This is a genomic window from Herbidospora solisilvae (genome assembly GCF_009901565.1).
GTDB lineage: Bacteria > Actinomycetota > Actinomycetes > Streptosporangiales > Streptosporangiaceae > Herbidospora > Herbidospora solisilvae.
In genome coordinates this window covers 1-57,671 of sequence record NZ_WXEW01000016.1, presented here as the reverse complement: position 1 = coordinate 57,671, position 57,671 = coordinate 1, and the positions used below count along the sequence as shown (strand labels likewise).

Below are 57,671 nucleotides of genomic sequence, written 5' to 3'. Positions count from 1 at the left end.
TGTTCGACAACGCCACAACCGTGGATGATGTCCGGCCGTGGTGTCCGGCCACCGGCTCAGTCCAGATCCTCATCACCACCCGCAACCGAGCCTTCCACTCCCTCTTCCCCGCCATCGACGTCGGCGTCTTCCCTCCTGAGCAGTCGGTAGCGTTGCTGCACCAGCGCACTGGTATCACCACATCGGGCGCTGACCAGGTTGCCGCGGAACTCGGGCATCTGCCGCTGGCAGTCGGGCAGGCCGGCGCCTACATCCATCGGCGCAGGCTCACTTACCCTGGCTACCTCACCCTGCTGCGCGACTACCCCCTGAGCAAGTACCTGTCGCACGCTGCGGGTGGATACCCCGCCGGAACAGCCCAAGCGATCCTGCTGTCCATCGACCAGGCCGAACAGACCATCCCCAACGCGAAGGGCATGCTGGACTTGCTGGCGGTGCTGGCGGAGGCCGGCGTCCCTCGCGCGATCCTGTACGGCACCACCGACCCCGACCTCGACCCAGCCACAACCGAAGAGCTCGACCAACTGCTGGCGGATCTGGCCGACACCTCGTTGATCAGCTTCAGCGAAGACGGCACCGCGGTACTCATGCATCGCCTCACCAGCCGCGTCCTGCGCGAACGCGCCCACCACACCGCCCCAGCCGACAACAGCGGTGACGGTGGCAGTGGCCTGTCCCAGGTACTAAACAGCGCTGTGAATTTGCTGCACCGCTTCAATGCCCACATCCCCGACGGCGCGGCCACCTGGGCCGCCCGCCCCGCCGTTGACATGCTGGTCGAACAGACTGCAGCCCTCCACGCTCTGGGCGCCACCCTCGGTGGTCTATCCGAACGCCTGCTCCTTTTGCGTTTTTGGTGCGGGAAATACCTCAGCAACCTAGCTGACCTGGTCCGCGCCATCCCCTTGCTCGAGCAGACCCTGGCCGACTACGGGCAAATGCTGGGCGGTGACCACCCTTCCACCTTGGCTTCCCGCAACAACCTCGCCAGCGCCTACCAGAAGGCGGGAGACCTGGGCCAGGCCATCTCCCTGCACGAACAGAACCTGGCCAACTGTGAACGGCTGCTGGGCGGAGACCACCACCACACCCTGACCTCTCGCAACAACCTCGCCTACGCCTACCAGGAGGCGGGAGACCCGGGCCAGGCCATCCCCCTGCATGAGCAGACGCTGGCCGATCGAGAGCGGCTGCTGGGTGGGGACCACCCCGACACTTTGACCTCCCGTAACAACCTCGCAGGCGCCTACCAGGAGGCGGGGGATCTGGGCCGGGCCATCCCCCTGTTGGAACAGAACCTGGCCGATCGGGAACGGGTGCTGGGCGGCGATCACTCCGACACCCTGCAATCCCGCAACAACCTCGCCGGCGCCTACCGGAAGGCGGGGGATTTGGGCCGGGCCATCCCGCTGTACGAGCAGACCCTGGCCGACTGCGAACGCGTCCTAGGAACAGACCATCCCGACACTCTGGCCTCCCGAGGCGACCTCGCCTACGCCTACCGGGTGGCGGGAGATCTGGGCAGGGCCATTCCACTGTTGGAGCAGACCTTGGGCGAGCGGGAGCGGGTGCTGGGCCGCGACCACCCCGACACGCTGATCTCCCGCAACAACCTCGCTTACGCATATGAGGCGGCGGGGGATCTGGGCCGGGCCATCCCGCTGCACGAGCAGATCCTGGCCGACTACGAGCGGGTGCAGGGCGGTGACCACCCCAAAACGCTGGCCTTCCGCAACAACCTCGCTATCGCCTACTACGCGGCGGGGGATCTAGGCCAGGCCATCCCCCTATTGGAACAGAACCTGGCCGATCGAGAACGAGTGCTGGGCGGCGATCACTCCGACACCCTGCAATCCCGCAACAACCTCGCCAGCGCCTACCAGAAGGCGGGGGATTTGGGCCGGGCCATCCCGCTGTACGAGCAGACCCTGGCCGACTGCGAACGCGTCCTAGGCACAGGCCACCCAATAACAAAGCTTGTGCGGGGCAACATGCTGGCCGCCGGCCAACGAACCGATGTCAGCTCTCTAGCGATTGAAACAGGACCAGCGGATAGCTGTGTTTCATAGACGACCGCTTTTGAAACAGCCCGCCCGGACACGCCAGGACGTCTGAGACATGTGCTGGGTCTGCAGAGGGAGTGCTGCTGGCATGGAAGCGATGGCCTCTCACTGAGATGGATATCCCTTCGCCATTCGGCGCCAGTAGGTGAGTTCGGCTTTGGTGGCCAAGGTGTCGGGGTGCTTGGCCCCCAGCAGCTGCTTGCGGATGGGCAGCAGTGCGGCGTACAGGTCCCGTGCCCTGACCGGGCTTCCCGCTCGCCCGGTCCAACGGGCCAGGTCGGCCCGGGTGCTCAACGTGTCGGGGTGCTCAGGGCCTTGAACTCGTTCCCGGATAGGCAGCAGAGCGGCGAACTGGTCCCGCGCTTGGACGGTGTATCCCGATTCGCCTGTCCAGCGGGCGAGGTGGGCGTGGGCGTCGAGGGTGTGCGGATGCTCGGCGCCGAAGACCCGCGTCATCAGCGGCAGCAGCGCCGTCATCTGATCCCGTGCCGCTACCGATTCCCCCATCACTCCTGTCCAGGCGGCGAGCCCCGCCCGCACGATCAATGTGTCGGGATGCTCGGCCCCCAGGGCGTGCTCGAACAGCGGCACCGCTGTCAGGTACTGATGCCGGGCTCCGGCCAGATCACCGGTGGCGCCTGTCCAGCGGGCGAGGTTGGACCGGCAGGTCAGCGCGCCGAGATGATCGGCCCCTAAGACGCGCTCCACCACGGGCAGCAGGGCGGCGAACTGATCGCGCGCCGCGATCGCATCGCCCGTCTCCCCGGTGAGGCTGGCGAGGTTGGCCTGGGCGGTCAGCGTGTGCCGGTCCTCTCGCCCCAGCGTGTCACGCAGGGTCTCATACAGCTGGTGCTGCAGGATCTTGGCGGTGGCGCGGTCGCCGACGGCCTGCAGATATTCGATGATCTTGAGCATGCCCGGCGAATCCGGAGCCAGCGCGCGGCGGGCGTGCGACAGCAGCCGCCCGAACAGCGGCCAGTTCCCGATCCGATCAGGGTCGTCCGGCAGGGCGGCTTCCAGCAGATCGGCAGCCTGCTCGCTGACCGCATGGCGTTGATCGCCGGGCAGGCCAGCCCAGGTGACGGCCTGGACCAGGCGGTGGACGCTGACCGCGCCGCGGTCGGTGCCGTTATCGGAGCTGATGGTGATCATGCTGTATGAGGCCAGCACCCCCAAGGCGGTGCCGATCTGCAGCCGGCTGGCGCCGGGCAGGTGGTGCAGGACGTCGATGGGCAGGTGGTCGGGGGCGTAGCAGGAAAGCAACGCCAGCAGCCGGGGTGCCAGCGGGTTGGCGGCGGCGATGTGGTCGCGGGTGATGGTCCAGATCTTGGCGATGACGCGTTCGGCGTCGCTGCCGGGAGCCGCGGCCGCGTACACCTCCTGCGGGTCCTGGCGCAGCAGGGCGCGGTAGCCGGCCACGCTCATCCCCGGCGTGGCGGCGATGAACGCTCCGGCCTGTGTCAACGCCAGCGGCAAACACCCCAGATCAGCGGCCAGCCCCGCCACATCGTCATCTTCAGGAGAGGCGCCCGGACCGATCAGGCCGGCCAGGACGGTGACGGCCGCCTGCGGGCTCAGCACGTCCAGATCGATCGCGGCGCAGCCCAGCGCCGGCCATCCCAGCGCGCGGCGGGTGGTGATCAGCACATGGCCCCGATGCGCCCCGCGCGTTGCGGGCCCGCCGGACAACCGGCCAAGAAACGGGCGCACGTCCTCCAGCCGTTCGAGGTTGTCGAAGATGAGCAGCCAGCCGGTGTGGCCGGCTAGCCATGCCATCGCCCACCCGGCCGCTTCCTCCACGCTCGCCTGAGCGGCCGCGACCGAATGGGTGCCCGCGCACAACGCCCGCGCCAGCCCGGCCAGGGAGTGTTCCATTTGGGCGGGGGTGTCGGCCTCGATCCACCACACCAGCCGGTAGTCATCTCGATGGGCGGCGGCGTACTGCAACGCCAGCTCGCTTTTGCCGATCCCGCCCAGACCGTGCACAGCCGCCTGCGTGATCACCGCCCCAGCCGAGGACGGGGCTTTCAACGCCTTGCGCGCCTGGGCCAGGACACGCTCGCGGCCGACGAATACCGCCGCCGGAGGGCGGGGCAGCCCGGCAAGTCCTGCGGGCGCCTCGAGCGTGGCGGCGTCCGGCAACGGTGCACGCGCCAGCTGATGCTGATGGTGATGGTGATGGTCGCCGATCACAACGTCCCTGGCGGAACCGATCTGAATGACGTCCCGTCCGACGGTGGAACCAGTGACGTCCTGCACGCCGCCGACGTCCAGGGCTGGTGCAGCCCCGGAGGAGGCGTGGTGCGGGCCTGGCCCGGCGAATGCCGACATCACAGGCTCTCCCTTCGCCAGCCCCCGAAGGTCAGCGTGATGGTAACCGCATCCCGCCACCCTCCACCGCCGAACAGCTGTTACGCGCACGGCAAGGGGCTCCGAATGTCTCCAAGTTGCGGGATTAGCGGGACAGGGATCGCGCGGGCGCGCGGACTACGCTCGTCGACGGCCAGGCGCTCGTCGACGGCCAGGCGCTCGTCGACGGCCAGGCGCTCGTCGACGGCCAGGCGCTCGTCGACGGCCCGATGTTGGCCTGGAGACGGCCCATAACCTGGCAGGACGCCCACCGCTGCCGCTGTGCTGGAGATCGGTAACACGAACCGGTGAGCGGCGACGCCTCTCGCCCTGCATGGAAGGTCTCCATGGCGATCTTGGAATTCCTCGCCACCGTGCTGGAACTGGCCGGCACCGGCGTCGGCCTCTACAGCGGCCTGCTGGCCCTCAGCCGCCGACGCGGCGCGCCCACTTCCGGCGACTCCGGCCGCTCCGACGACACCGCTGCCCCGGCTGCCGACCCCGCCGCCAGCCGGAGGGACGCCGACGGCGAACCCGACTGACTTGCGCCAGGCCAGCCCGCCGACGTGGCTCCGGTTCTGAAGCCGGCGCGGGTTCCCGGCGGCAGATCCGTGCATTGGGTCATGGAGTGACGCACCCGAGGACCGCCGCCTCGAGGTCGTCAGCGTTCCTGGAAACCGGTCATTGACCGCTGTTGCAGGTCGCCGTGACCGGCCTGGAAGCGAGTGGCAGCAGGATCCCGTCAACGATCGAGCAAACGTGTTCTTCGGTGATTTCTTCATCTCCTCGGACGGTTTGCCAGTGGATCAGCAACGCGACTGCGGCCGATATCTCGACCGCGGGTTTGCCGTCCGGCTTCTCGAGGAGCGGTAGAGGGGGGATGTCGCCGCGCTCGAACGCGTGGGCGAGCACTTTCACCACCTCCCGATGCATGGAGTCGACATAACGCTCACGCATGAGCGCGAAAAGTCGTGGATGCTGCCTGGCCATGTCGAGCAGAGTGGTCACGAGCTCGCTGTGCTGCCTGTTGCTGCACTGCGTGACCTGCATCAAAGTCTCGACGAGTTCTTGGCGGAGCCGGCCTGGGCCGATGGTGATCGCCCGGTGGGTGTCAGCCAGCGAGGCATGCTCCAGAGCGTTCGCAGCGAGCTCCAGGCGGGACTTCCAGCGACGGTAGACGGTTGCTTTGCCCACCCCGGCCCGGGCTGCGGCCTTGTCCATGGTGAGAGCGGGGAATCCGCCTTCGCCCAGAAGCTCGATCGCGGCGTGCAGGATCCGGTCGTCGCGTTCCGGGTCCTGCGCGGGTCCCGAGCTGCCGGGCGGACGTCGCCAGGTGGCGTCGGCCTTGTCCACTCAAGAACTCCTCTTCCGCTCCGCGGACCGTGCTTTCGAGAGTCTAGCGGAGGTTCGACCCAACGCGGAACGGTCTTGTCTCGGGTTAAATCGAGTGCTAGCGTGGCCGAGCCAAACCCGGAACGGTCTTGTCTCGGGTTGATGGATGGATCAATCTATTTGGGGGTACCGCTGTGCGAGCTGTTGGGTTCACGGAGTTCGGAGGCCCGGAGGTGATGCGGATCCTGGAGCTGCCGGAGCCGCACGCCGGCCCGGGACAGGTGCGGATCAAGGTGGCCGCGGCGGACGTCAACTCGGCGGACGTCGTCTCCCGGTCCGGCTACGTGAACAAGCTCAGCCCCGGCTCGTTCCCGCAGTCAGATGCGTACGTCATCGGGTGGGATGCCGCGGGGGTGATCGACGAGGTCGGCGATGGTGTGCGCGCGGAGCTGGCTGTCGGGACCGATGCCCTGGCACTGGTGGTTCCGATCCTGACGCTCGGGGCGCAGGCGGAGTACGTGGTGGCACCGGCGGAGTCGGTGGTGCGGGCACCGCGGGGTGTCGAGCTGACAGCGGCGTCGACCTTGCTGATGAGCGGTCTGTCCGCGCGGCAGGCCCTGAAGCTGCTGGAGGTCGCGCCGGGCGCGACGGTGGCGGTGATCGGCGCGGCAGGAACGGTCGGCGGGTACGCGGTGCAGCTGGCCAAAGCCGCGGGACTAACGGTGATCGCCGACGCGGCTGAACGGGACCGCGACCTCGTCATCGCTCTGGGCGCCGACCACGTGGTGCCGCGCGGGGACGACTTCGCAGACGCCGTCCGGCGGCTGCGGCCGGACGGAGTGGACGGTCTGATCGACACGGCGCAGTTGACCGGGGCTGCCGCCACCGTGGTGCGCGACGGGGGTGTGGCCGCCGGGTTGCGTCCGCTTGCGGGGTCGTCGTCGTGGGCCGACAGCACGACCGATCGCGGAGTGCGTTGGCGCATCGTGAATGTCACCACGGACATGGACGACACCAGCGCGCTGACCGAACTGTGCGAACAGGCGGAGTCGGGTGTCCTGACGCTACGCGTCGCCGCCACCTTCGCTGCTGAGCGAGCCAAGGAAGCCCACGCACTCATCGAAGCCGGCGGAGTACGGGGACGCCCCGTCCTCGTCTTCTGACCACCACACAGCACGTCACCACGAGAGCAGGACAATCACATGGCAACGGTATCCGTCAGCCGGGTCGTCCCGGCCGACCCCGAGCGCGTCTGGGAGCTCGTCGGCGGGTTTCACGCCCTGCCCGACTGGATGCCCTCCATCCAGAGCACCCCCCTCCAAGGAGGCATGGTCCGCCGGCTGATCAACCCCGACGGCGCGGTGGTCGTCGAGCGCATGGAGGAGTTCAACTATGCGGCGCGCCACTACACCTACTCCATCGTCGAGGCACCCTTCCCGGTAGGGGGGTACCTCTCGAACGTCCGGGTGTACGAGGTGCCCGGCGACCACGGCGCCACGGAGGTCGTGTGGAGCGTCCGGTTCGCCTCCGACGGTGAAGCGGCCGAGGCCGAACTCGTGGAAGTGTTCACCGCGGCCTTCCGCGACGGACTCGAAACGCTGCACAAGGCGCTCTCCGCCTGAGCCACCGATCACACTGCGGGCCCTTCGCAGAGGATCACGTCCGCTGCAACAGCCCATCAGCATGGGCGCGGACGGTCTCCAGCGTCGACCGGTCGTGCTCGCGTTCGGCCCGCTGAATCAGTTCGGCGCACACCACCAGTTCCGCGAACCGGCCCGCCTCGCCGTCCATCGTGGGCACCACATGGCGCTGGCCAACGGGGGCGCTCTGTCGATCGCCGAACCGACCTCACCCGTACGGCGGATCGCCGATCTCATGCGGCAACTCTTCCCGGACTGCCCATCGGCAACGATCCCGATCTACAACAGCGTTGCCGAGGCCCTGGAGTGCCCGAGCCCGTAGTCCCTCACGGCGAGCGCGGCGCCATTGGCGGCGGCATGCCCGCAACGTACTGCTCGCCCAGGGCCTTTCGCGGGCTGGAGGGCAGGTCAGAGCCGGGGGTGCGGACTGTGCCCTAGCGGCCGTCCACCGCGCACGCGCCACAGGCCCTCCTGCATCAACAACCCAGGTCACAAACAAGATCAAGCTGGCTTGGGGCGCGTGACAGCGTTCTTACCGGTACCCCTACACCGCGGCGGCCGTCGGCGCACGACGAATCGCACCGATGGGAAGAGGTCGACGGCGGCCGGGCGGTGCGACTCGACCTCACGCCGGTGGGAGTGAGTAAGTGGGCACTGATTGACGTACCTTCACGTACAAGATCGCGTCCCGGGGTCATCCGGGGAATGAATGGGTGCGGGCATCGCCGCGCCTCCCCACCGGGCCGATTTCTGGAACCGGCCTTCGCCTGACCATGAACAGGAGCGTCATGCTCTGCCTGCTGATCGACGTCGACGGCGGCTCGCGCGAGATCGTCCTCCCGCCTTATCCGGCCGAACGCCGCGCTGGTCGACGAGCTGCTCGGCGCGGCCTGGACCATTCGGGTGGCCATCGCCCGGGGCCTGGACCTGTGGGCGGGTGCGGAGTCGCCCGACTCGTTTGCCCGGCCGGTCAACGGGCCGGCCTCGGCGCTGGCGGCGGACCTGAGCGGGGACCCCTGGCGGGACTACCACGGCCCGGTGCTGATCTGCGGCCTGAAGCTCGACGACGCGGGCGAGGAACACGACGTCGACCTGACGCCGGGCCAGATCGCGGATCTGCAGCGGCGGCTCAGCCGCCAGCGCGCCGACTGACCGCTGGCGGGCCGTCCTGGCCTCATTTCGGGGCCGTTTTTTGAAACCACGCGGCGCGCGGTGCATCCCTCGCATACCCGGACGAATCGGGCCTACATAATTCGGTTGATGATGGAAGATCATTTACAGGGTGGGCGTCCCCGCCCGGCGCGGAACCGGGCGGAGACGGCCGACGGCTGAAGGGCCGGGAACACCCTCCGGGGGCGGTGGATCGGTCGGCGGCCGTTAGCGGCGCAGCAGCAGCCGCAGCAGCCGCAGCGCGCGGGCGCGCCGGCTGGTGTCGCGAGAGTACAGGTAGGTGGCCGCCAGGATCGCGATCAGGCCGATGGAGATGATGGCGAGGGCGGCGGTGTGGGTGATGATGGCCATGGGTGGGCGTTCCTTGTCGTGAACGTGGGAGCGCCTGCGGGGTGGCGGGGCGTCGCACGGTCGGAAGGTCCGGCGCCCGCCACCTGCCCGGAACGCGGGTCCCGGGAAGACGCGGCCCGCCACGGGAGGTCGCGGCGGGCTGTCTCCAGCCTCCGGCCCGCCGCGCCGCCTCGAACGATCTGCGCCGAATCTTGACGTGATCACAGAAATCGGGACGGGCGCTGACGGGAGTTGACGGATGCTGACGCTCTGACCTGGCCGCTGAACGGTTCCTTACGGCCGGCGGCCCGGGTGTGGTCACGGATGGATACCGGTTGGTGACGGTTACGCTGAACGGCTTTACGTTTTCTGACGGCCTGGGATGCTCGGCATCACCATGACCACTCCTCCTCCCCCGCCCGGCACCAGGCCTGCGCCCGATCTCGCGTCCGACCCCAGGGCCGATCCGCTGGCGGTGCTGCGGGCGCGGTTGCAGGAGCTGCACCGCTTCCGGGGCAAGCCGTCCTTCCGCACCCTGGCCACAAAGACCGGGGTGATCAGCCAGACCACCGCACACGCGGTGATCAAGTGCGAGAAGTTGCCGCGCTGGGGCAACCTCGAACTCATCGTGGAAGCCCTCGGCGGCGACGCCGAGCGGGTGGAGGAGTTCCGTACCCTGTGGCTGGCCGCCGACGCCCACCCCCCGGCACCCGTTACCCCTTCTGTGATCACCGAAGCCATCCCGCCGGACGGCCTCACCCTCACCGGCCACACCGGCGTCGTCTACGGGGTGGCTTTCTCTCCCGGCGGCCACCTGCTCGCCAGCGCCGGCGACGACGGGACGGTGCGGCTGTGGGGCCCCGGCACCGGCCAACCCGTCGGCGACCCCATCACCGGACACACCGGCCCCGTCTGGGCGGTGGCCTTCTCCCCCGACGGCCACCTGCTCGCCACCGCTGGCGACGACGGGACGGTGCGGCTGTGGGGCCCCGGCACCGGCCAACCCGTCGGCGAACCCATCACCGGACACACCAACGCCGTCTCGGCGGTGGCCTTCTCCCCCGACGGCCACCTGCTCGCCACCGCTGGCGACGACGGGACGGTGCGGCTGTGGGGCCCCGGCACCGGCCAACCCGTCGGCGAACCCATCACCGGACACAACGACATCGTCTCGGCGGTGGCCTTCTCCCCCGACGGCCACCTGCTTGTCACTGCCGGCGCCGACGGGACGGTGCGGCTGTGGGACCCCGCCACCGGACAGCAGATCGGCGACCCCCTCACTGGACACACCGACCCCGTCTGGGCAGTGGCCTTCTCCCCCGACGGCCACCTGCTCGCCACCACCGGCGCCGACGGGACGGTGCGGCTGTGGGACCCCGGCACCGGCCAACCCGTCGGCGAACCCATCACCGGACACACCAGCACCCTCTCCGCGGTGGCCTTCTCCCCCGACGGCCACCTGCTCGCCACCACCGGCAGCGACGGGACGGTGCGGCTGTGGGACCCCGGCACCGGCCAACCCGTCGGCGAACCCATCACCGGACACACCGGCCCCGTCTGGGCGGTGGCCTTCTCCCTTGGTGGCCACCTGCTCGCCACCACCGGCAGCGACGGGACGGTGCGGCTGTGGCCGTGCGGCGAGGAGCTTCAGGAGTCCCCCAGCGACAGGGCTGACCGGCTGCTCCGGGTCGTGGTTGAGCTGCGTCGCGACCATCACCAACTGAGAGAGGAACGAGATGCCCTCGCGAAGGACTTTCAAGCGCTGCGGCAGGAACGGGACGAGTTGGCAGCCCGCCTCGCCACAGCGGTACAGCAACCCAACCCGCAGCGGATCAAGCCGAAGCGGACGAAACTGACCGGACACACCAGCCCCGTCCGGGGGGTGGCCTTCTCCCCCGGCGGCCACCTGCTCGCCACCGCTGGCGGCGACAGGACGGTGCGGCTGTGGGACCCCGGCACCGGCCAGCAGATCGGCGACCCCCTCACCGGACACACCGGCACCGTCCGGGGGGTGGCCTTCTCCCCCGACGGCGACCTGCTCGCCACCGCTGGCGGCGACAGGACGGTGCGGCTGTGGAACCCCGGCACCGGCCAGCAGATCGGCGACCCCCTCACCGGACACACCAGCCCCGTCCGGGGGGTGGCCTTCTCCCCCGGCGGCGACCTGCTCGCCAGCGCCGGTGGCGACGAGACGGTGCGGCTGTGGAACCGCGGCACCGGCCGGCCGAAGCGGACGAACCTGACCGGACACGACGGCCCCATCTGGGGGGTGGCCTTCTCCCCCGACGGCCACCTGCTCGCCACCGCCGGCGGCGACAAGACGGTGCGGCTATGGGACCCCGGCACCGGCCAGCAGATCGGCGACCCCCTCACCGGACACGACGGCCCCATCTGGGGGGTGGCCTTCTCCCCCGACGGCGACCTGCTCGCCACCGCCGGCGGCGACAAGACGGTGCGGCTATGGGACCCCGGCACCGGCCAGCAGATCGGCGACCCCCTCACCGGACACACCAGCCCCGTCCGGGGGGTGGCCTTCTCTTCCGGCGGCGACCTGCTCGCCACCGCCGGCGGCGACAAGACGGTGCGGCTGTGGGACCCCGGCACCGGACAGCCGATCGGCGACCCCCTCACCGGACACACCGACATCGTCTGGGCGGTGGCCTTCTCTTCCGGCGGCGACCTGCTCGCCACCGCCGGCGACGACAAGACGGTGCGGCTGTGGATCGTCGACTGAGCAGGTGCGGGACTGCGCTGTGACCTGTGCCCCGGTTACGCTGAGGGACGTACAGACCGGACGGAAAGGGGCGGGCATCGTGAGCGCTCAGCCAGTCGAACCGCACCCGATCGGCCATGACCCTGATGAGATCCTGTCCCGGTTGCCGGAGCGTCTCCACGGCGTGTTCCTGGCCGAGTACCGGGCGGCCATGGTCGCGGCCGCGCACGAAACGTGGCGGTGGCGGCACCTGGCCGAGGTGCTCACCCTGTGGCACCTGCGCGCCGTCACCTATGCCGCGCCGGGCTATGAGGCGGCCCGGGCCGACGTCGCGGCCGGCAACGCGGGCGTTCCCGCCGAAAGCGTCATCCCCGGGTGGGCCGAGTACATGGCTGACCGGGCGAGCCGCCAGGCGTCGTGACCTACTCGATCAACTTTCATGCGGCCGCGTCTGCCCAGATTCCGGGCCTGCCGGAGCGCGCGTTCCTCGCGCTGCTCGACGAACTGGCCGGCATCGGCGCCGATCCGCATCACCGTGGCGTCGCCCACCCGGAAGACGCGGCGTTCCGAGAGCAGGTGTTCGGCGGGGTCGGCCTGGTCTCCTTCGTGGTCGACGACGCAACGAAAGTCGTCACGGTCTACTCGATCACCTGGGCGGGCTGACCGCGTCGCCCTCGTCCGGGCCGGGCCCGGCGCCTGATAACGCCACCGGCCGCGGCACGGGTTCCGACACCGTCAGCGTCCACTGCGGCTATGACGGTTCGAAATGGAGCCAAACGAAACCGTCCTAGCCATTTGTGATGCTTCCAGGGCGGGTTCACGTACTGGAGAGGAACTGTCGTGCCCGGCGGCTACGGTGAAGTCATCTCCCCGCCGTGTGGCCTGAAGGGCTTGTGCCGTGACCAGACAGCGCACCCCGGTCGAGCAAGACGCGTTCCAGGCATGGATGTATGGCAGTAACTGCCTGCTGTACGAGAACGATCCCGGTCCCGCCGAACTCAACGTCGGGACGGCGCAGGAACCGCACTTAGTCCCGCGTTCTGTGGCCTGGCAGCAGGGCTATGCCATGAACGTCCTGGTGGACTTCGATGGTGACCACGCTCGATTGCTGGCCGCGGCCGGCGAATGCCGGGCCGAGGCCGGTCGCCGCGCCGCCGAGAGCCCCTACCGCGCACGGGAGTGGTCCCGCGCGGCCGATCTGTGCACCCTGGCGGCCGCCATGGTCGAAGGCGCGGGCGGGCATCGTGACGACCAGGCCCGCCGGCGCGTGGTCGCTTCCTGCCGGCACGAGACCACGATGATGACGCTGGGCGCGATCCCCGCTGTCGCCGAAAGCAGCGCCCAGGAACTCATCGAGCAGCTGGCCGCTATCGACGCTGAACCTGCATCCGGTTCTGAGCGTCCGCCCGGCGAGCCGGTGAGCGCCCTCATCGCCGGCGATGTCCTGCAGCAGGTGGCCGCGGGATGGTCTGATCCCGGACGGGAGCCGCCTGCCGACAGGGCGGCCGTCGCCGAACTCGTGGCGTGCGCCGGCCAGGTGGCGTGGTCGCCTGATCGTGACCTGTGGCATGAGCTGATCTACCGGCTCAGCGGCCGACGGCTGTATCGCCGCTACCGCACCCGGCGAACCCGATCGCCGGAGGACGCGCCCTGGATCGACATCCCGTCCTTCAACCGGTTCACCTGGCGTACCCGCGCCGCCTACGTGAAAGGCACCTTCGCCTTCGCCGTCGATTACCAGGTCTGCCGCATGTGCGGTCTGGGCTGGGTGGAGGAGCCCTACACCGAGACACAGTTCCAGCGCTCGGGCCTGGCCCGCGCGGCCCTGGCCGCGTTGCGCTCTGACTACGCGGGCCTGTCTTGGCACACGCTCGGTGGCCACTTCCGCGAGGCCGTCCCCTTCTGGGAAGGGGTCGGAGCCGGAGTGGCCGGCGGCTACACCCAGCGGGCCCCGTGTCTTCACATCGAAACCGGCTGACCAGTGGGGCCGCACCGGTAGAGCCGAGCTGTGTTCACAGGTGATCGTCGACAAACGGTGGGAGGGGTACGGGAACTGGGCTGCGTCATGATCATCTCCCAGAAGAAGCGCGCTGCGCCGCCGACCGTCTCGGTGCCCATGATTCCGCTCTCATTGCTATTTACGGCCTCCGTAAGGAATTCCCTCATTTGAGCGCTCGCTTACGGAGACCGTAAGTTAGCGTGTGGGTATGAACCTCGGAACCTCCGCGATCGCCGAACTGCTGGGGATCTCCCGCCCCCGGGTGTGGCAGCTGCGCAAGGACCCGACCTTCCCCGAGTCGGCGGGACGGGACGACAACGGGCGCGAGTACTGGCGCGAAACCGACATCCTGCGGTGGGCGGCCACCGCCCGCAAAGATCTGGCGGCAAAAGCGCCGCTGCTGTGGCGACCCACCTCCGGGCGGCAGGCCCCCCTGCTCGGCCTGACAACGGTCGACCGCTACGCCATCGTGCTGTGGGACAGCGAGGTGGGCCGCATCGGCCAGGTCTACGCCCAGGGCGGGCTACCAGGCCTCCAGCCCGAACGCCTCCTGCAGCAACTGATGGACCGGGCCAGCGCCGACATCCTGGTCGGCCAAGACGCCGGGCACTTCAACCACTGGGGACCCGACCTGATCGCCGTCGACGGCGCCGTCCCCGAGCGGGTCTACAAGCCCCGGTGGGAGGACCTCGCCCGCGTCCTGGGCACCCCGGCGCCGTACTGGCCCGATTGCCTGGTCCAGCCGGAAGAGATGGCCCGCTGGCGGCCCGGTCTGCCGCCACCGGCCGTGCCTCCCCGCCATCCGGAACTGGACACCGCTCCGCTGGATCGGCTGCACCGCGACCAGCCCGACACCCCCGCCGGACGCGCTGTCTTGCACATGGCGCGCCAAATCGACGCCCAGGCCGCCCAATCGGCCAGGATCGACCTGAAGCTGCTGGACAAGTCCGCTGACCGGCAGTCCATCGCGCTGGCCGCCACCATGCTGGAATCCGCCGCCTTCGACGATCCGGACGAAGCCACCCTGCGGGCCGGCTGGGCGGAGATCCTGGACCGCGCCGACGCCCTGGCCCGCGACTGCGTCCTGCTGGCCACCGACTGGGACAGCGGCCGCTACTTCCCGTTCTCCACCGTCGCCGTGTTGCGGCCCGAGCACTCGCCCGCGGCCGACGTCTGGCGCGCCAGACTCCAACCTGCCGAACCCACCGCCGCCATGAGCAGGCTGTCACGGCATGAGGCGCACGCGTACTTCACCGACCCCACCACCGGGCTACCCGCCCTCATCGACCGCAACGACGAACTGCACGCCGCCGTGCCCCAGCGTCTCTACACCACCGCTGCACTCGCCGAGGTCATCCTGAGTGACAACCAGGTGTGGATCCGCACCGATGACGGCATCCTGCATCTCGCCCCCAAGCAGTCAGGCTGTGGCCTGAGCTGGGGGTACAGCGGCTCCGGGCCCACCACCCTGGCTTACCTGATCCACCTTCTCCTCGATGACATCACCGCTCTGGCCCCCGCACGTGTCCCCACCCATGACACTCCGCTGCCCGACGGGCTCTGGACACTCATCAAGAACACGCCCCAGGGGGAAGACGCGACCTACAACCGCGACCAGCTACTCGCTGCCCGACAGGCCTGAAAACGCGCTGGTCTGGTGAGGCTCTGGTGTTGCCCGGGTTCGCGGCCAGAGCGGTTGCTATCCGGGCTGGGCGCAAATGGCCGCGTTTGTGTCGTCACACCGAATCGTGATCCTCTTCCCAGGACGGGCCAGGAGCGCTTGTCTCCCTGCAACGTCGTGCCCAATAAGCGAGCTGCCTTCTCGCGGTCAGCGTGTCGGGGTGCTTGGCACCCAGTACGCGTTTGCGGATGGGCAGCAGCGCGGCGAACTGCTCGCGCGCCTCGACCGGATCTCCCGCCTGCCCCGTCCAACGGGCGAGTTCGTGTCGGGTGCTGAGCGTGTCAGGGTCTTCGGCACCTAGGACGCGTTCGCAGATGGGCAGCAGCGCGGCGAACTGCTCGCGCGCCCCGCTCGCGTCCCCCGCTTCCCCCGACCAGCGGCCAAGGTTGTGCCGGGCGGCCAGCGTGGGGTGGTGGTCGGTGCCCAAGATGTGTTCGTAGATGGACAGCAGTTCGGCGTACTGGTCGCGGGCCCCGTCCGCGTCCCCTGCCTCCCCCGACCAGTAGGCGAGGTTGGCGCGAGTGGTCAGCGTGTCGCGGTGTAAGGCGCCCAGGACGCGTTCGCGGATGGGCAGCAGCGTGGCGAACTGCTCGCGCGCCTCGACCGGATCTCCCGCCTGCCCGGTGCAATAGGCCAGGTCTGCCTGGGCGAACAGGGTGTCGGGGTGTTCGGGTCCGTGGTGGTCGAGCTGGGCCTGGTAGCGCTGGCGTTGCAGAGTCTTGGCGGTGGTGTAGTCGCCGCTGGCGTGCAGGTAGTCGATCACCTGGTACATCACCTCAGCGCGCGGGGAGAATACGACGCGGGCGTGCGCTAGCAGCCGCCGGTAAGCAGGCCAGTTGCCGATCACGTTCGGGTCAGGAGGCAGCTCGGCGGTCAGCAGGGCGGCAGCCTGGTCGCGGACAGCCTGGCGTTCTTCTTCGGACAGGTCGTTCAGGGTGACGGCTTGGACCAGACGATGCACGCTGACCGCGCTGCGGTCGGGGCTGATGGTGATCATGCTGTAAGAGGCCAGTAGGTCCAGCGCCTGCCCGATCTGCATCTTGTCGGTGCCGGGGAGATGACTTAGCACGGCGATGGGGAGCTGGTCGGGGGCGTAGCAGGCCAATAGCGACAGCAGGCGGGGTGCGAGCGAGTCCAGGCTGGCGATGCGTTGGCGGGTCAGTGTCCACACTCTCGCTATTACGGCCTGCTCCGGGTGGCCGGCGGGTGCTGCGGCGTGGGCACGAGCAGGGGAGGTGTGCAGCATGTGCCGATAGGCGGGCACGGTCACGTCGGGGATGTGGGCGATGAAGGCCCCCGCCTGCCTCAACGCCAGCGGTAAGAACCCCAGATCCTCCGCCAGGGCGGCTAGATCAGCCAGTTCCGATGGTGAGGGCGAAGTGAGTCCGATCAGGTCGGCCAGCACGGCGGTGGCCGCTCGGGCGTCCAGGACGCCGAGGTCGATGGGGACGCAGCCCAGGGTGCGCCAGCCGATGTCGCGGCGGGTGGTAATCAGCACGCTCCCGCCGCTCAGCCGGCCCAGATAGGGGTGGAGGTCGTCGGGGCGTTCGACGTTGTCGAAGATGAGTAGCCACCCGGTCCGGGAGGCTAGCCAGCTCATCGCCCAGGCGGCCGCCTCCTCAGTGGTGGCCTGGGCGGCCGCGACCGAATGGACGCCCGCACACAACGCCCGCGCCAAAGCGGCCAGACCCGTCTGGATCTGCGCCGGCGCATCGGCGTCGATCCAGCACACCAGCCTGTAGGCGGAGTGGTGGGCGTTGGCGTACTGCAACGCCAGTTCGCTTTTGCCGATCCCGCCCAGCCCGTGTACGGCCGCCTGCGTGATCACCGCACCCGCCACCATGTCCGGTTTCGGGCCGGTCAGCGCGACGTGAACCCGCTTCAGCGCGTTCTGACGCCCGTCGAACACCACAGCCGGCAGCCGCGGCAGACCAACCGGCCCCGTTCCCGCAGATGGGCCGTCTACTGTGGCCGCGTCCGGAAGTGGCGGTCGCGACGTCATCTGCTGGTTCTGGTAGATGGTCACATCGTGGGCGTGCACCTGGTTGAGGTGACCGCCCACCGTTGACCCGCTTACGCTCTGACCGCCCGGCCATGCCCGAGCCGGTTCCTGGACGTCCTTGCTCACCCCGCTCATGCTGCCGCCCGACGCGTCTAACGGCAGCACGGGAATACCAATCGTGATCAGAAACCCGCCAGCCCTGCCGTTCTCACCCTCATCCCGCTGACATACCTAGGCGCGGGGGCGGGGTCGCGCTCATGGCCGCGAGGTTCACCACCGAAGAATGAATGCTCAGGTCGGCGCGCAACGTCGAGACCACGCCAAGGCCCTGCTCCCGGCGGGCCAGATCCGCGAAATCGGGCAACGTGGTCATCTTGAGCTCCTGCCGCACCTGATCGCACAGACGGATGTGAGCCCAACCTAGCAGGCAAGGTCAAAAAAACGAACCGACCCTGCTGAGCTGCGGATCTGCGGCCGAATCGGCATCGCGTGATCGAAGTCATGGCCCCCTCGGCCGGACACCGACCGCCGGGACGATGGAGATCAGTGGAGATCAATGGAGATCAGACGCCCACGTGGCCGGTCTGGAAGCGATGACTTCCTGCCTGCAGGCAGTGATCGGCAGCCCGAGCAGGAGAGCCCTCCCTTTATGGATACGGTGACTCTGAAAGGAGGCGCTATGAACCCTGCCACGTCCGGGCCATCGGACAGCCCCGCTCGCGGAGCCCAGGCGGTCCCCCGGCGGGGGCGCCCACCTGCCGATGTGAACCACATCGTCGCGGTCGCGCTGAGGCTTGTGGACGAGGTGGGTGCCGAGGCGTTCTCACTGCGGATGCTCGCGACCGCCCTGGGGTCGGGAACCGCGACCCTCTACCGGCACTTCGCCGGCAAGGACGAGCTGATGGTCCAGGTCGTCGACCGGGTTCTCGGCGAGGTGGAGATCACCGGCCTGGAGGATGCCCCGGGCTGGCAGGAGGCGCTGACCGCCATGGCCACGGCCTTGTATGAGACGCTGCGCCGCCATCCTCAGGTGCTGCCGCTGCTGATCGCTCAGGTGCCGGTCGGCCCCAACGCGCTGGTTCACCGTGAACGCGTGCTGAGTCTCCTTCTCGCGCGAGGTCTCCCCGTCGGCCTGGCCGCTCGCGCCTTCACCGCCGTCGGCCACTATGCGGTCGGTTTTGCCGTCCAGCAGCTCGGTCCGACGTCGCCAGGGCCTGAAGACGGCCGGCATCTGCTGGAGTTCTACCGGCGTCTGGACCCCGCGATGTACCCGGCGACCCTTCAGGCGGCCGAAGCGCTCACCACCATCCCGCTTGATGCGGAATTCCAGTTCGGTCTCGACTTGGTCATCGGCGGACTCGAGCGGCTCCTGCCAGGCCGCTGATCGAAGCCGCTGATCGCCGCCGCTGATCCAGGTCGGTTGACAAGGGGGTGACCGGGGCTCAGGGCAGCCTCGCCCGCTCGTCATGGTGGCTCAGCCGGTTCAGCAGCAAGTCGATCTCGGCGCGTTCGTCCGGGCTGAGCGAGCGCTGCGGTGATCGCTGGGTGTCGGAGCGAAGAAGTCCTCGGCGCATCAGGATGTGTTTGCGGACGGCCAGGCCGGTGCCGGGTTGCTGCTCGTAGCGGATGAGCGGGAGGTGGGCGTCGAACAGGTCGTGCGCCTCGCCGGCGCGCCCTTCGGCGGCCAGGGCCACTACGTCGACGAGCAGTTCGGGGAAGCAGTAGCCGGTCATCGCGCCGTCGGCGCCGCGGCGCATCTCCAGGTCGAGGAACAGGCCGCCGTTGCCGCACAGGATCGACAGCCGGGGCGCCTCCTCCGCGGCCTGCGCCGCGCGGAGCGCGCTGATCTTCTCCAGGCCGGGCCAGTCCTCGTGCTTGAGCATCACGACCGAGGGCGTCTCCCGGGCGATGCGCGCCAGCACGGGCACCGACATGACGACGGAGAAGGTGAGCGGGTAGTCCTGCACGACGATCGGCACGTCGGCACCGAGCGCCTGCCCGGCCGCGCTGTAGTAGCCGACGATCTGGTCGTCGGTGCGCAGGGTGTGGGGCGGGCCGATCATCACGCCCGCCGCGCCCAGCGCCATCACCTCGTCGGTCAGCGCCTTCATGGAGCTGAAACCCGGGGCCGAGACGCCGACGACCACGGGCAGATCCGTTCTGGCGAGGACGGTGGCCACGATCTCCACGGCCTCGGCGTGGGTGAGCTTGGGCGCCTCCCCCATCTGCCCCAGCAGGGTCAGGCCGTCGACGCCGGCGTCGACGTAGAAGTCGACGAGGCGGCGCAGGGACTCCAGGTCGACGGCCCCGTCGGGAAGGAACGGGGTGGGGGCGATCGCGTACACACCACGGGTGGTTCGGCTGATCAGTGCCATGGCTGCTCCCGGATCAGATGGCGGTGATGAGCCCGCCGTCGACGCGGACCAGGGACCCGGTGACGTAGGAGGCCGGACGACTGGCGAGAAAGGCGACGACGGCGGCGTATTCGTCGGGGTGCCCGTACCGGCCGACCGGAATGGAGCCGACGCTGTTGCGGGTCACCTCGGCGACGGGGCGGCCCTCGCGCTCGGCCTTGTGCTGGTCGAGTTCGTGGACGCGCGCCGTGCCGATCCGTCCGGGGACGACGACGTTGCAGGTGACGCCTGCCGCTGCCACTTCCCGGGCCAGGGTCTTGGACCAGCCTGCCAGGCTCGCGCGCAGGGAATTGGACAGGCCCAGGCCGGCGATCGGCGCGACGACGCCGGAACTGGCGCTGGTCACCACCCGTCCCCATCCGCGTTCGCACATGCCGGGGACTACCCGGTCGGTGATGGTGATCACCGACAGCACCATCGAGCGGAAGTGATCGGCCCACCTCTGGGCGTCGATGCCCAGGACGGGCGTGAGCGGCGGCCCGCCGGTGTTGTTGACCAGGATGTCGACCGGGCCGAGTTCCGCCTCGATGCGCGCGATGCCCGGTTCGACCGCTCCCAGGTCGCCGAGATCCCATTCCAGGGCCAGGGCGCGGCCGCCGGCCCGGCGGATCTCGCGAGTCGTGTCGTCGGCAGACGTGCCCCGCAGGTCTGCGACGGCGACGGCGACGCCTTCGGATGCCAGTGTCCGTGCGACGGCGCTGCCGAGGCCGCCTCCTGCTCCGTGGACGAGCGCGACCCGTCCGGCGATACCCAGATCCACCTGTGCTCCCTTGTTCGGCCGGTCCCCACTGAAGCCGTTTCCCGGGCGAGGTGGCAAAGACGAAAATCCGGCGCCGACCATAGGAAACGGCTATGGGGGCGAGCCGGGAATCGTCTTGGACGCGCTGAGCGGCCGAACCCCACACTGTGGTGCCGGCGGCGCCAACGGTGCCGGGCCGCCGGAGGGTGCCGGCCGGTTACGACAGTGAGGAGTCGTCGCGATGACCCTGCTCCCGGACACGATGAAAGCCGCCGTTCTCGGCGAGCCGGGTCAGATCCGCGTACGCGAACTGCCGGTGCCCCGGCCCGGGCCGGAGGACGTGCTGGTGCGGGTACGTCGCGCCTCGCTCTGCGGCACCGATGTGAAGATCCGCAGCAGGGACTTCTTCGCCGACGGCGGGCCGCCTCCCGGCGGCTTCGTGCCGGGCCACGAGTACGCGGGCGTCGTGGCAGCGGTCGGGGAGACGGTGGAGGAATTCCAGATCGGCGACCGCGTCGTGACCGAGGCCCACCGCGGCTGCATGCGATGCGTGACCTGCCTGCGCGGCGGCTACACCGACTGTCTCAACTACGGCAGGCGCGAGCGCGGCCATCGCGCCCAAGGCATGACGGTCAACGGCGGGTTCGCCGAATACGCTCTCAACCACGTCTCGACGTTGTGCCGCCTGCCTGAAGGGCTGAGTTTCGACGCGGGCGTCGTACTGACGACGGCGGGCACCGTGATGCACGCCTTCGGCGTCCTGGCCGACGTGCTCGCTGGGGCACGGGTCGCCGTGCTGGGACCCGGGCCGATCGGGCTGCTGGCCGTGCAGGTCGCCAGGGAACTGGGGGCCGAATTCGTGGCGCTGGCCGGGACGCGTGAGTCCCGGCTCGCGCTCGGCCGGGCGTTCGGCTCCGACCTCGTCGTCAACGTCCACGACCCCGACGCCGTCGCGCAGGTCAGAACCCTTTCAGGCGGACACGGAGCCGACATCGTCCTGGAGTGCTCCGGAGCCGCCCCGGCAGTCGATGACGCCTTGCGCATGGTCAGGCGCGGCGGCCGGGTGGTCCTGGTCGGCTTCTTCGACGAGCCCGTCACCGCCGACCTGAACCATGCCGTCATGAACGGCATCACCATCCACACCGTCCGCGGTGAGGGCGCCGGTTCACTCGCCCGCGCGGTGTCCCTGGCGGGCCGGGGCCGTCTGGCCACCGAGGACCTGGTGACACACCACTTCCCGCTGGAGGCCGTGGCGGAGGCCTTCGACACCTACGCGGAGCGGCGTGGCGACGCCCTCAAGGTCATGCTGGACATCTCCGATCATGTTCCCGGGTGAGATGAGAAGCAATGGACCACGAGACCCACGCCGAGACGGACGGCGAGCGGGCGCTGGTCGGCCGCATGGCCGCCGTGGCGGGCGAACTGATCGACTCCCTGCGACCATCATTGCGAGCACGCGCGTGCTGGACGCCCTTCGGTGACCGTGAAGTCGAGGCGGAACGGCTGCGCTGGTTCTACACCCCGACCGACCACGGCGGGGTGGCGCTGCGTGAGCTGTCACCACGACAGCAGAGCCTGGCCATGCGGCTGCTGGCCGGCGGCCTGACCCGCCCGGCGTATGTCACCGCGTGCACCATCCTGGGCCTGGAGAACGTCCTGGACGAACTCGAAGGATGGAGCGCCGACTGGGGCCGCGACCGTGGACGCGATCCGGGCCTGTACTGGCTGCGCGTCTTCGGACGTCCAGGCGACCCGGTCTGGGGCTGGCGCTTCGGCGGCCATCACCTGTCGGTCAACCTGCTGCTGCGAGGCGGCCGCATCGCCGCGTCCACCCCGTCGTTCCTGGGAGCCGACCCCGCGGCCGCACCGCTGCTCGGCGGCGGCGAGTCGCGGCCGCTGGCGGCCACCGAGGACCTGGCCAGAACGCTGATGACGTCGCTGAGGCCACGCGAACGGGCCCAGGCCCTGCTGCACCCGCGCGCGATCTCCGACATCGTCTCCGGCAACCGCGCGCGGGTCGCCCCCGGCGACCGGATGATGCACATGCAGGACCTCTTCCGGGGCCCGCTGCCCACGCCCCGGCTCTCGGCCCTGGTCGACCGCATCGACGAACGCGCGGAAAGCGGCTCGGGTTACACCGAGGCCGATCACGAGCAGATGGCGCTCGGTCTCGGCGGGCCCGGCGTAGCCGCCTGCGACCTGACGGCCGACCAACGCAACGTGCTCCAGACCCTCATCGCGTCCTACACCGACCGCTCCCCCGCGCCGGTCGCCGCGGCGCTGCGGCGCCACTACGCCGCCGATGAGCACCTGGACGCCGTGCACTTCGGCTGGGCCGGCGACCTGGACCGCGGCCGCCCGCACTACTACCGCCTCACCGGGCCGAGACTGCTGGCCGAGTACGACAACACGCAACGGGAGGCCAACCACGCCCACTCGGTGTGGCGCGATCCCGTCGGGGACTTCGGCCTGGACCCCCTGTCGGCGCATCGCCGTCAGGGGTGATCCGTCAGGGGTGATCCGTCAGCGGATCAGCGCATCCGGCGGCAACTCGGCGGCGTCGACCAACGGCAGCCGCACCGAGGTCAGCAGCTCGGCGAAGCGGCGGGTCAGGTGGACCATACGGCCCCGGCTGTAGGCGGTCAGCTCCCGGAACAGCGGCGGGTCGACCACCCGTACGTGATGGCTCCACCCGTGCGGTACGGCGTTGGCGGGGATGACCACGAGTCCCACGCCCTCGACGGCCAGCCGCAGCGCTGCGGCCACCTGCCCCACCCGGGCGACCACGCGCGGGGTGAAGGACAACGAGCGGGCGGTCCAGTCGAGGACCTCCGCCATGCCCTGCTCAGGTTCGTAGTGCACCCACTTCGCGGCGGCCAGTTCGGCCGCCGTCACCCGCTCGGTGGAGTACGGGCCGCGCCCGGCCACCACCATGCCCTCGAAACCGAGCGACGTCACCTCACCGTCCCAGTCGGCGGGCCGGGGACCGATCGCCAGATCGCCGTCGCCCGCGCGCATCGCCGCCTCCAGGTCCTTGCGGTGGGAGTAGTCGTGCAGGTGCAGGACCGTCGCGGGATGCCGGTCGTGCCAGCGCGCCACAGCCGGGGGCAGCACTCCGGATGCCACCGACCGGACGGTCAGCAGGTGCAGTTCTCCCTGTTCGCCGTTGATCAGGTCGTCCACCGACTTGCGGGCCGCTTCGACCGCTCTGAGGACCTCCTGGGCCTTGGGCAGGAACACCCGCCCGGCGGTGGTGAGGGCGACGCCCTGCCGTCCGCGTTCGAGGAGTTCGGCGCCCACTTCTCGTTCGAGCGCCTTGATCTGCTGGGAGAGCGACGGCTGGGCGACCAGGAGCGCGGCGGCCGCCGCGCTGAAGGAGCCGTGCCGGCAGATGGCCACGAAGTATTCGATCTGGCGAAGCCGCATGGCCGCCTCCCTCCATAGGCCGCACCTATAGGGGCTAGTCACAAGTGGTATTGGACGTCGCCGGCGGGAGTGTCGACCATGTTATAGCTACAGTGTATCCGAAAATGGGGTGGCGAAGATGAACGACCGCGTGCAGGTCCTGGTGGTGGGCGCCGGGCCGACCGGCCTGACCTTGGCCTGCGACCTGCGGCGGCGCGGGGTCCGCCACCGCGTCGTCAACGCGGCCGAGCACGGCTTCGAGGGTTCCCGCGCCAAGGGAGTGCAGCCCAGAAGCCTGGAGGTCTTCGACGACCTGGGCGTCCTGCCCGGCCTGCGGGCCCGCGCCACGGCCTACCCGCCGCTCGGCCTGCACGCCGGACCGCTGACCCTGCCGTGGGTGATGTACCGGCGCCACCGGCCGACGGACGACGTGCCACATCCCAACACCCTGCTGGTGCCGCAGTACGCGACCGACGCGATCCTCCGGCAGCGCCTCGGGGAACTCGGCGGCACCGTGGAGGACGGCACCCGGCTGGTCTCCTTCGAGCAGGACGCCGATGGTGTCACCGCCACGGTGGAAGGACCACGCGGCACCGAACGCGTCCGCTCCCGGTTCCTGGTCGGCGCCGACGGCGGCGCGAGCACCGTGCGCGCCGGCGCGGGAATCGGCTTCGCCGGGACGACGGACGAGTCCGACCGGATGATCGTCGCCGACGTGACGGTCAGCGGGCTGTCCCGCAAGCGCTGGCACGTCTGGCCACGCGGGAAGGGCCGGTTCATGGCCCTGTGCCCGCTGCCCGGCGGAGACACCTTCCAGCTCATGCTCAAACTCCGTCCCGGCGAGGACGCCGACCTGGGCCGGGAGGCGGTGGCCCGGCGCGTGCGGCGGTTCGCGGCCGGGGTGCGGGTGCGGGAGGTTCACTGGGCGTCGGTGTGGCGGCCCAACACCCGGCTGGCCGAGCGCTACCGGTCGGGCAAAGTCTTCCTGGCGGGCGACGCCGCCCACGTCCACCCGCCGACGGGCGCGCAGGGCCTCAACACCGGAGTCCAGGACGCCTACAACCTCGGCTGGAAGCTGGGCCAGGTGCTGGCCGGAGCACCCGAGGCGCTGCTCGACACCTACGAGGCCGAACGGCAGCCGGTCGCCGCCCGGGTGCTCGGCCTGTCCAGTGAGATCTACGCGGGCATGAGCAGCCGGCCGCTGGCCGCCACCAGGCGCGGCGATGAGGAGCGGCAACTCACGCTCACTTATCGCGGCGGGCCGCTGGCCCCTGTCCAGGGCGGCGACTCCGCGAAGAGCGGCAGCGCCGTCGGCGACCGCGCTGCCGACGCCCCCTATACCGATGTTCACGGCCGGGCCGGACGGCTCTTCGACGTGTTCCGGGGACCCCACTTCACCCTGATCGCCGTCGGCGCCGCCGCCGTCGACGGCCTCAAGGAGATCGGCTGGCCCGACGCCGGCGCGCCGCTGGTCACCGTGGCGATCCCCTCACCCACCGCCGGGCTCACCCGCGGCTATGACCTCCAGGGGTCGGCGCAGATCCTGGTCCGCCCCGACGGCTACATCGCCTCCATCGCCCACCGCGACTGGAGCGCCGTCCTGAGCGACAGCGCGCACACGATGCTGACGGGGCGCGCGGACTGGGCCCGCTGACCGGGCCGCCGCCGTTTCCCGTCCTGACCGTTTGCTGTCCATAGGAGCCGAGATGATTGTGACCCGCCAGTTTGTCGGCCATCGCGCCGAGACCGACGACCTCACGGAGAGTCTGTCGGTCGAGTCGCGGGCCGGGCTGCGCCAGTTCTCGCTGGAGCGGATGATCGGGTACGGCATCGACCACGCCGACGCCGTCGAGATGCGCGCACGCGTCCTGGACGGGCAGGACTGGCGGTCGGCCGCCACCGCGCTCGCCCGTGAGTGCCTGCGCCGGGTCGAGGAGGCTCCGGCGATCGCCGGCGTCCTGACCCGCGTGGCCTACCTGCGGCGGGCCTCGGCCCTGCTGCGCATGGGCCAGATGATGATGCTGACCGACACCGACGAACGCCGGGACATCTTCGGGCAGGCCGCCGCCCTGTACGCACGCGCCGCCGAACTGGCCGCCGACCGCGAGCCCGTCTGCATCGACACCGACACGGGGAAACTGGCCGGCTGGCTCATCCCCTCCGGACAGCCCGCCGCGCCCGCGGCCATCGTGATCGGCGGCGTCGAAGGCTGGGCCATGGACTTCGACAGCATCGGCCTCGAGCTCGCCGGGCGGGGCGTCGACGCGCTGATGCTCGACGGCCCAGGGCAGGGCGAGACGCGGTTCCGGCACCGGCACTACTTGTCGCCGTCGTGGCGGCACGCCTACGGCCGCGCCGTCGGCTTCCTCGACGAGCGCGCGCCGGGCCGCCCGATCGGCGTGGTCGGCAACAGCATGGGCGGCAGCTTCGCCATGGCGCTGGCCGTGGACGATCCCCGGATCAGGGCCTGCTGCGACAACGGCGGCATCATCGCTCCCTGGATGGTGCCGCCCAGCGTCGGCACCTTCTACTCCAAGATGGTCGCCTTCTGCGGCACCGACGACGCCGATCTGGCGATGAAGGCCTGGGCGAGCGTCACCCCGGCGGCCGACGGCCCCAACGCCGGCTACCCCCTGCTGATCGTGCAGGGCGGCCACGACCCGATGGTGTCGATGGATCTGGCGCAGCTCCTCCTGGACCAGGCGCCCACCGGCGACAAGCAGATGGTGGTCTTCTCCGACGGCCAGCACTGCGTCTACAACCACCGGCACGACCGCGACGTCCTGATCGCCGACTGGCTGACCACCCGCCTGCACTGACCCGGCCGCACTGAAAGGAAGCGCCGCATGCAGATCATCGACGCGCAGATCCACCTGTGGGCCGGCCACTGGGCGCCACCCCACCACTGGCGGGCGCCCTACACCATCGAAACCGCCCTGCGCGACATGGACGAGGCCGGCGTCGACCGTGCCGTGAACTGCCCCGCCATCTGGGACGGCGCCGCCAACGACTACGCCGTGGAAGCGGCCGTGCGCCACCCCGACCGGTTCGCCACCCTGGGCTGGTTCCCCCTCGACGAGACCGCGGACGAAGCCGTCCTCGACGCCTGGCTCGCCAGACCGGGGATGCTGGGCCTGCGTTTCGTGCTGATGGATCCCGGCATCGGCGACCGCCTCATCTCCGGGGCGCTCGACTGGTTGTGGGACGCCGCCCACCGGCGCGATATCCCCATCGGTCTCATGGTGCTGCCCGAGCACCTGCCCCTGATCGGCGGCATCGCCGCACGCTACCCGCGCATGCGACTACTGATGGACCACCTGGCCATCAGCCCCTTCGACACCCTGCAGGACGCCGCCGCGCGCATCGACGCCCTGATCGCCCTCGCCGACCGGCCCAACATCGCTGTCAAGGCCACCGCCGTGCCGGGCTTCGCCACCGACGACTACCCGTTCGCCAGCACCCACGATCTGCTGAGACGGGTGTTCGACGCCTACGGCGCGCACCGGATGTTCTGGGGCACCGACATCACCCGCCTGCGCTGCACCTGGGGACAGTGCGTGCGCATGTTCACCGACGAACTGCCCTGGCTCAAGGGGCACGACCTCGAACTGGTCATGGGCGGGGGCCTGGCCACCTGGATCGACTGGCCGCGCTGATCCACGGCCACCGCCGACACATCCGGAGCACCCCATGCCCACACCCGGCCCCACCGCTGACTCTTCTGCCCTGCCGGACCCGCAGACCGTCGGCGAACGGCGCCTGTACCGCCGCCTCATGCTCTCGATCGGCGGCACCCAGTTCGGCATTTCCGTCGTCTACGGCGCGGTTCCCGGCGTCCTGCTCGCCCTCCAGATCGACAACCTCGCGGGCGAGGACAAGGTCGGCATCCTCAGCCTGCTCACCCTGGCCGGAGCCGTCGCCGCCCTGATCGCCCAGCCCGCGGCCGGATGGTTGTCCGACCGGACCCGCACCCGGGCCGGCGGACGCACCCCCTACATCCTGGGCGGAAGCGTATTGGCCGCCCCGGTCCTGTGGGCGATGGGCTGGACTCAGTCACTGACCACCCTTGCAATCCTCTACGTGACGTCGGAATTCATCCTCAGCGCAGCACAAGGACCGCTGGCGGCCGTGCTGCCCGACCGGGTACCACCCGAGCGGCGCGGACGATTCAGCGCCGCCCTCGGTCTCGGCATCATGATCGGATCGGTCAGCGGAACCGTACTGGCCTCCCTGATCTCCCCCGACCTCCGCCTCGCCTACCTGATCGTCGGCTGTTTCCCCATCGCCCTGGCCTGTACGCGCCTGCTCATCGATCCCGACCCCGCCAACACCTCGGCGCCCTGCCCTTCCCGCGGCATCGGTGCGGCGTGGCTCATCTCCCCCAGGCGACACCCCGGCTTCTGGTGGGTCCTGGGCAGCCGGATGCTCGTCTACACCGGCTTCTTCATGATCCAGGGGGCTACGGCCTCTACCTCCTGGACGACTACATCGGCCTGGCCGACCGCGCCATCGACCTGCTGCCCGTCGTCGCCGGCGTGGCGGCGTTGTGCATCTGCGTCTCCACCGTCCCAGCAGGCATCGCCTCCGACCGCACCGGCCGCCGCAAGATCTTCATCTGCGCCGCCGCGACGGCCATGGCCGGTGGCCTGCTGATCCCGCTGGCATGGCCGACCCTGACGGGCTATCTGGTGATGACCGTCGTCATCGCGCTGGCCTTCGGCTGTTTCGAGTCCGTCGACACCGCGCTCATCACCCAGGTCCTGCCCCGATCCAGCTCCTACGCCCAGGACATCGGCGTGCTCGACATCGCCTCCATCGCCCCGCAGATCCTCGCCCCCGCCGTGTCCGGAGCGCTCGTCGTGGGGACCGGCTCGTACGCCCGTGCTGTTTCCCACCGGTGCGGCCTTCACCCTGCTGGGAGGACTCAGCGTGCTGCGCGTACGCGGGGTCCGCTGACCAAGTGAAAGCAGGCCAACGACGAGCAGCTACGTGGGCTAGGTCTCTCGCGCACTCCGAGCTTCAGGACCACCTCGCCAGCCATCCTCCGCCGAGCGGAATATCAGAGAATCGTCGTCATCCGAACAGGCTGGCAGAACAGGGCGCTGATCTCCGAACGCTCCTGCGCGTGGTGCAGGCCCTGCTCGACCTCGACGGCCCGCCAGCCGTCGCCGACCAGCACAGCACTGTCTCCGCAGGTCAGACTCACGCCCTCGCCACTACCAAGGGCCTCGCATCAGGCCTCCTATCAAATAGACGGATATCGAAGCAGCCGGTGGTCGACCGGCGCAGACTTCCGTGCACAATCTGGGACCGCCGCCACAACTTCCCCGGGCTGCGGGCGCCGTCGATCGACGTTCGACCCGGCCTACCGCAGACGGCACCAGCAGCAGGTCAGGTGCGGCGAGGTTGGCGGCCACCGCCTCGCCGTCGGGCAGACTTCACCTACGCGACCACCGACACCGAAGTGTCCTACGGCGACGTGATCCTCATCTCCGGGCGAACCGACGACGTGGAGCGCTTCGCCGAGCTCCCCTATAGGGGTGTGCGGAAATCATCTGTATTAAGGCCCTCATGGATGCGGACGATAATGAGCGCCGATTCCCATGGTGATTTATCGCGGTATGAGAAAAAGGCACCTCCATGTTTCACTGACGGCATGGTGTCCGCCCGGGATTACGAGCGCATCCTCGCCCTTGCCGCCGGTGCCTTCGAGATCGGCGACCCTTCGGCGGTCTGGCCGTTCATCGCGCGGGAGTTCGTCGGGTCGCTTTTCGGTGCCGATGTCTTCACCCGGGCCGCCATCGACTACACCTCGGGCCGGTCGGTGCTGCTCGACATCGACCCCGCCGACCTGCGCCAGGGCAGCGGGCTCGATCCGGTGATCGTCAAGCGGCATCCGCTGTCGGTCCACTACGCCGTCACCGAGTCGCCCGAGCCGCTGCGGATCAGTGATCTGGTGCCGCCGCGACAGTGGCGGAGGCATCCGGTGGCGGCCCGGATGCGTGAGGTCTTCGGGACGACCAGCGTGATCGCCATTCCGCTCCAGGCCAGGCCGTTCCGCGGCCTGTCGATCCAGCGGGAGCGGGACGGCTTCTCCGATCGGGAACTCGCGGTGGCCGCGCGGGTGCAGCCCTTCCTGGTCGCCGCCGACCGGCACGCGCGGGCGCTGCCGGAGGCGGCTCAGGAGGCGGGGCTCACGCCGCGTCAGACGGTCGTGCTGAACCTCATGGCCGAGGGGCTGGGCGCGACCGCCATCGCGCATCGGCTGGGCATCTCCGTCAGGACCGTCGACAAGCACCAGGAGCGGCTCTACCGGAGGCTGGGCGCGTCCGACCGGCTCACCGCCGTCGTCCGCGCCCAGCGGCTCGGGCTCATTCGAACGCCAGGAGCAGCTTCTCCGGGGCTCGGGTGAACACGCCGGCGTCGTGCGGCTCCTCCATCAGCCGCAGGCCGGGGAAGCGGTCGAGCAGCATGGTCACCCCGATCCGTACCTCGGCCCGGGCGAGCTGGGCGCCCACGCAGAAGTGCCGGCCGAGGGCGAAGGCGGTGTGGTTGGCGCCGGCGGTGTAGGCGCGGGTCATGTCGAGGTCGGGGCGGAACAGGTCGAAGGCGTCGGGGTCGGTGAAGCGGGACGGGTCGCGGTTGGCCGAAGCGATCAGGCAGGTCACGGTGCCACCGGCCGGGACGGTGCCGCCGGAGAGTTCGAGGTCGGTCTCGGGCTGGCGCATCACCATCTGGACCACCGAGTCGTGCCGCAGGGTCTCGGCGAACGCGCGGTCGAGCAGTTCGGGGTCGCTCCGCACGGCGGCGAGCTGGTCGGGGTGGGTGAGCAGGTTGCGGACCAGGCAGGTGATGGCCTTGTCGGTGGTCTCGCCGCCGGCGGCGAGCAGCATGCTGACGAACGCCTTGATCTCCTCGCTGGTCATCCGCACACCGTCGATCTCGGCGGTGCACAACGTGGAGAGCAGGTCGTCGCCGGGGTCGGCCCGGCGGGCCTCGACGATCGGGATCATGTACGCCGCCAGTTCCTCCCGCGTCCGCGCGCCGGCCTCGATGACCGCCGGATCCTGGGCCAGGTTGGAGATGAAGGCGACGACCGAGGTGTACCACCGCTGGAACAGGTGCTCGTCCTGCGGCGGCAGGCCGAGCATGCCGACGATCACGCCGACCGGATAGCGGGTGGAGAACCGGGAGACGAGGTCGTCGACGCCCGACAGCGGTTCGATCAGCCCGGCGGCGGTCCTCTCGATGACCGGGACGAACTTCGTCGCGAGTTCGCGGCCCCGGAACGACGGCGTCACCAGGGCCCGTTTGGTCGCGTGCTCGCGGCCGTCCATCTGGATGATGGTGCGGCCGTGCACGGGTTCGAGCTGCCATTCGTAGTTGCGGTTGCCCGCTTCCTTGAGTGCCTTGGCGACGTCTTCGTATCGGGAAACCAGATACGTCTGGGTCGCCTCGTGCCACAGGAGGGGAAAGTGGTCACGCAGCACCGCGTAATGCGGATAGGGGTCGGCGGCGAACTCGGGCGACAAAATGTCGGGGGCGTCCATGAGGACGACGGTAAACACGCTGCGGCGGGTGCGATATGCGGAGAATTGCGTAAGCACGCCCAGGATCTCCACGCGCAACTTGGCCCGTTGATACCGACGCGGAGGTGGTTGATAGCGTAGCCCGCTCTTGCGGGCGTGGACAGGGACATCGTCAGGAGTCTGGCCTGTTCTGCCATTGTTTGTGGGGGTCTCGAAGGCCTGCGCCACGGCCGGATCGTTCTGCCGTCACAGGTTGAGACGTACGTCGTCGCTCTTACCGCTCTTGCTCACCCCGCGCCGGACGGCGTCGAAGCGCCCGAGCTGTGGCCCCTGGTGGCCGAGCTCCGTTGCGGGCTATGAGGTAGACCGCTTCCAGACAACAGCTGTCTGGCGCCGGCGAAGATGACAGTGGCCGACGCTGTGACCTGCACACTGTCAGATGGCGCTCCGTGACCACCCGCCGGACGCGTCATCGAAGTTGGCAGTAGAGGATGATCTCGCGGATGCGGCGAGACGTCAGCGTCGCCGCCTCGTCAGATGGGCATTGAGGCCGGGGCGGCGAAGAAGCCGTCGATAAGCCTTCTCAGCCGCTCTTCCTCACCGCCCTTGCCGCTATCTGTGATGAGCTTCCGGGCCGCCTGTGTTGAAACCGATCGAGTCCTATTCGGCCACGAGTGTCGTCGTCCCCCGTCCGGACAGCCGGCCGTCCGGCGGGTCCTCATGGTTGACCAGCCCCTCCGGGGTCACCTGGAACGGCTGGCTGAACGCTCCTCCGAGGTAGGTATGCGTGCCGGGCAACAGGTTGAGGGCCTGGCGCTGGCGGGTGCTCCACCAGCCGTGCCCGGCGAGCCCGAAGTGTGGATAGGACACGGCGGTGGCGTCGACCGTGATGGGGTGGCCTCGCACGGTCAGCGCCGTGGTGCCCTGGCCGGACAACATCGTGGCGTACTGCGGCCCGTATTCGAACCGGCCGGCCGCGGTGACCTTGACCGGCCAACCTCCGACCCCGCCGACGACCAGCGAGTACGTGCCAGGCAGCAGGTTGAGGGCCTGGTGTTGGCTGGTGCTCCACCAGCCGAGCCCGCTGAGCCCGAGGTACGGATAGGCCAGGGCGGTCGCGTCCAGGCCGACCGGCAGCCCGGTCACGGTGAGGGTGTGGGTGCCGCGGCCGGAGACCCCGGGCACGTCGGGGGCGTAGTCGACCACGCCGGCGGTGTCGACGGTGAAGGTGAGGGGCGCCGAGCCTACATGCCACAGCGTGTGCCGTCCGGGGGACAGCCGCAGCGCTTGGCGCAGGCGGGTGTCCAGCGCGCCGGACACCCCGCTGACGTTGAACCTCGGGGCCGACAACGCGGTGGCGTCGATGACCGTGCCCTCGGCGGGCAGTCCCTGCGGGAACCGGCTGGAGACGAAGGCCCGGATCACCTCGGTGACGTTGCGATGGTATTCCGACTCGCTGATGCCCGTACCGTCGGCGGATCGCAGCGGCCGTCCGGCGGCGGGATTGACCCCGATCCTGAACCGGACCGCCTGCCAGTCGTCGAAGCCCGTCACGCCCGTGGTGTATCCGAACCTCGCGGGGTAGTCGACGCCGCGGGACGGGATGGGATTCGCCAGCGCGTCCCACGAGTCGGGAACGAGGCCGTTGTCGGACGGATGGATCGGTCCGGTGTCGCAGCGACCGTCCTTGCCGGCGACGACGGTGGTCCCGATCAGCTGGTCGGCCATGGAGACCTTGGTCTCCCAAGAGAGCCCTCCGTCCCCGCCGTCGGTGACGCAGACCTCCCGGCCACCGAAGACGTTCGTGTGCACGTCTGTGCTCTGCGGGTTCGCCTGTCCGTCACCGTCCCAGTCGAGTCCCTGGCGTGAGTCGCCGGCGAGGAGCGTGCCGTCGGGGCCGTACCAGAAGACCGCGGCGCCGGTCGAGGTGCCGATGCCGGTCGCCTCGTTGAGATGCCAGGTGCCGGTTGTGGCGTCCCGCACCAGGAGTGGCAGGCGCTCGCGGGAGTAGTCGAGGTCGCTTGAGTCCTCCAGCGCCTTTCGCATGTCGGAGCCGCTGGGGTTGAGGTCGGTCCCGAGCGGCATGTGCGTGAGCGCCTCCGCCCAGTCCTGGTATCTGGGCAGGCCGAAGCCGCTGTATCGGTAGTTCATCACCGACAGGTAGTTGGGCTTGTAGTTCGGCCCGCTGTCGCCGTTGTGCTGCAGGTCGAGGGCGTGCCCGAGCTCATGGACGAAGGCCGCGGCGGCCATGTGCTCGGTCGCGCCGGTCCAGCTCCCCATGGTGATGACGAAGCTGTTGTCGTTCGGGTCCCCGCAGCAGAAGCCGCCGACGCCGTCCATATCGTTCATCCACGAATGGCCCCACAAGCTGTAGAAGAAGCGCCCTTGGCGGCCCGGGGTGAAGTTGCCGGAGCCCGGGAGGATTCCGTCGCGGTAGTAGTCGAACCAGGTCCGGTTGTCCGACCATTTGGCCCCCAGCGCCTGTTCGCGGTCGGTCCGGACGGCGTTGGACTTGTGCGTGAGCAACTGCACTCCCGGCCGGTTCTCCCGGTAGTAGGGGCATCTGATCGGCCGCATCGGCAGCGGCGCCCGCTCGAACATCCTGCGGGCCTTCAGGAGTGTCTTGTCGGTCGGCTCGTCACTCGCGCCGGTGGTGTCGTCGACGAGCCAGTCGACCTCCACCGCGATGGTCAGGCGGCACGGGTCGGCGTCGTTCTGCCGGAGCCAGGAGTCGAAGCCGGACAGGGGCGGGGAACCGGTGGTGAAGCCGCGCAGCTCGTCCAGATCCGTCAGTCCGTCGCCGTCGGTGTCGAGATCGCGATCCTGATGACCGGTCCAGCGCTGCACGCCCTGGATGTCGAGGGTCTCGAAACGGTGCAGCGGGGTTCCGCTCATGAACAGGTACTGGAACGGCGAGTTCGGCTGGGGGACCGGAAGTTGGACGCCGGGTTCCTCCCGGGTGGGATCGGTGACCACGAGCCTGGCCAGGTCCCAGTCGTCACCCGAGCTGGAATGCTCGATCGTGAAGCCGTCCAGGAGTGCCTCGCTGCCGACGCACGGGTCGAGCCGGGTCTCCCACCGGAAGGTGGTGTGCGGGCGGTCCCCTGTCCCGCCCCGGTGGACCCTGTCGCCGCCCTCGCGGAAGATCACGCGCTGACCGCCGAACATGATCGAGATGTCGGAGCTGTCACCGATGCCGTCCTCGCCGGTGGTGACGGAGAAGTCCAGCTGGCAGATGTCGCCGAGAGGCGCGACCGCGTGGGCGGCCGGCGGACGTATCGGGATCGCCACCACGGCGGCGGCGATCAGCAAGGCCACGCAGAAAATGCGGACCAGTGGGGCGATGGCTCCGTTTTCGCTGCTCATGCTCTCTGTGTAGCGGCGAAATCGTTGTCCGGAAGGGGTCTGGACAAACGCCGGACAATCAGCCGGGCGGCTCCACCCGCAGATCCCACCACCCGGCCCAGTCCTGGGCGGCGGTGGGCCCGGCGTCGACGCGGATCCGCACGGTCGACGCTCCCTCGTACGGGGACAGATCAGCGCCGAGCCGAGGGGTGCGCCGGTCGTTCCCCACGTCGTGAACGGCGATCACCTCGCGGGGGACGCCTTCGTGGATGACGTACACGGAGAAGTCGACCTCGCCACCCACCCGGCAGCCCTCGACGAAACACCGCTCGTCGACGAAGAAACCGACCGTCCCCACCAGCCGGTCGCCATCGTGGACCGGCCGGGGAAGCGGGAAGTCACCCTCCAGATACCCGTGCGGAACCCACTCCGGATGCGTGCCGATCACCGAGCCGACCCGCACGCCGCTCTCCATCGGCGCCTGGAGGGCGAGGTTCGCCTCACCCCACTCGGCGGGAGAGGCCGAGCCCCACTCAACCGTCCCCTGACCGGACCGCCACGACGCCTCCCGCGCCAGCGGGACGAGATCGATCGCCGTGACCTCGGCGCCACCGCGCAGCACCAATCCGGCCGTCACGCTGCCGACGACCGCGACGACCGCCCACGGCCATCTCCTGCGGTTCGGGGTCTCCGCCGGCGGAGGGTCCGGGTCCACGACGGGCGGTGGCCGCAGCGTCGTGTTCATGTTCACCTCATGCCACCGCCGCTCCCACGCGGCCACGTCGCCGCCGCAGGCCCGGACGTAGGCGAGGGTGACGTCGAGAGAGGGCAGGACTCTGCCGCTGGCGGCGTTGGCCAGCGTGGAGGCCGAGTAATTGGCCTTGCCGACCAGAGCCCGATAGGGCGGGTTCCCGGCCGCCCGCCGGAGTTCTCGCAGGTCGTTCGCGAACTCCGCGAACGGCCCGTCCGAGGGGTCGATCGGCGCCTCTGCTCTGCCCACAGCCCGAGTGGAACACAACGGGGCTCGGGCCGCCTATCCGCACGTGATCGCGGTCGCTGCCCTGGGGGTGCTCTGGTCCGGGGAGAGGGACAGGACGTCGCCAGGAAGGCCCTCCGGGCGCGCCGCGCTGGCCCGCAGCCGCCGGCGGGCCAGCAACCGGGTCGGCCGGGTTACAAGCGCACCAGCTTCCGGCACTGGGTCGACGCCGACGCCGACGGGTGCACGGCCCGCTTCGAGGTGCTCATCGCCGAGGCCATCGACGCCCCGGCCGTCGATGCGGGGTGTGTGCTCACCCGCGGCGCCTGGTACAGCTACTACGACGACGTCGTGGTCGAGGCGGCTTCCGAACTCGACGTCGACCACCTCGTCCCCCTCGCCGAGGACTGGGATTCCGGCGCCTCCGGCTGGGATGCCGCCCGGCGCCAGGCCTACGCCAACGACCTGGACGCCGCCGAGCACCTGGTCGCGGTCACCGCCCGCTCCAACCGGCAAAAGGCCGACCGCGACCCCGCCGAATGGCTGCCGATCGAACCGGTGCGCTGCCGCTACATCGCCGAATGGACCGCCGTGAAACGCCGCTGGTGCCTGGCGGCCGACCCGCAGGAGAGGACACCCTGACCTCCATCGCGGCCACCTGCCCCAACGCGCCGATCCCCGTCCACCCGCTCCCCGCGCAAACCGATCGGCGGTAGCGGCCGGGAAGCCGACGAACTCGGCATGGGCACTCCCCCGCCCGCCGCTCCCGCCGTCTTTGGAAAACCGGGCTTAGGTAGGCCCGAATCATTCTGCAACGCCCAATCGCAAAGACGGCTCGCTCGGCTCTGGCGCCTATGTCCCACAACTGCACCGTCTTGTCACTGCTGGCGGTGGCGAGCAGGCGGCGGCCGGGAGAGCAGCCCACCTCCTGGATGGAACCGGTATGACCGGGGAGGGGGTCGCTGACCTCTCGTGGCGGCGTTTCTCCTAACGATCAGCGCGCCGTGCGCGCATGATGTGCTCGCTGACGTTACGCAGCACGATCAGGCGCATGAAGTCGATTCTGTTCGGCACCTTCATGCTGGCGACCTGCATCGAGGCCGCGCTCGCCGCCTCAGCAGGCTCGGGCCACAGGGTCCCGTGCAGGATGGCCAGGGCGTTGGCGGTCACCTTCACCCGGTCGGCCTCGGGGCCGCCGCCGAGCGAATTCGCCTGGTCGATGGCTGCGTCGGACTCCCGGATCAACCGGTCTCTCAGTTCCTGGCGCTCCCCCGGGAAGCGTTCGCCGGTGTCGAGCAGGCGCAGGACCTCGCCCGCGATCGGGTCTTCGATTCCGGCGATCGCGATGACGGTGGTCGCGATCTGCCGGTTGACGGCCGGTGCCATCGCGGGTGAGGGATCGGCGAGGACGCGGGCGATCTCCGGCTCGTCCAGGAAGGGCGCCCGCGGGTTGAGGTAGGCGGGCGGGACGATCGCGTCGGGCAGCGGGTCGACGATCTTGAAGACGTGGCGGGGAGAGCGCAGCCACCCGGGTGGGACGAGGGCTCCGCTGAGCCTCTCCCCCATGGCCAGGCAGCGGGCCTGGAGCTCGGGCAGGCTCAGCTCGTCGCGCACGCCCAGCTCCGCCAGGAGCGGGTCGAGCGCCGAGAGGTCGGCGCCGGTCCGCTCGTCCACCTCGGCGAGGTCGAACTCGGTCTGGACCACGCCGTCGACGGCGAAGATGACGGCAGTGTCCATCGCAGCGCTCCAGTAGACGCTGAAGGCCCGCCCCCGAGCCGAGACGGACTCCATGACCTCGCTCCTGGACCCCTGGTAGCCGTTGGGTGCGAGTGCGAGCGTCCAGTCCCCGATCGTGACGAGGTGGATCAGCTCGGCCCGGTAGTCCTCCTCGAGGTCCGCGATGCGGTCGTCGTCGGCCCACTCCTTCGACGTGGGGTCGGCGCCGAAGCGGCGGGCGACCTCGTCGATGTCGGGTTCCCGGACCCAGGTGAGGCAGAGCTGGTCCGGGAGACCGGCATCCGTCAGCTCGGCGTACTTCACGTCGGCGGGGAGCACGTTTTTCCTGTCAAAGAATCGTGGCCCGCCCGGGAACCGGGCGGGCCACGATGTTAGTCGTCAGCGGACAGAGGGCTGGTCATGGTCCTGGGGGCGCGCGTTGGCGGCGAGATAGAAGGGGTCGTTGCCGAGCCTGCGCGTCTGCTGGTAGAAGACGCCGAGCTGGCTGCCGGAACTGCGGTTGTCGGAAGCGTTGATGTAGCGCACCGAGAAGTTGCCGTTGGCCGAGAGCGAGCCTTCCTTCGGTTTGACCTCCGGCCACTCTTTGCGGCAGATGCTGATCGAATGGGCGCGGTTCTTCTTGATGGTCCCGGTGGGCGCCAAGTCGGGGTCGACCAGATCCGCGTTGGCTCCTTCGACCTCACGGTGCAAAGGCCCGTAAGGGGCGTGGCCGGGAACCTGCTTGGGCTTGTCACTCGTGGGTTTCGTCCACTTGTCGGCGTTGAAGTACGCGTCCTACACGTGCTTGGCGGCGTCGAAGGTCAGCACCGGCGCGACGTCGGCCAGGACGCATGCAGTCTGCTCAATAGCTCCTATCGCGTGCACCTCGACGACGGCTACGACCACACCGAGTTGGGCCGCGTCTACCGCTCCGGCCGCCGCCGGCAGGCGCTGGCCCCCGACGGGCGCGTCGTCGTGCCCGCTTGTTCGGCGACCCCGCCGACACCGTCCTGCACGACCTCGACGACGGGCCGGCCGTGAGCGACGATCCCCGAGACCAGCCCGGTCCCGACGACCTCAACCGGGCTCGCGAACGCGCCCGGCAGTGGGCGCGACGCCACCGCCGCGCGGTCGGACCCCGGTCATCGCAAGCCTGGGCGCGGGAGAACAGGACGCGTCGGCCTCGATGCCCACGGAGTGGCCTGGCGCGCGGTGAACGCGCCGCCGGGCCACGCTAACGCCGAGGGCTTCAGTCGGTTACCTGCAGCCCGACGGGAGCCGTGATGTTGAAGAACGCGTTGGGCGCCGTGGTCCGCGACCACTGGATGACTTTCGCACCGAGCGCCGTTGATGCGTTATCGACCACCATGTCCAACCCGCTGTGGAGGTTCTTGAAAGCGACGAAGTGCGGATCGATTCCATTGACCTTCTCGGTGACCCACTGCTGGTTGATGGAGTTCTGGCAGGGCTCTTGCACAACGGGGGCGCCCACTGTCTTGGAGTGCACCGTCAGGCACTGGCGGCTCCAGCGGTTCCTGAGCATGAACCCGGGACTTGCGGCCGGCCGAACGATCTCCCACTGGTTGTTCATGGCGACGTTGACGCCGTTCCATTGAATGATCTGCGTGCCGTTGTCCGTGCTGGCCCCGGGAACGCCCAGGCCTAAGCCGCTGTGCAGGTTCTCGATGATGTGATAGAAGCGCTTGGTTCCATGGAAAGGCGGGGACTCCGGGGCCCATACGTCGGCCATGGCGGCGGTGCCGGCGGCCAAGAACGTGGTGCCGATCAGAGCGGCGACGGCGAGTGTGCGCTTACGGGGCATGGGATGGTTCCTTTTTCGTGAGCCCGGCGACGGTGATCGCCAGTGCGCTGAGAAGACGTTGTCCTACTGGCAGGCATGTCATGTGGGTTAACCATTTCGTAGGACACTATGTACTGCTAAATTGAGCATGGGGGTTAGCCGGACATGCTGTCAACTCAATAGGGAGCAGGCTGCGCCCGCCGGCCCGGGCCGAGGGCAGCACACGAGGCCAGGCTCGACGCGGTGCACCAGAGGCACGCGTACACGGTCGGTACTTGCTTACACAGCAACGGAAGGAACTGAAGATGAAGTCGGTTGTCGTACGCTCTTTCGGCGGTCCTGAGGTTCTCGAGGTCGCTGACCTGCCGGAACCGGACGTCGGTGAGAGGCAAGTTCTGGTGCGGGTCGCCGCCGCGCCGGTAACCGCCGTCGACCTGGACATTCGTTCCGGTGAACTGGCCGGCTACCTCGCCGATCTCGACTACTACGCCCTCGGCCGATCGGCCGCCGGCGTCGTCGAACGAGTCGGAGCCCAGGTCACGGACTTCGTCGAGGGCGACCACGTGATGGGCGTGTGCGGACCACTCGCCTCCCCTTACGCCGCGCAGGCGGAAAAGGTCGTCTTCGACCTCGGTCACGTCGTCCACGCACCCCGGCGCGCAACCCTGGCGCAGGCGTCCACACTTCCGCTCAACGGGTTGACCGCCGACCAGGCGCTTCAGGCGCTCGACCTTCCTCGGGGAGCCACCGTCCTGGTGACAGGCGCTGCCGGATGCGTCGGAGGCTTCGTCGTGGAACTCGCAAGACATCGTGGACTGCGTGTGGCAGCCCATGCACGCAAGTCCGACGAGAAGACACTGCTCAGGATGGGGGCGGAGCACTTCATTGCACGTGACACCGATCTGGCGACTGCCGTTCGGGAGTGGGCGCCCCGCGGAGTTGACGGCGTCGTGGACACGGCCGTTCTGAAGGATGTCGCAGCCGAGACGGTCAAGGACGGTGGCAGATTCGTCACATTGGTCATCGGTGGTGAGCCGAAGCCCGGTCGCGACGTGCAGGTGCATCCCGTCTGGGCCAAACCTGACGCCGGGCGTCTGGCGGATCTGGCCAACCTGGTGGACAAGGGGTTTGTGACTCCGCGCGTCGCCGAGGCCTTCCCGCTCGCAGCGGTCGCCGAGGCGCATGCCCGATTCGCGAGAGGAAACGTCAGGGGCCATCTCATAGTCAAGCCGTAGCAATTCCGACGCTCGGACGCGTGAGACAGATCCCTGGCCGGGGACCGTCCCGCGCCGGCTGCCTCCACGGGAAGGCGGCGGCCGGTCAGGCGTGCCAGCCGGGACGTAGCCGCAGACAGTGACCTGCACATCATGGCCATCATCCAGTTACGCAACGACATCGAAGGCCGCGCCTCTTGCCCGCCGCAAACTCTCGGCGAGCAAGAGCGATGGAAGCCATGCGCAGCCTCAAACGCCGATTGTCCTAAGTGGTCTATCAGCGGCTGGTACCGGGCGGCGGACGTGCTGGCGGAGGCGGGCGCCGCAGTGCATCCGGCGCACCCGCTGGGCGTGAGGGTTCGCCTACTGTCCCCGACCGGCTGGGTCAGTGTCCGGGGCCGCCGGACAGATGCAGCGGCTCGATATCGGCACGGGTCATATCTCCAGTACGAGTTGGTCGTCGGCGTCCACGCGGACCGGGTAGACCGTGAGCGGCGGCTGCCCGGTGGTGGAGCACCCGGTGCTGAGGTCGAAGGTGTGCTGGTGCAGCGGGCAGACGACGAGCCGCCGGTCGATCAGCCCGTCGGCGAGCGGGCCGCCGGCGTGCGGGCACACGGCGGACACCGCGCGGACACCGCCGTCGCGGAGCCGGAAGACGGCGATCTTGAGGTCCCCCACGGCGTACGCCCGGCCCTCGCCGACCGGGATGTCGTCCAGCGGCCCGAGCCGGTGCCCGGTCGTCATGCCGGCCATCACGCCTCCCGTTGCGGCGAGCCGGCCGCCGGCACCCTCGGCTGTTCGATCAGCGGCAGCGATGGGCGGAACTGTCCGGGTGTGACCGGCGCGGCCCGTTCCCGCCACGGATCCCGGTACGCCGCCACCGCCCTCGCCATCGCGGCGTCCAGGTCGGCGGCGATGCCGTCGGAGTCGTCCACGACGATCCGGCGGATTCGCTCGATGCCGACCCTCGGGACGAACGCGTACGTGCGTTCGAGCCAGTTGGCGTTCTCCCGGTAGTACTGGAGGAACCGTCCGGTCAGCGTGATCACCTCATCGGCGGAGTCGACGGTGGCCAGCAGGTCGCCCTTGCGCACGTGAGCCCCGGCCGCGCCGCCGACGTAGATCTCCCACTTGCCGCCGTCAATGGCCACCACACCCAGGTCCTTGACGTACGCCTCGGCGCAGTTGCGCGGACAGCCGGTGACGGCCAGCTTCATCTTGCCCGGCCCCTCGACGCCCTGGTAGCGCTCCTCGATGGCGATGCCCAGCGCGGTTGAGTCACCCACCCCGAAGCGGCAGAATTCCGAGCCCACGCAGGTCTTCACCGTGCGGAAGCTCTTGCCGTACGCGTACCCGGACGGCATGTCCAGGTCGGCCCAGATCTCCGGCAGTTTCTCCTTCGGGACGCCGAGCAGGTCGATGCGCTGGCCACCGGTCAGTTTCACCATCGGCACGCCGTACTTGTCGGCGACGTCGGCGATCCTCCGCAGCTGGGCCGGAGTGGTGACACCACCCTTCATCTGCGGCACCACGGAGAACGTCCCGTCGCGCTGGATGTTGGCGTGCACCCGGTCGTTGATGAACCGGGCGTCGCGCTCGTCCACGTACTCGTCGTCCCACATCATCTTGAGCAGCGACGCCAGGCCCATCTTGCTCCTGGCGTCCTCCTCGCCGCCCGGCGCCAGCGTGGCGAAGACCGCCGAGACCGACTTCAGCCCGCGCTCACGGATGACCCTCATCAGTTCCGGCTTGGGGATCGGCACGCCGGGGACGTACCAGGAGGCCGCGGGGTCCTCCTCGATCGCTCCTCCGGCGGCCCACTCGACGATCTGCGCGACCAGGCCCTTGCAGGTGCCGCAGCCCTTGCCGGCCCTGGTCTGGTCCACCACCCCGGTGACCGTCTTGACGCCGTCGGCCACGCAGGCCGTGATCATGCCCTTGGAGACGCCGTTGCAGTTGCAGACCTGGGCGTCGTCGGCCAGCTCGGCGGCGCTTACCTCGGCGGGCGGCGCGCCGAGGTCGAACATCAGCTCCAGCCGTTCCTCCGGCAGCGGCAGCCCGCGGTCGAACGCCTGCATCAGGAACGCGACCTTCCTGACGTCGCCGATCAGGGTGGCGCCGACCAGCCGGCCGTCCCGGATGATGACGCTCTTGTAGACGCCCTTCTTCCGCTCGCTGAAGACCAGCGTCTCGTCGTCCTCCCGCTCCGGCTCCTTCAGGCCCATCGCCGCGACGTCGACACCGGCCACCTTGAGCTTCGTCGCGACCCGCGAGCCGTGATAGGCGGCCTGCGGGTTCCGTCCCGTGATGTGGTCGGCCAGCACTCTGGCCTGGTCCCACAGCGGCGCGACCAGCCCGTACGTCTGGCCGCGGTGCTGCACGCACTCGCCGACGGCGTAGATGTCCGGCTCGTCCAGGCAGCGCATCTGGTCGTCGACGACGACGCCGCGCTCGACCTCCAGCCCGCTGGCCTCCGCGACCTCGACGTTGGCCCGGATGCCGGCGGCCACCACCACCACGTCGCACGGGATGTGCCGGCCGTCGGCGAGCTTGATGCCGGTGACCGTGTGCTTGCCGAGGATCTCGGTGGTGCGCGCGCCGGTGACCACCTCGATGCCGAGCCGTTCGACGCCGCGCCGCAGGATCTCGCCGGCCTGCGGATCGAGCTGCGCGTTCATCAGGTGCCCGGCGGCGTGCACCAGCGTCACGTGGCTGACGTGGTTCTGCAGGCCGCGCGCGGCCTCCAGGCCGAGCAGCCGCCGCCGATCACCACGGCGCGTTCGTGCTCGCGGGTGTACCGCATCATGGCGCGGGTGTCGTCGAGCGTGCGGAACGCGAAGACGCCCTGGTGGAAGCCGCGGCCGGGCCGGCTGATCCCGGGGATCGGCGGGACGTGCGCGCGGCTGCCGGTGGCGATGATCAGCTTGTCGTACGGCGTGACGGTGCCGTCGTCGGCGTACACCCGCTTCGCGTACTTGTCGATGCGGGCGATCCGGCGGCCGGAGTGCAGCGTGATGCCGTTGGCCGCGTACCACGCCAGGTCGTTGAGGAAGATCCCGGACTCCTCCTCGACGCCGGCGAGGACGTTGGACAGCATGATCCGGTTGTAGTTGCCGTACGGTTCGTCGCCGAACATCGTGATGGTGAACTGACCGCCGCCACCGCGGGCCAGGATCTCCTCGACGGTGCGGGCTCCGGCCATCCCGTTGCCGATGACCACGAGTCGCCGCCTCATCAGACCTCCATCAGGCCCAGATCGGCCACGACCATCCCGGTGACCCCCGGCGGAGCGGAGAGGTAGAGCTCCACGGCCGTGCCGGAATCGAGGTCCTCGACGACGCGCAGCGGGATGTGCACGTCGGACTTCGCACCGATCGGGAACCAGCGCATCGGCTTGCCGTCGCGCATCAGCACCACACAGATCAGCTCGTCGCTGGAGTTGCCGCCGCGGAAGTAGACCGCCTGGGTGGAGGTCCCGGCCGGTACGACGTAGCTGAGCGCGCCATCGAGCGGCACCGGCTGGTCGAGTCCCTTGCCCTCGAAGGTGAACACGCCTTGCAGGAAGCGGGGTGTGGAGTGCACTTGTCTGGTCCCTTCGTCGATGGAGGCGATCGCTACCGCGCACGCCTTGAACGCGGGCATCTTGGAGTGCGGGTCCAGGGCCGGGTTGGTGAGCAGGTTGGCACCGACCCAGTGGAAAGGGGCGAAGACGGTGTCCGGCCGGATGCCGGGATCGAGCCTGGCCCGGAACACCGCCCGGCCGCGGCGGCTGCGCAACTCCACCGTGTCGCCGTCCGCGACGCCGTGCCGGCGGGCCAGATCGGGGTGCATCTCGGCGCGTGGTCCCGGCAGGGCGTCGGCCAGGGCGCTCACCCGCCTCGTCTGGTTGCCGCTCTGGTACTGCTGCATGTTGCGGCCGGTGGTCAGCACGTACGGGTAGTCGCGGTCCGGCAGCTCGTCCGGGTCGCGGTGTTCGACGCGGACGAACCGGGCCCGGCCGTCGGGCGTGGGGAAACGGTCGGCGAACAGCCGCGGCGTGCCGGGATGGTCGTCGGCCGGGCAGGGCCAGAACACGCCCCGCTCCGCCTCGATCCGCTCGTAGCTGATGCCCGCGTAGTCGGCGATTCCGCCCGCGCTGGCCCGCCGCAGCTCGTCGAAGACGGTGCGCGGATCCGCGCTGAAGTACCGTCCCCGGCCCAGCAGCCCGGCCAGGTCGGTCAGCGTCTCCAGGTCGGTGCGGACCCCGGGCGGCGGCGGCAGGGCCCGCTTGCGGCGCAGCACGCGACCCTCCAGGTTGGTCATCGTGCCCTCCTCCTCAGCCCACTGGGCGGTCGGAAGCACGACGTCGGCCATGGCCGCGGTCTCGGACAGGAAGATGTCCGAGACGACCAGCAGGTCGAGGGCCTTCAGCCGGTCGGCGACCCGGTTGGCGTCCGGCGCCGAGACAACGATGTTGCTGGCCAGCACGAGCAACACCCTGACTCCGCCGTCGGTGCCGAGACGGTCGAGCATCTCGTACGCGGACCTGCCCGGCCGCGGCAGCTCGTCCGGGTCGACGCGCCACACGGCGGCGACGTGCGCCCGCGCGGCCGGATCGTCCAGCCGCCGGTAGCCGGGCAACTGGTCCGCCTTCTGCCCGTGCTCGCGGCCGCCCTGTCCGTTGCCCTGCCCGGTGATCGTCCCGTACCCGGAGTACGGCCTGCCGATCAGGCCGAGGGCCAGGGCCAGATTCAGGTACGCCTGGGCCGTGTCCGTGCCGTTGCTGTGCTGCTCAGCGCCGCGCGCGGTGAGGATCATCGCCGGGCCGCCGCCGGCCAGCAGCCGGGCCGTCTCGCGCAGGCTCGCCTCAGGAACCCCCGTCATCCGCTCCACCCGGCCCGGCCAATACGGATTGGTCGCCGCGCGGACGGCCTCGAAGCCGGTGGTCCGGTCCCGGATGTAGGCGTCGTCGATCAGGCCCTCGCGGATCGCTATGTGCAGCAGGCCGTTGGCCAGCGCCAGGTCCGTGCCGGGCAGCGGTTGCAGGTGCAGGTACGCGTCGGCCGCAGTGGCCGTCCTGCGCGGGTCCACCACGATGTGCTTGGCGCCGGCGGCCCGCCCCGCGTGCAGGTACTGCATGGACGGCGGCATCGCGTCCGCCGGGTTGGCGCCGACCAGCAGCACGGTCCGGGCCTCGGCGATGTCCGCCACCGGGAACGGCAGCCCCCGGTCCACCCCGAGCGCGCGGTTGGCCGCGGTGGCCGCCGACGACATGCAGAACCGGCCGTTGTAGTCGATCGCCGACGACCGCAGCGCCACCCGGACGAACTTGCCGAGCGTGTACGCCTTCTCGTTGGTCAGCCCGCCTCCGCCGAAGGCGCCGACGCTGTCAGGGCCGTACCGCCGCTGTGTGGCCTGGATCGTGCCGGCGATCAGCGTGAGCGCCTCGTCCCAGCGGGCCTCCCGCAGAGGGCTCGTACGGTCGCCGGGCACCTCGCGGACCAGCGGGGTGACCAGCCGGTCGGGGTGGTGAAGCAGCTCGGCGGCCGTCCAGCCTTTCGCACACAGCCCGCCCCGGTTGACCGGGAAGTCGGTCGGGCCCAGGCGGACCGACCCGTTCTCCATGGTCAGCGCGATCCCGCACTGCAGAGCGCAGTAGGGGCAGTGCGTCTCGGTGGCCCGCATGTCGCGCATGCTCGCAGCGCGTTGTTACCCGTGGTCTCCTGCGAAATGTCGGCCAGGTTGACAACATTTACGCGGCCGTGCAGGTGAATGTGAGTCCTGCTTGGGCGGCGGCGCCCAGGTCTGCGGCCTGCGCCTGGCCCGGAATACCTGGGTAAGCGAGCTGAAGATTTTCCATAGGCGCATAGAACCCCGTTTCGGTTGGCCTCGCGTCGAAAGCGGCCAACTGCATCGCGCGTACGGTGTCCGGCCGTACCCCCGTCGCCGCCTCAATCGCCCGACACGTCGAAGCGTCCACGTCCATCCCGAATGCCATCGGGCGAACATCGGTAGCCACAATCCGTAGCCGCAACCCGAGTAGTTGCGCCAACAGCCGCCCGTACGCCGGTGGCCCTTCGAAGCCCCATCAGGATCGGTTGCTGTCTCCAGGTGGGGCAGCGAGGGCGCCGACGGCAACCTTCGACGGCGGTGTTCAAGCCATGTCCCGTCCGCTCGGACCAACTGACAACTGAGTGACGAAAACGACTGACACTAAATGATAAAATCGAAGCTCAGAGCGCATAAACTGCATGTCAGTGAGTGGAAAATTGTCACTTTATGTCAGCGAGATGACCGTCCGGCGGACAACCTGTGCCGACTTTGCAAGATCCATTACGCAAGGGACGACAGTAATTGAGTGCTTGGTGGTCGAGTGATCGTCTTGCCGTGTTTTTGCCCGGCCATACCATGCTCTGACCAGCGCACTGACATCTCATGACAAATTCGGACTGACAGTTCCGGGAAAATCTCACCCGACGTTGCGCATGGCGTTGTCGCGCCAGCGGTCCACCGCGCGGATGTAGCCCAGCACCACCGGGGAGGTGGGCGACCAGCGGCCGTGCGCGGCGATGACCGAGACCCGCGCGGACGGCCAGGCCAGCGACGATGACGTTCACCGAATCGCCGGTCAGCGAGGGGCCGAGGATGCCGTGCCGGTCGATCCGGCGCAGCAGCCGCCCGCCGCCAGGGGCGGTGTCCTGGCCGTCCGCGGCCGCGGCCGATGACGGGGGAACAGGACCTGGTTCGCCGTTGTGATCGGGCTCATAGCCGGTTTCCCCGCCGGCCTCGGCCAGGGTTGCACCCCGGGGTGTTGCCTGGGGCGAGGCCCGCGGGGCCCGGACGAGTATGCCGGGCATGAAACGAAGCTTGATCGCCTTGATGGCAGCTGCAGTATCGGCGGCGGTGGTGCTGGTGCCGACGGCCGGCAACGCCGTCTCCCGCGACAGCGGCCCCGTAGCGGCCACGACCTGTGCCCCGGTTCCCGTCTCCGCGCCCTCCGGCACCAAGGTGGAGTCGGTGAAGGCGGTCGCCCACGCCGGCGGAACCGTCACGTTCCCCGCCGCTCCCCCGCTGCACCCCGCCGAGGAGACGCTCACCGACGTGCCGGCCTGGTGCGACGTCACCGTCACGGTGAGCCACCCGGGCGCGAACGACCACGTCACCATCAGGATCTCGCTGCCCCAGGACACCAAGAAGTGGAACGGAAGGTTCCAGGCCACCGGCGGCAGCGCCTACCTCGCCGGTGACCTCAGCGGCGCTCCGCTGGTCGGCGCGATGAAGGCCGGCTACGCCGCCGCGGCCACCGACGCCGGTGTCGGTGCCAACCCGCTCGACGTCAGCGGCTGGGCGCTCACCCCGGACGGCAAGGTCGACACCCCGCTGCTGAAGAACTTCGCCTCCCGCTCGGTGCACGACATGGCCGTCATCGGCAAGGACGTGGCGAAGAGGTTCTACGGCCGATCCGTGAGCTACGCGTACTGGAACGGCTGCTCCACCGGCGGGCGCCAGGGTTACCAGGCGGCCCAGGATCACCCGACGGACTTCGACGGCATCCTGGCCAAGGCGCCGGCGATCAACTGGGACCGGTTCGCGGTCGCCACGCTCTGGTCGCAGGCCGTCTTCAACGAGGAGAAGGTCGCGCCCAGTCAGTGTGAGCTGGCGGCGTTCACCACCGCGGCGGTCAAGGCCTGTGACACCCTCGACGGGGTCGAGGACGGCATCATCGACTCCCCGCAGAAGTGCCACTGGGACGCCCGCCGGCTGACCGGCACCAAAATCGTCTGTGACGGCAAGGAGATCACGATTTCCCGTGCCACCGCCGACGCGGTGCGCAAGATCTGGGCCGGACCGGTCTCCTCCTCCGGCCGGAAGCTCTGGTATGGGCCGAACAAGGGCGCGAGCCTGGCCGCCCTGGCCGCTCCCGGCGCGCCGTTCTTCGTCGCCGACAGCTGGGTCAAGTACTTCGTGACGCGCAACCCGTCGTTCGACATCACGAAGCTCACCTACACGTCGTTCGCGCAGATCTTCCGCACGTCGCAGCTGCGGTTCAACGACATCATCGGCGCCGACGACCCGAACCTGTCCGCGTTCGCGAAGGCCGGCGGCAAGCTGCTGAGCTGGCACGGCCAGAACGACGAGCTGGTGCCCACCCAGGGCACGGTCGCCTACCGCGAGCGGGTCAACCGGGTCTTCGGCGGCGACAAGCGGGTCGACGACTTCTACCGCCTGTTCCTGCTGCCCGGCGTGAGCCACTGCATCGGCGGCACCGGCCCGTTCCCGACCGACGACCTGGGCGCGCTGGTCGACTGGGTGGAGAAGGGCCGTGCTCCGGCCACCCTCGCAGCCTCGGTCCTCGGCCCCGACGGCAAGACCGTCACGCGTGACATCTGCCGCTACCCGATGGTGGCCCGCTACACCGGTCACGGGGATACGGCCTCGGCCGCGAACTACCGCTGCGTCACCGCCTGACCTCGCCTGATTCGCACAACGCGGCGGCCCGCAACCCTCGCCGAGGCCGCCGCCCTTTCCCCGAGGGCGGCCGGGCCGGGCACCCTCCGCACCTTCCGCGCGGGCGAGTTCACCACTTTCAAGGCGTGCTGAGCGCGCATGCCCGCCGTCGGCCGACGGCGATGCGCCGGGTCCGGTGAGGGCCCGGCGCATCGTCTGTCGTCGTCGCCGTTACCGGTCGGCGCGTCCGTGGCCCGGCTTCGGCGACCGGTTCAGCGGCCGGGGAAGCGCTCGGTGACCTCTTGCAGCAGGAAGCCGTTGCCGTCGGGATCGCTGAACGAGGCGAACGAGCCGTACGAGAGGCGGCCGGGGTAGACGCCGGGGACACGCTTCTCGTTGCCCGCGTGGTGGAAGACGCCGTCCGCGTCGTGGAAGATCTCGCTGACCTCGATGCCGCGGCCGACCAGGTCGGCCCGGGCTTCCTCGATGTCGCGCACGATCAGGTGCACGTTCTCTGCCGACCCGGGCGCGGCGGTGCCGATGCCTTTGCCCACGACGATCGAGCAGTGGGAGCCCGGCGGGGTGAAGTGCACGACCCGGAAGTCCTGACCATCGATGTAGTCGAGATCCTCGCGGAAACCGATCCGCCTGTAGAACTCCTTGGCCCGGTCGACGTCGGCCACCGGCAGCACGATCACCTCAAGCTGGTAGTCCACCACTGTTTCCACTCCTCCGCGATCTCGGCGATGCCGTCCGGCATCTGGTAGTCACGATCGGGGGCGGAGCAGGACGGTCGCCCCAGGGTGACACCCAGGGTGACACCCTGGGAGATGGCCCTGGGAGATGGCCCTGGGGTCACCTGTCGCGCAGAGCGGAGGCCAGCTCGCGGCGGGAGCCGATGCCGAGCTTGATGAAAATCTTGCGCAGATGCCATTCGACGGTACGCGGACTCAGGAACAGCACAGCGCCGATCTCCGGATTGGTACGCCCCGCCACGGCCAGACGCATGATCTGCGCCTCCTGCGGGGTGAACTCCTCCCGTGCACCCGGGATCCGTTTGCGCACCGTCTCGCCGGTGGCGGCCAATTCCCGGCTCGCACGCTCCGCGAAGCCGTCCGCGCCTATCGTGGTGAACGCCTCGTACGCGATCCGCAGTTGCACCCGGGCGTCGGCCCGCCGGTTCTCCCGGCGCAGCCACTCACCGTAGAGCAGCCGAGCGCGCGCCAGTTGCAGACTGAGCCGGGTCGCGGCGAACCGCTCGATCGCCTCTCGGTAGTTCTCCTCGACAGACCCGGCCGGGCCCGCGAGCGCGTCCGCGAGAGCCTGGGCGCCGCGTGCCCAGTTCGTGTCGACGACACGCGTCCGGGCGGCGAGGCGGTCACGTGCCTCGGCCGCGACAGTGCCCGCCCCGGCGCGTGCGGCGGCTTCGACCAACTCTCCGAGCGTCCACTGCAGGACCGCGAGGTCTTCGTACCGAGCCGCCTCAAGCGCTGCCTCCAGCGCGGCCGGATACCGGCCGAGCCCGTTGAACAGCACCGCTCTGCTGTATCCGGCGACGGCGAGCAACCACCCCAGGCCAGACTCCCCGGCATTGCCGACCAGAGCCTCGTTGAGTTCCAGCGCCGGCTCCTCGTCTCCGCGATACGCGGCCAGGATGACCGCGGTGGCCGGATAGGGGGGCGAGCCGGTGGCGTTCCCGAGGGCCTCGGCCTCGTCGAGCAGGTCCGACGCGTCGGCGAAGCGGCCGGCGTAGATCAGCGCGGTGGCGCGGAAGGTCAGGGCACTCGGCAGGAGGGACAGCGCGCCGGTCTCGCGGGCGTAGCCGACGGCCTGCTCGGTCCTGGTGAGAAACGCGACGTCGTCCCAGACCTCGTGCATGACCATTCCGCTCAGCCAGACCAGGTCCAGATCGTTTTCCGGAACGACCGCGGCCAGGGCGCGGGTGAACAGCGGCACCGCCGCTGCGTGCCCCTCCAGGATCCACGTCGTCAGACCTGCGAGGAGCAGCGAGGCCGGCTCCCCGCCCGCGGGCAGGCCCCGGGCGGCCTCGGCCGCCCGGCGCAGGTCGGCGCCGCCGAGCCGCCCTGCGTTCACGGCCGCGCCGATCGCCGCCAGGTAGGTCTCCCGGGCCGCGGGGGGATCCAGCGATTCCAGGCGGCGTGCGGCCGCGAGCAGCGGAGGCCCGGCTGCCCGTCCGGCGTTGAGCGCGAACGCGACCTTGGCACGTAGCCGTTCCACTCGGGCCTGCTGCACCAGGTCGAGCGGACCGAGTTCGGCGGCGGCCAGCAGCTCCGGCACCTCGGCGAGGGCTCCGGCCGCGAATCGGGCCGCCGCGGCGGCCAGGGCGCGCCCGGCGCGTTTCGCCGAATCGGGGGTGAGCTCCGCCGCGCGCTCCAGGAAGGCTGCGGCCGCGGACCGGCCGCCACGGGCCATCGCCCGGTCGGCCGACCGCTCCAGTTCGCCGGCGACCTCCTCGTCCGGTCCCAACGCGGCGTGCGCCCGGTGCCAGGCCCGGCGGTCTGGCTCCTGCTCGGGATCGGTCACCTCGGCGAGAGCCCGGTGCACCGCGCGCAGTTCGGCGGACTCGGCGGAGCGCCAGCTGGCCGAGCGAACCAGCGGATGCCGGAATCGAACCCGGGTCCCGATGTCGATCAGGCCCGCGGCGGCCGCGGGTGCGGCGGCGTCCATCCCGACATCCAGCCGTTCGAGCGCACGCCACAGCAGCGGCACGTCGCCGACCGGTTCGACGGCTGCGGTGAGCAGCAGCGTGCGAGTGTCCGCCGGCAACGCGGCGATGCGCCGCTGAAAGCCCTCCTCGACCCGGCTCACCAGCGGCGTCGCGTTGTGCCCGCCGAACCCGAACGCCAGCTCCGCCGACGTGAGACCGCGCGGCAGTTCGAGCAGGGCCAGGGGGTTGCCGCGGGTCTCGGCGACGATCCTGTCGCGTACGCGGGCATCCACCGGCCCGGGCAGCACCGAGTCCAGCAGGGCCCGCGCGTCCGCGTCCGGCAACCCCTCGACGCGCAGCTCCGGCAGTCCTTCCAGGATCCGTTCGTCGCCGGGGCTGCGCGTCGCGAAGATGAGGGCGACCGACTCCGAGTCCAGACGGCGGGCGACGAAGGTGAGGATCACCTCTGACATCCGGTCCATCCACTGCACGTCGTCCACCGCGCAGACCAGCGGTCGCTCCGACGCGGCCTCGGCGAACAGCCCGAGCACGGCGAGCCCGACGAGCAAGGGATCCGGCGGGTTACCGGTGCTGAGGCCGAATCCGGTGGCGAGCGCGTCCCGCTGCGGCTCGGGCAGCCGATCGAGACAGCCCAGCAGCGGCGCGCAGAGTTGCTGGAGCGCGGAATAGGCGATCTCGGTCTCCGCCTCCACCCCGGCCGCGCGGGCCACCTGGCCGGTCGACGTGGCCTCGATCAGGTAGTCCAGCAGGGCGGTCTTGCCCACTCCGGCCTCCCCGCGCAGCACCAGGACCCGGCTCTGCCCGGCGCGGACGTCACGCAGCAGCCGGTCGAGCGCCTCCTGCTCGCGTCGCCGCCCCCGCAGCGCGGAAATCTTGGTGTTGATCGGCACGCCACCTCCCGCCGGGGAGGTTACAACACTCTCGATCCCCAACGGACAGATGGGACCAGACCTCGTGACGTGCCGGAACTCCATGGCCATCGTCGCTGCCGCCGATCACCACCACGTCGAACTCCGCGTCCGGACGAATCCTCAGTCCTCCCTTGGAGTGCCCTGGGCCGGGAACAGTGTCCCAGCCCAGGGTCTCTCCCTGGGGCGGTTGGCCGGTACGGGCGGTCAGAGTGACCCCCGTACCTCGGCAAGCCGAAAAGAAAGCGGAGATCTCCGATGTCGTCCCTCCTTCGCATCTACTTCGTCCGTGGCCTCGTCGCGATCGCCTGGTCGGTCGGTTTCGCCGCCGTCCACACCTCGTTGGCGGCCACCTCGGTGATCCTGCTCATCGCCTACCCGATCATCGACGTCGTCGCCTCACTGTTCGACGTCAGCGAGGATCCTGGGACTCCAGCCCGCACGTTGCAGGTGTTCAACACGGCGCTCAGCGCCCTGGCCGCCGTCGGTCTCGGCCTCGCCGCCATCAGCGGCATCGGCACGGTGTTGTTCGTGTTCGGCCTCTGGGCCATCGTCTCCGGTGCCGCTCAGCTGACCGTGGCCATCCGCCGCCGCAGCCCCGAGCTCGGCCGTCAGTGGCCGATGCTCATCGCCGGCGCTCTCTCGGTCATCGCGGGTTTCACCTATCTGATCGCCGCTGTCGGCGACGACCCCAACCTGACCGCGCTCATCATGTACACCGCGGCCGGTGGTGCCTTCTTCGTCATCCAGGCCGCGACCCTGGCGTGGAAACAGCGTCGCCGGGCAAGGGCCGCCCAGGTTTGATGGACATCCTGACGCGCCGGCGGCTCGTCTGGCCCGCCATTGGGCGAGGTCCGGGAGAACCTGGTGTACGAGATCGTCGCCTTCCAGGCTGTGCGCGACGCCCTGCCGTGCAAGGCGATCCGGGTAGCCGGCGCCCGCTCCTTCCCGGCCGCCGGACCTCTACATGCGCCGCATCGTCGACCAGGAGATCTGACCCCTGCCCCCTTCTGATGGCTCCGAGCCGGATGCCGTGTACTTTCACCGATTCTGTAGATCAGCCGCGCCAGATAAGGGGCTCGCGTACGCGTCTCAGATGAGCGCCGAGAAGGGTAGGGATCCGGTACTGGCGACTACCACGAGGCGTTGACGACATGGACGGCATGGGGGCCGCGCTGCGGGGTGTTCGGCGGCGTGCCGAGCAGACGCCGCCGTCGCGGGAGCGGTTCATCGATCTACTGCGAGCAATCTCCATCATCGCGGTGGTCCTCGGCCACTGGCTGGTGACGGTGGTCGGCTACGACGAGGACGGCGAGCTGATCGCCCGGTCGGCGCTGCCAGACCTGCCTTGGGCGTTCCCCCTCACCTGGGTGCTGCAGGTCATGCCCGTGTTCTTCTTCGTCGGAGGGTACGCCAACGCGATTTCGCTGGCCGCCGCACGCGGGCGAGGCGCGAATGCGACCGAATGGCTGCTCAACCGGGGTGGCCGGTTGATCCGCCCGACCACCACCCTGGTGCTGGTCATGACCGGCGGCGCGCTGATCGCCCGCCTGTTCGACGTCGACCATGCCCGGATTCGCCTGGTGGTGTGGTTCGCCTCGATTCCGCTGTGGTTCCTGGTGGCGTACCTGGTGGTGGTGGTGCTGACCCCGGTCATGTACGCCCTGCACCGCCGGTACGGCCTGGCGGTTCCGGTGGTTCTGGTCGGTCTCGTCGCCGCCGGGGACCTTGCCCGCCTTCTCGGCGAGCCGTTCTACGGCAACGGCAACTACCTGTTCGGGTGGCTGGCCATCCATCAGATGGGCTTCGCCTGGCGCGACGGGCGGCTGGCGAACCGCATGCGCGCCGCGCTGCCGCTCGTGTTCGGCGGGTTCTGCACGTTGCTGCTGCTCACGATCGCGGGCCCGTACCCGGTCAGCATGATCGATATACCGGGCGAGCGGCTGGACAACATGTCGCCGCCCAGCCTGGCCCTGCTGGCGGTGGCCGCCGTCCAGCTGGGGACGGCGCTGCTGGTACGTGATCGGGCCGAGCGGTGGCTGCGGCATTCGCGCGCGTGGCTGGGGGTGATCGCCGTCAATGCGGTGATCTTGACGATCTTCCTGTGGCACATCGCCGCCGCGATCCTGGTCTTGACGGCACTGCACTTCGCGGGCGTCCTGTCCACTCCCGGCGTCGACTCGGTGGCCTGGTACGCCTGGCGAATCCCCTTCCTGATCATGTTCAGCCTCATGCTCGCGCTACTGGTCGCGATCTTCGGACCGATCGAGGTCCGCGACACCCTCCGGCGTAACCGGCTTCCGGGCCGGATTCCGCTGCCCCTGGCGCGCGCAGCGAGCCGGCCCGCCCCACGCCTGGCACTGGCGGTGGCCGGCTTCGCCGGTGTCACGTCCGGCATCCTCGGCAACAGCTTGTTGTCCAGCACGAGCCCGGCCGTCTTCGGGTGGCCGACGCAAGCACTGATCGCCTACCTCGCCGGCGCGGCGGCACTGCGCTTCCTCCGAGCGACACCCCCGGACGCGCGCCCTCACTCAGGATGACCGCCGAACACCTCGCCGGCGCGCTGGAAGGCGCCTTACGTACGGGTGCTGGAGGTCCTGAGCGGCAACACACCGCCCGCGTGACCGGAGCGCTCAGGTGGTCGACCAGGCCTCATTGATGGCAGGTCCGGCGTGGCTCAATCGATGGTGGCCACCATGGCGATCGACATCAGGATCCCCGGCCTGTCGACGCCGAGCCTGCTGACGCACCTCGGCGGTCGGACATGGGGAAAGGACTCGTCGAAGACCTCCACGAGCCCGTCGGCGTCCTCGGGTCGTACGAGCAAGGTGTGCACCATGACGGCGTCGCCGAGGTCTGGCGTAGCGAGTCGTCTGGCCGCCGACCGCCAGCTGCGTGTGGTCGCTGATGACCTGGCGCAGGCGCGGAGGCCTCGCGTGGCTCGATCGTGATGCGCTCTGGCGTTGTGCGGATCCCCGTCGCGCAACGCGTGGAGCGCGAGACCGTCTACCGTCCCGGCTCGACCTTTGCGGGGCTGTGGCCAGTCATCTGGTCGGTGAGGATCTGCTGAGCGTGGCGTAGCGAGACGCAAGCCTCCAGGGCGGCCCCGCGCAGGTCGCGATCGGGGTCCAGCAGCGCGAGCCGGGCATCGTCGAGGCAGGCCAAGTCGATCGCCCGCTCCGAACCGATATGCCCACAGGCGTGCCGTCGCAGCGAGACACCCGATGGGCTCGAGCTCGGATGTGGACGGCAGGCCGGACGGTGGGAGTGGGCAGGTGAGGGGACCAGACGGGAACGATGCGTCACTGCCGTCGCCCAGCTCTGGGACCGCCGCCGACCAGCAGATCGCGGCCGCCCAGGACGGTGCACGTTGGTGGATCCGCGACGCCGCGGTGCGAGGTGTGGCGTGGGCGAGCCCGCGGGCGATGCTGGTCGGGCTGTGCGCCAGCGCGCTGCTCCCGATCGTGGCGATCTTCGCCTCCATCTGATCGGTTTCGACTGAAAGCCTCGGGAGCTGATGAAGAAGTGCAAGCACGACCAGCCCTCTCCGATGAAGTCGGAGAGAGCTGGTCGTGCTAAGGAATTGTCTTCTCATCGGCGAGCCCGGGAGCGAATTTTCGCCTGGCGAGCATAGGTCGCCCCGAGCGTCGCAACAGGGCGTGTCAGAGGGCGGTGGCCTGGGCCGCCGATCTGCTCAGGTCGAGCATCTCCTTGACCGCCTCGTCCGGAATCTGTACGCCCATGGGACTGATGAACTGGTGCATCGGCAGCGATTCGATCATCCGGAGCATGTCGGCGTGCTCGGCCGCCTGCTCCTGCTGCTCCCTGGTCATCCCCGCCGACAGGTGCCGCATGAGCACGGGACCGACCACCGGATGAGCGAACCACTCACCGACGCTGGACTCCAGCGTCAGTTCCTTGGCCATCAGATCGCCGGAGAGCCTCACTGTCTGCTCGGCCACGATCGTCGAGGCGTCCGCGCCGATCTGGACGGTGTACTCGCCCGGCGCCACCACCCACCGGCCTTCGACGACGTCGTAGTAGGCGAACGCCCGGGAGCCGAGCGTGAACTGCACTACTGTGGACTGACCGGGTTCGAGCGCGACCTTGGTGAAGTCGCGCAACTCTCGGACGGGACGGCGGACGGGCCCGGCGATCGTGGAGACGTAAAGCTGCACGACGTGCTTGCCGGCGCGCAAGCCGGTGTTGGTGACGGCGACCCGGGCGGTGACGCTGTCGTCTCCGGTGGCCGTCACCACCAGGTCGCCGACCTCGAAGGAGGTATAGCTGAGGCCGTACCCGAAGGGGTAGCGGACCGCCTGCTTGGCGGTGTCGTAGTAGCGGTAGCCGACCATCACCCCCTCGCCGTACCGGACGTGATGCTGCTCGCCGGGGAAATTGAGGTAGCTGGGCGTGTCCTCGAGCCGCAGCGGAATGGTTTCGGCCAGCCGCCCCGACGGATTGACCACGCCGAACAGCAGGTCGGCGAGGGCACCGCCTCCTGCCTGCCCGAGCAGCCGCCCCTCGAGAATCGCGTCGACCTCGTCGTGCCAGCCCTCGAGTGACACGACGCCGCCGTTCGCGAGCACCACGACGGTCCGGCGGGCGGTGGCGGCGGTCGTACGGATGAGCTCCACCTGGTCGGCGGGGAGGTCGAGCGTCTCCCGGTCGTAGCCCTCCGACTCCTGGCTGTCGGTGAGACCGGCGAATACGATTGCGAGGTCGGCGCCTTCCGCGTCGGCCGTGATGATCCGGTCCCCGGCCAGCTTCTTGATCTCTTCCAGCGGGCTGTCAACCCGGGTGGGGTTGATGTGAGAGCTGCCACCGCCTTGGAAGCGCGGCTCGGTCGCGAACCGCCCGACCACGGCGATCGTCCGGACGTCCGGTCCGATGGGGAGGACGTCACCAGTGTTCTTCAGCAGCACCGCGCACTCGGCGGCCAACTCCCGGGCGAGCGCGTGGTGGGCGTCCGCGTCGACCTCTGCGGGTTCGGGCCTCCACCTGCCGATCAGCCCCCGGACGCGGTCTGCGCCGCGTTCCACGACCGCCATGTCGAGCGAGCCGTCCAGGACGGTCTGGACGATTTTTGCGTCGTTGCCGGGGTTGCCGGGCATCTCCAGGTCTAGGACGTGTTTCGAAGTGTTGTGACGGGCTGGCGTGTCGTGGTCGGGAAATGAAGAAGGTCTCCGGTAAGTGGGTTGATCGACCAAGAAAAACCTGACCACCGGA

At 69.7% G+C, this 57,671-nt stretch carries 47 protein-coding genes and 3 pseudogenes (1 of these 50 running past the window's edge); 25 read left to right on the top strand and 25 right to left on the bottom strand.

Annotated elements, in window-relative coordinates; all coding sequences use genetic code 11:
- Positions 1-2,069: the 3' portion of a tetratricopeptide repeat protein gene (locus GT755_RS37630; protein WP_161484327.1), read on the top strand. Its footprint begins 463 nt before the window's first position; the window shows 2,069 of its 2,532 coding nt (coding positions 464-2,532); its start codon lies beyond the left edge, outside the window; its stop codon occupies positions 2,067-2,069.
- Between the two features lie 99 nt (positions 2,070-2,168).
- Here GT755_RS37630 and fxsT read toward each other — a convergent pair whose 3' ends face one another.
- On the bottom strand, positions 2,169-4,394 hold the full coding sequence (fxsT, locus tag GT755_RS37625) for an FxSxx-COOH system tetratricopeptide repeat protein (protein WP_161484326.1): 2,226 nt from the start codon (positions 4,392-4,394) through the stop codon (positions 2,169-2,171).
- Between the two features lie 365 nt (positions 4,395-4,759).
- On the opposite strand from fxsT, the gene GT755_RS37620 reads away from it, so the two are divergent.
- Positions 4,760-4,954, top strand: coding sequence for a hypothetical protein (locus tag GT755_RS37620; RefSeq protein ID WP_161484325.1), 195 nt, complete (start codon positions 4,760-4,762; stop codon positions 4,952-4,954).
- A gap of 139 nt (positions 4,955-5,093) precedes the next feature.
- Here GT755_RS37620 and GT755_RS37615 read toward each other — a convergent pair whose 3' ends face one another.
- Positions 5,094-5,765 (bottom strand): TetR/AcrR family transcriptional regulator, encoded by a 672-nt coding sequence (locus GT755_RS37615; RefSeq protein WP_161484324.1) that lies wholly within the window; start codon positions 5,763-5,765, stop codon positions 5,094-5,096.
- A 215-nt stretch (positions 5,766-5,980) separates the two neighbouring features.
- Here GT755_RS37615 and GT755_RS37610 point away from each other — a divergent pair, with 215 nt between their 5' ends.
- Both GT755_RS37610 and GT755_RS37605 read left to right on the top strand, forming a co-directional pair.
- Positions 5,981-6,907, top strand: coding sequence for an NADP-dependent oxidoreductase (locus tag GT755_RS37610; RefSeq protein WP_161484323.1), 927 nt, complete (start codon positions 5,981-5,983; stop codon positions 6,905-6,907).
- Between the two features lie 39 nt (positions 6,908-6,946).
- Positions 6,947-7,366: an SRPBCC family protein gene (locus GT755_RS37605; protein ID WP_161484322.1), complete on the top strand. Its 420-nt coding sequence runs from the start codon at positions 6,947-6,949 to the stop codon at positions 7,364-7,366.
- A 34-nt stretch (positions 7,367-7,400) separates the two neighbouring features.
- On the opposite strand, the gene GT755_RS37600 is transcribed toward GT755_RS37605, so the two are convergent.
- On the bottom strand, positions 7,401-7,544 hold the full coding sequence (locus tag GT755_RS37600) for a hypothetical protein (protein WP_161484321.1): 144 nt from the start codon (positions 7,542-7,544) through the stop codon (positions 7,401-7,403).
- 743 nt (positions 7,545-8,287) lie between these two features.
- Between GT755_RS37600 and GT755_RS37595 the strand changes: the two genes are divergently transcribed.
- Positions 8,288-8,536: a hypothetical protein gene (locus GT755_RS37595; protein WP_161484320.1), complete on the top strand. Its 249-nt coding sequence runs from the start codon at positions 8,288-8,290 to the stop codon at positions 8,534-8,536.
- Between the two features lie 225 nt (positions 8,537-8,761).
- Here GT755_RS37595 and GT755_RS37590 read toward each other — a convergent pair whose 3' ends face one another.
- Positions 8,762-8,905 carry a hypothetical protein gene (locus tag GT755_RS37590; protein WP_161484319.1) on the bottom strand — a complete coding sequence of 48 codons (144 nt, stop codon included), beginning with the start codon at positions 8,903-8,905 and terminating at the stop codon, positions 8,762-8,764.
- 376 nt (positions 8,906-9,281) lie between these two features.
- Between GT755_RS37590 and GT755_RS37585 the strand changes: the two genes are divergently transcribed.
- The 5 genes from GT755_RS37585 to GT755_RS37565 all read left to right on the top strand — a co-directional run bounded on the left by GT755_RS37585 (position 9,282) and on the right by GT755_RS37565 (position 15,238).
- Positions 9,282-11,618, top strand: a complete 2,337-nt coding sequence (locus GT755_RS37585) for a WD40 repeat domain-containing protein (RefSeq protein ID WP_161484318.1) — start codon at positions 9,282-9,284, stop codon at positions 11,616-11,618.
- A 79-nt stretch (positions 11,619-11,697) separates the two neighbouring features.
- A complete protein-coding gene (locus GT755_RS37580) occupies positions 11,698-12,018 on the top strand; it encodes a DUF6247 family protein (protein ID WP_161484317.1) in 321 nt (106 codons plus the stop codon).
- Positions 12,015-12,260, top strand: a complete 246-nt coding sequence (locus tag GT755_RS37575) for a type II toxin-antitoxin system RelE family toxin (protein WP_161484316.1) — start codon at positions 12,015-12,017, stop codon at positions 12,258-12,260. The genes GT755_RS37580 and GT755_RS37575 overlap by 4 nt, the downstream gene beginning before the upstream one ends.
- A gap of 235 nt (positions 12,261-12,495) precedes the next feature.
- The gene (locus GT755_RS39005) at positions 12,496-13,575 is read left to right on the top strand and encodes a hypothetical protein (RefSeq protein WP_202611015.1); all 1,080 of its coding nucleotides are present in this window, start codon (positions 12,496-12,498) and stop codon (positions 13,573-13,575) included.
- A 229-nt stretch (positions 13,576-13,804) separates the two neighbouring features.
- Complete coding sequence (locus GT755_RS37565; protein ID WP_161484315.1) at positions 13,805-15,238, top strand: helix-turn-helix transcriptional regulator; 1,434 nt, start codon at positions 13,805-13,807, stop codon at positions 15,236-15,238.
- Positions 15,239-15,332: 94 nt separating this feature from the next.
- Here GT755_RS37565 and GT755_RS41485 read toward each other — a convergent pair whose 3' ends face one another.
- Together GT755_RS41485 and GT755_RS39000 are read right to left on the bottom strand one after the other, a co-directional pair.
- On the bottom strand, positions 15,333-17,405 hold the full coding sequence (locus tag GT755_RS41485) for a tetratricopeptide repeat protein (RefSeq protein ID WP_161484314.1): 2,073 nt from the start codon (positions 17,403-17,405) through the stop codon (positions 15,333-15,335).
- 88 nt (positions 17,406-17,493) lie between these two features.
- A complete protein-coding gene (locus GT755_RS39000; protein WP_202611014.1) occupies positions 17,494-17,652 on the bottom strand; it encodes a hypothetical protein in 159 nt (52 codons plus the stop codon).
- A gap of 390 nt (positions 17,653-18,042) precedes the next feature.
- Here GT755_RS39000 and GT755_RS37550 point away from each other — a divergent pair, with 390 nt between their 5' ends.
- Positions 18,043-18,663, top strand: a complete 621-nt coding sequence (locus GT755_RS37550; RefSeq protein ID WP_202611013.1) for a TetR/AcrR family transcriptional regulator — start codon at positions 18,043-18,045, stop codon at positions 18,661-18,663.
- Positions 18,664-18,721: 58 nt separating this feature from the next.
- On the opposite strand, the gene GT755_RS37545 is transcribed toward GT755_RS37550, so the two are convergent.
- Positions 18,722-19,654: a dihydrodipicolinate synthase family protein gene (locus GT755_RS37545; RefSeq protein ID WP_161484312.1), complete on the bottom strand. Its 933-nt coding sequence runs from the start codon at positions 19,652-19,654 to the stop codon at positions 18,722-18,724.
- 13 nt (positions 19,655-19,667) lie between these two features.
- Entirely contained in the window at positions 19,668-20,453 is a 786-nt protein-coding gene (locus GT755_RS37540; protein WP_161484311.1) for an SDR family oxidoreductase, read from the bottom strand.
- 220 nt (positions 20,454-20,673) lie between these two features.
- Between GT755_RS37540 and GT755_RS37535 the strand changes: the two genes are divergently transcribed.
- Together GT755_RS37535 and GT755_RS37530 are read left to right on the top strand one after the other, a co-directional pair.
- The gene (locus tag GT755_RS37535; RefSeq protein ID WP_161484310.1) at positions 20,674-21,768 is read left to right on the top strand and encodes a zinc-dependent alcohol dehydrogenase; all 1,095 of its coding nucleotides are present in this window, start codon (positions 20,674-20,676) and stop codon (positions 21,766-21,768) included.
- An 11-nt stretch (positions 21,769-21,779) separates the two neighbouring features.
- Positions 21,780-22,937, top strand: a complete 1,158-nt coding sequence (locus GT755_RS37530; RefSeq protein WP_202611011.1) for a DUF3500 domain-containing protein — start codon at positions 21,780-21,782, stop codon at positions 22,935-22,937.
- Positions 22,938-22,955: 18 nt separating this feature from the next.
- Here the strand turns inward: GT755_RS37530 and GT755_RS37525 are convergent, their stop codons facing one another.
- Positions 22,956-23,858: a LysR family transcriptional regulator gene (locus GT755_RS37525; protein ID WP_161484309.1), complete on the bottom strand. Its 903-nt coding sequence runs from the start codon at positions 23,856-23,858 to the stop codon at positions 22,956-22,958.
- Positions 23,859-23,976: 118 nt separating this feature from the next.
- Here GT755_RS37525 and GT755_RS37520 point away from each other — a divergent pair, with 118 nt between their 5' ends.
- Genes GT755_RS37520 through GT755_RS37500 form a run of 5 tightly spaced genes read left to right on the top strand, consistent with a single transcriptional unit; the run spans position 23,977 to position 28,801 of the window.
- The gene (locus GT755_RS37520) at positions 23,977-25,491 is read left to right on the top strand and encodes an FAD-dependent monooxygenase (protein ID WP_161484308.1); all 1,515 of its coding nucleotides are present in this window, start codon (positions 23,977-23,979) and stop codon (positions 25,489-25,491) included.
- A gap of 58 nt (positions 25,492-25,549) precedes the next feature.
- Positions 25,550-26,656 (top strand): alpha/beta hydrolase, encoded by a 1,107-nt coding sequence (locus GT755_RS40325; RefSeq protein WP_161484307.1) that lies wholly within the window; start codon positions 25,550-25,552, stop codon positions 26,654-26,656.
- Positions 26,657-26,683: 27 nt separating this feature from the next.
- Positions 26,684-27,493: an amidohydrolase family protein gene (locus GT755_RS37510; RefSeq protein WP_161484306.1), complete on the top strand. Its 810-nt coding sequence runs from the start codon at positions 26,684-26,686 to the stop codon at positions 27,491-27,493.
- A 34-nt stretch (positions 27,494-27,527) separates the two neighbouring features.
- Positions 27,528-28,490 (top strand): MFS transporter, encoded by a 963-nt coding sequence (locus GT755_RS37505; RefSeq protein WP_161484305.1) that lies wholly within the window; start codon positions 27,528-27,530, stop codon positions 28,488-28,490.
- Positions 28,373-28,801: an MFS transporter gene (locus tag GT755_RS37500; protein ID WP_161484304.1), complete on the top strand. Its 429-nt coding sequence runs from the start codon at positions 28,373-28,375 to the stop codon at positions 28,799-28,801. The genes GT755_RS37505 and GT755_RS37500 overlap by 118 nt, the downstream gene beginning before the upstream one ends.
- A 95-nt stretch (positions 28,802-28,896) precedes the next feature.
- Here the strand turns inward: GT755_RS37500 and GT755_RS37495 are convergent, their stop codons facing one another.
- The gene (locus GT755_RS37495) at positions 28,897-29,043 is read right to left on the bottom strand and encodes a hypothetical protein (protein ID WP_161484303.1); all 147 of its coding nucleotides are present in this window, start codon (positions 29,041-29,043) and stop codon (positions 28,897-28,899) included.
- Between the two features lie 450 nt (positions 29,044-29,493).
- On the opposite strand from GT755_RS37495, the gene GT755_RS37490 reads away from it, so the two are divergent.
- Positions 29,494-30,249, top strand: a complete 756-nt coding sequence (locus tag GT755_RS37490; protein WP_161484302.1) for a helix-turn-helix transcriptional regulator — start codon at positions 29,494-29,496, stop codon at positions 30,247-30,249.
- On the opposite strand, the gene GT755_RS37485 is transcribed toward GT755_RS37490, so the two are convergent.
- The 3 genes from GT755_RS37485 to GT755_RS37475 all read right to left on the bottom strand — a co-directional run bounded on the left by GT755_RS37485 (position 30,209) and on the right by GT755_RS37475 (position 35,711).
- The gene (locus GT755_RS37485; protein ID WP_061297992.1) at positions 30,209-31,387 is read right to left on the bottom strand and encodes a cytochrome P450; all 1,179 of its coding nucleotides are present in this window, start codon (positions 31,385-31,387) and stop codon (positions 30,209-30,211) included. The genes GT755_RS37490 and GT755_RS37485 overlap by 41 nt on opposite strands.
- 639 nt (positions 31,388-32,026) lie before the next feature.
- Entirely contained in the window at positions 32,027-34,732 is a 2,706-nt protein-coding gene (locus tag GT755_RS37480) for a zinc metalloprotease (RefSeq protein ID WP_161484301.1), read from the bottom strand.
- Between the two features lie 58 nt (positions 34,733-34,790).
- On the bottom strand, positions 34,791-35,711 hold the full coding sequence (locus GT755_RS37475) for a helix-turn-helix domain-containing protein (protein WP_202611010.1): 921 nt from the start codon (positions 35,709-35,711) through the stop codon (positions 34,791-34,793).
- A gap of 237 nt (positions 35,712-35,948) precedes the next feature.
- Between GT755_RS37475 and GT755_RS37470 the strand changes: the two genes are divergently transcribed.
- Complete coding sequence (locus tag GT755_RS37470) at positions 35,949-36,329, top strand: HNH endonuclease family protein (RefSeq protein WP_202611009.1); 381 nt, start codon at positions 35,949-35,951, stop codon at positions 36,327-36,329.
- Between the two features lie 226 nt (positions 36,330-36,555).
- On the opposite strand, the pseudogene GT755_RS41710 reads toward GT755_RS37470, so the two are convergent.
- The 5 genes and pseudogenes from GT755_RS41710 to GT755_RS37450 form a co-directional block, all read right to left on the bottom strand.
- Positions 36,556-36,630: pseudogene (locus GT755_RS41710) on the bottom strand (hypothetical protein); the annotation flags it as partial.
- Positions 36,631-36,674: 44 nt separating this feature from the next.
- Complete coding sequence (locus tag GT755_RS37465) at positions 36,675-37,742, bottom strand: DUF6461 domain-containing protein (RefSeq protein WP_161484299.1); 1,068 nt, start codon at positions 37,740-37,742, stop codon at positions 36,675-36,677.
- A gap of 60 nt (positions 37,743-37,802) precedes the next feature.
- Entirely contained in the window at positions 37,803-38,114 is a 312-nt protein-coding gene (locus tag GT755_RS37460; protein ID WP_161484298.1) for a hypothetical protein, read from the bottom strand.
- Positions 38,115-38,326: 212 nt separating this feature from the next.
- Positions 38,327-38,524, bottom strand: coding sequence for a hypothetical protein (locus GT755_RS37455; RefSeq protein WP_161484297.1), 198 nt, complete (start codon positions 38,522-38,524; stop codon positions 38,327-38,329).
- 128 nt (positions 38,525-38,652) lie between these two features.
- A complete protein-coding gene (locus tag GT755_RS37450; protein WP_161484296.1) occupies positions 38,653-39,225 on the bottom strand; it encodes an RICIN domain-containing protein in 573 nt (190 codons plus the stop codon).
- A gap of 284 nt (positions 39,226-39,509) precedes the next feature.
- Here GT755_RS37450 and GT755_RS37445 point away from each other — a divergent pair, with 284 nt between their 5' ends.
- Positions 39,510-40,439, top strand: a complete 930-nt coding sequence (locus GT755_RS37445; RefSeq protein WP_161484295.1) for an NADP-dependent oxidoreductase — start codon at positions 39,510-39,512, stop codon at positions 40,437-40,439.
- A gap of 414 nt (positions 40,440-40,853) precedes the next feature.
- Here GT755_RS37445 and GT755_RS37440 read toward each other — a convergent pair whose 3' ends face one another.
- The 3 genes and pseudogenes from GT755_RS37440 to GT755_RS37430 all read right to left on the bottom strand — a co-directional run.
- Positions 40,854-41,171, bottom strand: coding sequence for a Rieske (2Fe-2S) protein (locus GT755_RS37440; RefSeq protein ID WP_161484294.1), 318 nt, complete (start codon positions 41,169-41,171; stop codon positions 40,854-40,856).
- A pseudogene (gene nirB / locus GT755_RS37435) lies at positions 41,171-43,620 on the bottom strand (nitrite reductase large subunit NirB). The gene GT755_RS37440 and the pseudogene nirB overlap by 1 nt, the downstream one beginning before the upstream one ends.
- A gap of 392 nt (positions 43,621-44,012) precedes the next feature.
- A pseudogene (locus tag GT755_RS37430) lies at positions 44,013-46,082 on the bottom strand (molybdopterin oxidoreductase family protein); the annotation flags it as partial.
- Positions 46,083-47,276: 1,194 nt separating this feature from the next.
- Here GT755_RS37430 and GT755_RS37425 point away from each other — a divergent pair.
- Complete coding sequence (locus tag GT755_RS37425) at positions 47,277-48,866, top strand: tannase/feruloyl esterase family alpha/beta hydrolase (protein ID WP_202611007.1); 1,590 nt, start codon at positions 47,277-47,279, stop codon at positions 48,864-48,866.
- Between the two features lie 251 nt (positions 48,867-49,117).
- Here the strand turns inward: GT755_RS37425 and GT755_RS37420 are convergent, their stop codons facing one another.
- Together GT755_RS37420 and GT755_RS37415 are read right to left on the bottom strand one after the other, a co-directional pair.
- Positions 49,118-49,561 carry a VOC family protein gene (locus GT755_RS37420; protein ID WP_161484291.1) on the bottom strand — a complete coding sequence of 148 codons (444 nt, stop codon included), beginning with the start codon at positions 49,559-49,561 and terminating at the stop codon, positions 49,118-49,120.
- 139 nt (positions 49,562-49,700) lie between these two features.
- Positions 49,701-52,424 carry a helix-turn-helix transcriptional regulator gene (locus GT755_RS37415; RefSeq protein WP_202611006.1) on the bottom strand — a complete coding sequence of 908 codons (2,724 nt, stop codon included), beginning with the start codon at positions 52,422-52,424 and terminating at the stop codon, positions 49,701-49,703.
- 276 nt (positions 52,425-52,700) lie between these two features.
- On the opposite strand from GT755_RS37415, the gene GT755_RS37410 reads away from it, so the two are divergent.
- Together GT755_RS37410 and GT755_RS37405 are read left to right on the top strand one after the other, a co-directional pair.
- Complete coding sequence (locus GT755_RS37410; RefSeq protein WP_161484290.1) at positions 52,701-53,246, top strand: DUF308 domain-containing protein; 546 nt, start codon at positions 52,701-52,703, stop codon at positions 53,244-53,246.
- A 350-nt stretch (positions 53,247-53,596) separates the two neighbouring features.
- Positions 53,597-54,982, top strand: a complete 1,386-nt coding sequence (locus GT755_RS37405; RefSeq protein WP_235968242.1) for an acyltransferase family protein — start codon at positions 53,597-53,599, stop codon at positions 54,980-54,982.
- Positions 54,983-55,119: 137 nt separating this feature from the next.
- Here GT755_RS37405 and GT755_RS37400 read toward each other — a convergent pair whose 3' ends face one another.
- The gene (locus tag GT755_RS37400; RefSeq protein ID WP_161484289.1) at positions 55,120-55,269 is read right to left on the bottom strand and encodes a hypothetical protein; all 150 of its coding nucleotides are present in this window, start codon (positions 55,267-55,269) and stop codon (positions 55,120-55,122) included.
- Between the two features lie 448 nt (positions 55,270-55,717).
- Between GT755_RS37400 and GT755_RS37395 the strand changes: the two genes are divergently transcribed.
- Positions 55,718-55,930 carry a hypothetical protein gene (locus GT755_RS37395; protein WP_161484288.1) on the top strand — a complete coding sequence of 71 codons (213 nt, stop codon included), beginning with the start codon at positions 55,718-55,720 and terminating at the stop codon, positions 55,928-55,930.
- A gap of 174 nt (positions 55,931-56,104) precedes the next feature.
- Here GT755_RS37395 and GT755_RS37390 read toward each other — a convergent pair whose 3' ends face one another.
- Positions 56,105-57,556, bottom strand: coding sequence for a glycoside hydrolase family 3 C-terminal domain-containing protein (locus GT755_RS37390; RefSeq protein WP_202611005.1), 1,452 nt, complete (start codon positions 57,554-57,556; stop codon positions 56,105-56,107).
- Positions 57,557-57,671 lie beyond the last annotated feature (115 nt).

Coding starts and splice junctions, on each gene's coding strand:
- fxsT (WP_161484326.1), bottom strand. CDS start 4,394: ATGTCGGCATTCGCCGGGCCAGGCCCGCACCACGCCTCCTCCGGGGCT.
- GT755_RS37620 (WP_161484325.1), top strand. CDS start 4,760: ATGGCGATCTTGGAATTCCTCGCCACCGTGCTGGAACTGGCCGGCACC.
- GT755_RS37610 (WP_161484323.1), top strand. CDS start 5,981: ATGCGGATCCTGGAGCTGCCGGAGCCGCACGCCGGCCCGGGACAGGTG.
- GT755_RS37605 (WP_161484322.1), top strand. CDS start 6,947: ATGGCAACGGTATCCGTCAGCCGGGTCGTCCCGGCCGACCCCGAGCGC.
- GT755_RS37590 (WP_161484319.1), bottom strand. CDS start 8,905: ATGGCCATCATCACCCACACCGCCGCCCTCGCCATCATCTCCATCGGC.
- GT755_RS37585 (WP_161484318.1), top strand. CDS start 9,282: ATGACCACTCCTCCTCCCCCGCCCGGCACCAGGCCTGCGCCCGATCTC.
- GT755_RS37565 (WP_161484315.1), top strand. CDS start 13,805: ATGAACCTCGGAACCTCCGCGATCGCCGAACTGCTGGGGATCTCCCGC.
- GT755_RS39000 (WP_202611014.1), bottom strand. CDS start 17,652: ATGACCACGTTGCCCGATTTCGCGGATCTGGCCCGCCGGGAGCAGGGC.
- GT755_RS37545 (WP_161484312.1), bottom strand. CDS start 19,654: ATGGCACTGATCAGCCGAACCACCCGTGGTGTGTACGCGATCGCCCCC.
- GT755_RS37535 (WP_161484310.1), top strand. CDS start 20,674: ATGACCCTGCTCCCGGACACGATGAAAGCCGCCGTTCTCGGCGAGCCG.
- GT755_RS37530 (WP_202611011.1), top strand. CDS start 21,780: ATGGACCACGAGACCCACGCCGAGACGGACGGCGAGCGGGCGCTGGTC.
- GT755_RS37525 (WP_161484309.1), bottom strand. CDS start 23,858: ATGCGGCTTCGCCAGATCGAATACTTCGTGGCCATCTGCCGGCACGGC.
- GT755_RS37520 (WP_161484308.1), top strand. CDS start 23,977: ATGAACGACCGCGTGCAGGTCCTGGTGGTGGGCGCCGGGCCGACCGGC.
- GT755_RS37510 (WP_161484306.1), top strand. CDS start 26,684: ATGCAGATCATCGACGCGCAGATCCACCTGTGGGCCGGCCACTGGGCG.
- GT755_RS37505 (WP_161484305.1), top strand. CDS start 27,528: ATGCCCACACCCGGCCCCACCGCTGACTCTTCTGCCCTGCCGGACCCG.
- GT755_RS37490 (WP_161484302.1), top strand. CDS start 29,494: ATGGTGTCCGCCCGGGATTACGAGCGCATCCTCGCCCTTGCCGCCGGT.
- GT755_RS37485 (WP_061297992.1), bottom strand. CDS start 31,387: ATGGACGCCCCCGACATTTTGTCGCCCGAGTTCGCCGCCGACCCCTAT.
- GT755_RS37480 (WP_161484301.1), bottom strand. CDS start 34,732: ATGAGCAGCGAAAACGGAGCCATCGCCCCACTGGTCCGCATTTTCTGC.
- GT755_RS37450 (WP_161484296.1), bottom strand. CDS start 39,225: ATGCCCCGTAAGCGCACACTCGCCGTCGCCGCTCTGATCGGCACCACG.
- GT755_RS37445 (WP_161484295.1), top strand. CDS start 39,510: ATGAAGTCGGTTGTCGTACGCTCTTTCGGCGGTCCTGAGGTTCTCGAG.
- GT755_RS37440 (WP_161484294.1), bottom strand. CDS start 41,171: ATGGCCGGCATGACGACCGGGCACCGGCTCGGGCCGCTGGACGACATC.
- GT755_RS37425 (WP_202611007.1), top strand. CDS start 47,277: ATGGCAGCTGCAGTATCGGCGGCGGTGGTGCTGGTGCCGACGGCCGGC.
- GT755_RS37410 (WP_161484290.1), top strand. CDS start 52,701: ATGTCGTCCCTCCTTCGCATCTACTTCGTCCGTGGCCTCGTCGCGATC.
- GT755_RS37405 (WP_235968242.1), top strand. CDS start 53,597: ATGGACGGCATGGGGGCCGCGCTGCGGGGTGTTCGGCGGCGTGCCGAG.
- GT755_RS37390 (WP_202611005.1), bottom strand. CDS start 57,556: ATGCCCGGCAACCCCGGCAACGACGCAAAAATCGTCCAGACCGTCCTG.